The 56,882-nt window shown below is 60.1% G+C and carries 54 protein-coding genes and 3 pseudogenes (1 of these 57 running past the window's edge); 21 read left to right on the forward strand and 36 right to left on the reverse strand.

The window, feature by feature from the left end; all coding sequences use genetic code 11:
* From ASE60_RS02970 to ASE60_RS03070, 21 genes and pseudogenes are all read right to left on the reverse strand, one after another.
* On the reverse strand, window positions 1-869 hold an 869-nt coding region (locus ASE60_RS02970), incomplete at its 3' end, for an alcohol dehydrogenase catalytic domain-containing protein (protein ID WP_057248270.1).
* Between the two features lie 48 nt (window positions 870-917).
* The gene (locus tag ASE60_RS02975) at window positions 918-1,565 is read right to left on the reverse strand and encodes a glutathione S-transferase (protein ID WP_057248271.1); all 648 of its coding nucleotides are present in this window, start codon (window positions 1,563-1,565) and stop codon (window positions 918-920) included.
* An 11-nt stretch (window positions 1,566-1,576) separates the two neighbouring features.
* Entirely contained in the window at window positions 1,577-3,343 is a 1,767-nt protein-coding gene (locus tag ASE60_RS02980) for a Rieske 2Fe-2S domain-containing protein (protein WP_057248272.1), read from the reverse strand.
* Window positions 3,344-3,385: 42 nt separating this feature from the next.
* Window positions 3,386-4,291, reverse strand: coding sequence for an aromatic ring-hydroxylating dioxygenase subunit alpha (locus ASE60_RS02985; protein WP_057248273.1), 906 nt, complete (start codon window positions 4,289-4,291; stop codon window positions 3,386-3,388).
* A 36-nt stretch (window positions 4,292-4,327) separates the two neighbouring features.
* The gene (locus tag ASE60_RS02990; RefSeq protein WP_057248274.1) at window positions 4,328-5,191 is read right to left on the reverse strand and encodes an aromatic ring-hydroxylating dioxygenase subunit alpha; all 864 of its coding nucleotides are present in this window, start codon (window positions 5,189-5,191) and stop codon (window positions 4,328-4,330) included.
* 408 nt (window positions 5,192-5,599) lie between these two features.
* Window positions 5,600-6,532, reverse strand: coding sequence for an ABC transporter permease (locus ASE60_RS02995; protein ID WP_057248275.1), 933 nt, complete (start codon window positions 6,530-6,532; stop codon window positions 5,600-5,602).
* Complete coding sequence (locus tag ASE60_RS03000) at window positions 6,525-7,484, reverse strand: ABC transporter permease (protein ID WP_244495510.1); 960 nt, start codon at window positions 7,482-7,484, stop codon at window positions 6,525-6,527. The genes ASE60_RS02995 and ASE60_RS03000 overlap by 8 nt, the downstream gene beginning before the upstream one ends.
* A gap of 88 nt (window positions 7,485-7,572) precedes the next feature.
* Window positions 7,573-9,123 (reverse strand): ABC transporter ATP-binding protein, encoded by a 1,551-nt coding sequence (locus ASE60_RS03005; protein WP_057248277.1) that lies wholly within the window; start codon window positions 9,121-9,123, stop codon window positions 7,573-7,575.
* A 32-nt stretch (window positions 9,124-9,155) separates the two neighbouring features.
* Complete coding sequence (locus tag ASE60_RS03010; RefSeq protein WP_244495530.1) at window positions 9,156-10,259, reverse strand: BMP family protein; 1,104 nt, start codon at window positions 10,257-10,259, stop codon at window positions 9,156-9,158.
* 162 nt (window positions 10,260-10,421) lie between these two features.
* On the reverse strand, window positions 10,422-11,318 hold the full coding sequence (locus ASE60_RS03015) for an aromatic ring-hydroxylating dioxygenase subunit alpha (RefSeq protein ID WP_057248279.1): 897 nt from the start codon (window positions 11,316-11,318) through the stop codon (window positions 10,422-10,424).
* Between the two features lie 184 nt (window positions 11,319-11,502).
* Window positions 11,503-12,294 carry an AraC family transcriptional regulator gene (locus ASE60_RS03020; RefSeq protein WP_057248280.1) on the reverse strand — a complete coding sequence of 264 codons (792 nt, stop codon included), beginning with the start codon at window positions 12,292-12,294 and terminating at the stop codon, window positions 11,503-11,505.
* A 140-nt stretch (window positions 12,295-12,434) separates the two neighbouring features.
* Window positions 12,435-13,703 (reverse strand): serine hydroxymethyltransferase, encoded by a 1,269-nt coding sequence (glyA, locus tag ASE60_RS03025; protein ID WP_057248281.1) that lies wholly within the window; start codon window positions 13,701-13,703, stop codon window positions 12,435-12,437.
* Between the two features lie 76 nt (window positions 13,704-13,779).
* A complete protein-coding gene (locus ASE60_RS03030) occupies window positions 13,780-14,754 on the reverse strand; it encodes a D-glycerate dehydrogenase (RefSeq protein WP_057248282.1) in 975 nt (324 codons plus the stop codon).
* The gene (locus ASE60_RS03035) at window positions 14,751-15,956 is read right to left on the reverse strand and encodes an aminotransferase class V-fold PLP-dependent enzyme (RefSeq protein ID WP_057248283.1); all 1,206 of its coding nucleotides are present in this window, start codon (window positions 15,954-15,956) and stop codon (window positions 14,751-14,753) included. The genes ASE60_RS03030 and ASE60_RS03035 overlap by 4 nt, the downstream gene beginning before the upstream one ends.
* Before the next feature lie 93 nt (window positions 15,957-16,049).
* The gene (gene purU, locus ASE60_RS03040; RefSeq protein WP_057248284.1) at window positions 16,050-16,910 is read right to left on the reverse strand and encodes a formyltetrahydrofolate deformylase; all 861 of its coding nucleotides are present in this window, start codon (window positions 16,908-16,910) and stop codon (window positions 16,050-16,052) included.
* On the reverse strand, window positions 16,907-17,800 hold the full coding sequence (locus tag ASE60_RS03045; protein ID WP_244495511.1) for a methylenetetrahydrofolate reductase: 894 nt from the start codon (window positions 17,798-17,800) through the stop codon (window positions 16,907-16,909). Before ASE60_RS03045 ends, purU begins: the two co-directional genes overlap by 4 nt.
* A 119-nt stretch (window positions 17,801-17,919) precedes the next feature.
* Complete coding sequence (locus ASE60_RS03050) at window positions 17,920-19,044, reverse strand: aminomethyltransferase family protein (RefSeq protein ID WP_244495512.1); 1,125 nt, start codon at window positions 19,042-19,044, stop codon at window positions 17,920-17,922.
* Between the two features lie 392 nt (window positions 19,045-19,436).
* Window positions 19,437-19,631: pseudogene (locus tag ASE60_RS03055) on the reverse strand (LysR family transcriptional regulator); the annotation flags it as partial.
* Window positions 19,632-19,705: 74 nt separating this feature from the next.
* Window positions 19,706-19,891 (reverse strand): hypothetical protein, encoded by a 186-nt coding sequence (locus ASE60_RS34360; protein ID WP_156414562.1) that lies wholly within the window; start codon window positions 19,889-19,891, stop codon window positions 19,706-19,708.
* Window positions 19,892-20,119: 228 nt separating this feature from the next.
* Entirely contained in the window at window positions 20,120-20,512 is a 393-nt protein-coding gene (locus ASE60_RS03065; protein WP_057248455.1) for a type II toxin-antitoxin system VapC family toxin, read from the reverse strand.
* Window positions 20,512-20,754 (reverse strand): type II toxin-antitoxin system prevent-host-death family antitoxin, encoded by a 243-nt coding sequence (locus ASE60_RS03070; RefSeq protein ID WP_057248288.1) that lies wholly within the window; start codon window positions 20,752-20,754, stop codon window positions 20,512-20,514. Before ASE60_RS03070 ends, ASE60_RS03065 begins: the two co-directional genes overlap by 1 nt.
* A 394-nt stretch (window positions 20,755-21,148) precedes the next feature.
* Here ASE60_RS03070 and ASE60_RS03075 point away from each other — a divergent pair, with 394 nt between their 5' ends.
* Window positions 21,149-21,481: a GYD domain-containing protein gene (locus tag ASE60_RS03075; RefSeq protein ID WP_057248289.1), complete on the forward strand. Its 333-nt coding sequence runs from the start codon at window positions 21,149-21,151 to the stop codon at window positions 21,479-21,481.
* A gap of 404 nt (window positions 21,482-21,885) precedes the next feature.
* On the opposite strand, the gene ASE60_RS03080 is transcribed toward ASE60_RS03075, so the two are convergent.
* From ASE60_RS03080 to ASE60_RS03100, 5 genes are all read right to left on the reverse strand, one after another.
* Window positions 21,886-22,245 (reverse strand): helix-turn-helix transcriptional regulator, encoded by a 360-nt coding sequence (locus ASE60_RS03080; RefSeq protein ID WP_057248290.1) that lies wholly within the window; start codon window positions 22,243-22,245, stop codon window positions 21,886-21,888.
* On the reverse strand, window positions 22,242-23,117 hold the full coding sequence (locus ASE60_RS03085) for a S1C family serine protease (RefSeq protein WP_057248291.1): 876 nt from the start codon (window positions 23,115-23,117) through the stop codon (window positions 22,242-22,244). The genes ASE60_RS03080 and ASE60_RS03085 overlap by 4 nt, the downstream gene beginning before the upstream one ends.
* 576 nt (window positions 23,118-23,693) lie before the next feature.
* Window positions 23,694-25,088 carry a sulfite oxidase gene (locus tag ASE60_RS03090; protein ID WP_057248292.1) on the reverse strand — a complete coding sequence of 465 codons (1,395 nt, stop codon included), beginning with the start codon at window positions 25,086-25,088 and terminating at the stop codon, window positions 23,694-23,696.
* Window positions 25,089-25,362: 274 nt separating this feature from the next.
* The gene (locus tag ASE60_RS03095) at window positions 25,363-25,887 is read right to left on the reverse strand and encodes a GNAT family N-acetyltransferase (protein WP_057248293.1); all 525 of its coding nucleotides are present in this window, start codon (window positions 25,885-25,887) and stop codon (window positions 25,363-25,365) included.
* Window positions 25,888-25,898: 11 nt separating this feature from the next.
* Window positions 25,899-26,795: a LysR substrate-binding domain-containing protein gene (locus ASE60_RS03100; protein ID WP_057248294.1), complete on the reverse strand. Its 897-nt coding sequence runs from the start codon at window positions 26,793-26,795 to the stop codon at window positions 25,899-25,901.
* 118 nt (window positions 26,796-26,913) lie between these two features.
* On the opposite strand from ASE60_RS03100, the gene argH reads away from it, so the two are divergent.
* The 3 genes from argH (at window position 26,914) to ASE60_RS03115 (ending at window position 30,772) form a co-directional block, all read left to right on the forward strand.
* The gene (argH, locus tag ASE60_RS03105) at window positions 26,914-28,419 is read left to right on the forward strand and encodes an argininosuccinate lyase (RefSeq protein WP_057248295.1); all 1,506 of its coding nucleotides are present in this window, start codon (window positions 26,914-26,916) and stop codon (window positions 28,417-28,419) included.
* A gap of 64 nt (window positions 28,420-28,483) precedes the next feature.
* Window positions 28,484-29,890, forward strand: a complete 1,407-nt coding sequence (locus tag ASE60_RS03110) for an MmgE/PrpD family protein (protein WP_057248456.1) — start codon at window positions 28,484-28,486, stop codon at window positions 29,888-29,890.
* A gap of 12 nt (window positions 29,891-29,902) precedes the next feature.
* The gene (locus ASE60_RS03115; protein WP_057248296.1) at window positions 29,903-30,772 is read left to right on the forward strand and encodes a polysaccharide deacetylase; all 870 of its coding nucleotides are present in this window, start codon (window positions 29,903-29,905) and stop codon (window positions 30,770-30,772) included.
* 214 nt (window positions 30,773-30,986) lie between these two features.
* Here the strand turns inward: ASE60_RS03115 and ASE60_RS03120 are convergent, their stop codons facing one another.
* Entirely contained in the window at window positions 30,987-31,961 is a 975-nt protein-coding gene (locus tag ASE60_RS03120) for an aminotransferase class III-fold pyridoxal phosphate-dependent enzyme (RefSeq protein ID WP_082615714.1), read from the reverse strand.
* 421 nt (window positions 31,962-32,382) lie between these two features.
* Window positions 32,383-32,514, reverse strand: a complete 132-nt coding sequence (locus ASE60_RS35990) for a hypothetical protein (RefSeq protein ID WP_280137702.1) — start codon at window positions 32,512-32,514, stop codon at window positions 32,383-32,385.
* Window positions 32,515-32,673: 159 nt separating this feature from the next.
* Between ASE60_RS35990 and ASE60_RS03125 the strand changes: the two genes are divergently transcribed.
* Entirely contained in the window at window positions 32,674-33,405 is a 732-nt protein-coding gene (locus ASE60_RS03125) for a prolyl oligopeptidase family serine peptidase (RefSeq protein WP_057248297.1), read from the forward strand.
* 416 nt (window positions 33,406-33,821) lie between these two features.
* Window positions 33,822-34,664 (forward strand): PhzF family phenazine biosynthesis protein, encoded by an 843-nt coding sequence (locus ASE60_RS03130; RefSeq protein ID WP_057248298.1) that lies wholly within the window; start codon window positions 33,822-33,824, stop codon window positions 34,662-34,664.
* A 16-nt stretch (window positions 34,665-34,680) separates the two neighbouring features.
* Here the strand turns inward: ASE60_RS03130 and ASE60_RS03135 are convergent, their stop codons facing one another.
* Complete coding sequence (locus tag ASE60_RS03135) at window positions 34,681-35,223, reverse strand: isochorismatase family protein (protein WP_057248299.1); 543 nt, start codon at window positions 35,221-35,223, stop codon at window positions 34,681-34,683.
* A gap of 328 nt (window positions 35,224-35,551) precedes the next feature.
* Between ASE60_RS03135 and ASE60_RS33350 the strand changes: the two genes are divergently transcribed.
* The 5 genes and pseudogenes from ASE60_RS33350 to ASE60_RS03165 form a co-directional block, all read left to right on the forward strand.
* The gene (locus ASE60_RS33350) at window positions 35,552-35,875 is read left to right on the forward strand and encodes a LysR substrate-binding domain-containing protein (protein WP_057248301.1); all 324 of its coding nucleotides are present in this window, start codon (window positions 35,552-35,554) and stop codon (window positions 35,873-35,875) included.
* 59 nt (window positions 35,876-35,934) lie between these two features.
* Entirely contained in the window at window positions 35,935-37,143 is a 1,209-nt protein-coding gene (locus tag ASE60_RS03150) for an MFS transporter (protein WP_112995289.1), read from the forward strand.
* Window positions 37,144-37,867: 724 nt separating this feature from the next.
* Entirely contained in the window at window positions 37,868-38,866 is a 999-nt protein-coding gene (locus ASE60_RS03155; protein ID WP_244495513.1) for a purine nucleoside permease, read from the forward strand.
* A gap of 167 nt (window positions 38,867-39,033) precedes the next feature.
* Entirely contained in the window at window positions 39,034-40,134 is a 1,101-nt protein-coding gene (locus ASE60_RS03160; RefSeq protein ID WP_082615715.1) for a PAS domain S-box protein, read from the forward strand.
* A 61-nt stretch (window positions 40,135-40,195) separates the two neighbouring features.
* Window positions 40,196-40,711: pseudogene (locus ASE60_RS03165) on the forward strand (alpha/beta hydrolase); the annotation flags it as partial.
* A 904-nt stretch (window positions 40,712-41,615) separates the two neighbouring features.
* On the opposite strand, the gene ASE60_RS03170 reads toward ASE60_RS03165, so the two are convergent.
* Complete coding sequence (locus ASE60_RS03170) at window positions 41,616-42,113, reverse strand: Lrp/AsnC family transcriptional regulator (RefSeq protein WP_057248303.1); 498 nt, start codon at window positions 42,111-42,113, stop codon at window positions 41,616-41,618.
* Between the two features lie 126 nt (window positions 42,114-42,239).
* On the opposite strand from ASE60_RS03170, the gene ASE60_RS03175 reads away from it, so the two are divergent.
* Complete coding sequence (locus ASE60_RS03175; RefSeq protein WP_057248304.1) at window positions 42,240-44,642, forward strand: transketolase; 2,403 nt, start codon at window positions 42,240-42,242, stop codon at window positions 44,640-44,642.
* A gap of 68 nt (window positions 44,643-44,710) precedes the next feature.
* On the opposite strand, the gene ASE60_RS03180 is transcribed toward ASE60_RS03175, so the two are convergent.
* Together ASE60_RS03180 and ASE60_RS03185 are read right to left on the reverse strand one after the other, a co-directional pair.
* Window positions 44,711-45,388, reverse strand: a complete 678-nt coding sequence (locus ASE60_RS03180; RefSeq protein WP_057248305.1) for a phosphoribosylanthranilate isomerase — start codon at window positions 45,386-45,388, stop codon at window positions 44,711-44,713.
* A 21-nt stretch (window positions 45,389-45,409) separates the two neighbouring features.
* Window positions 45,410-46,264, reverse strand: a complete 855-nt coding sequence (locus ASE60_RS03185) for a MurR/RpiR family transcriptional regulator (protein WP_082615716.1) — start codon at window positions 46,262-46,264, stop codon at window positions 45,410-45,412.
* 146 nt (window positions 46,265-46,410) lie between these two features.
* Here ASE60_RS03185 and ASE60_RS03190 point away from each other — a divergent pair, with 146 nt between their 5' ends.
* The 5 genes from ASE60_RS03190 to ASE60_RS03210 all read left to right on the forward strand — a co-directional run bounded on the left by ASE60_RS03190 (window position 46,411) and on the right by ASE60_RS03210 (window position 51,640).
* On the forward strand, window positions 46,411-47,664 hold the full coding sequence (locus ASE60_RS03190) for an extracellular solute-binding protein (RefSeq protein ID WP_244495514.1): 1,254 nt from the start codon (window positions 46,411-46,413) through the stop codon (window positions 47,662-47,664).
* Window positions 47,665-47,728: 64 nt separating this feature from the next.
* The gene (locus ASE60_RS03195; RefSeq protein ID WP_057248306.1) at window positions 47,729-48,622 is read left to right on the forward strand and encodes a sugar ABC transporter permease; all 894 of its coding nucleotides are present in this window, start codon (window positions 47,729-47,731) and stop codon (window positions 48,620-48,622) included.
* On the forward strand, window positions 48,619-49,455 hold the full coding sequence (locus ASE60_RS03200) for a carbohydrate ABC transporter permease (protein ID WP_057248307.1): 837 nt from the start codon (window positions 48,619-48,621) through the stop codon (window positions 49,453-49,455). Before ASE60_RS03195 ends, ASE60_RS03200 begins: the two co-directional genes overlap by 4 nt.
* A 20-nt stretch (window positions 49,456-49,475) precedes the next feature.
* Entirely contained in the window at window positions 49,476-50,687 is a 1,212-nt protein-coding gene (locus ASE60_RS03205; RefSeq protein WP_057248308.1) for an aminotransferase class I/II-fold pyridoxal phosphate-dependent enzyme, read from the forward strand.
* Between the two features lie 8 nt (window positions 50,688-50,695).
* Window positions 50,696-51,640, forward strand: coding sequence for a carbohydrate kinase family protein (locus tag ASE60_RS03210; RefSeq protein WP_057248309.1), 945 nt, complete (start codon window positions 50,696-50,698; stop codon window positions 51,638-51,640).
* Window positions 51,641-51,958: 318 nt separating this feature from the next.
* Here ASE60_RS03210 and ASE60_RS03215 read toward each other — a convergent pair whose 3' ends face one another.
* A complete protein-coding gene (locus ASE60_RS03215) occupies window positions 51,959-52,459 on the reverse strand; it encodes a hypothetical protein (protein WP_057248310.1) in 501 nt (166 codons plus the stop codon).
* Window positions 52,460-52,954: 495 nt separating this feature from the next.
* On the opposite strand from ASE60_RS03215, the gene ASE60_RS03225 reads away from it, so the two are divergent.
* The 4 genes and pseudogenes from ASE60_RS03225 to ASE60_RS03230 all read left to right on the forward strand — a co-directional run bounded on the left by ASE60_RS03225 (window position 52,955) and on the right by ASE60_RS03230 (window position 54,468).
* Complete coding sequence (locus ASE60_RS03225) at window positions 52,955-53,158, forward strand: CsbD family protein (protein WP_057248312.1); 204 nt, start codon at window positions 52,955-52,957, stop codon at window positions 53,156-53,158.
* Between the two features lie 203 nt (window positions 53,159-53,361).
* Complete coding sequence (locus ASE60_RS36155; protein WP_082615726.1) at window positions 53,362-53,577, forward strand: hypothetical protein; 216 nt, start codon at window positions 53,362-53,364, stop codon at window positions 53,575-53,577.
* Window positions 53,578-53,663: 86 nt separating this feature from the next.
* A pseudogene (locus tag ASE60_RS36160) lies at window positions 53,664-53,740 on the forward strand (hypothetical protein); the annotation flags it as partial.
* Window positions 53,741-53,754: 14 nt separating this feature from the next.
* Window positions 53,755-54,468, forward strand: coding sequence for an NAD-dependent epimerase/dehydratase family protein (locus ASE60_RS03230; RefSeq protein WP_057248313.1), 714 nt, complete (start codon window positions 53,755-53,757; stop codon window positions 54,466-54,468).
* A 378-nt stretch (window positions 54,469-54,846) separates the two neighbouring features.
* Here ASE60_RS03230 and ASE60_RS34365 read toward each other — a convergent pair whose 3' ends face one another.
* From ASE60_RS34365 to ASE60_RS03240, 3 genes are all read right to left on the reverse strand, one after another.
* Window positions 54,847-55,014 (reverse strand): hypothetical protein, encoded by a 168-nt coding sequence (locus tag ASE60_RS34365; protein WP_156414563.1) that lies wholly within the window; start codon window positions 55,012-55,014, stop codon window positions 54,847-54,849.
* Between the two features lie 451 nt (window positions 55,015-55,465).
* Window positions 55,466-56,374, reverse strand: coding sequence for a DUF72 domain-containing protein (locus ASE60_RS03235; RefSeq protein WP_057248314.1), 909 nt, complete (start codon window positions 56,372-56,374; stop codon window positions 55,466-55,468).
* 107 nt (window positions 56,375-56,481) lie between these two features.
* On the reverse strand, window positions 56,482-56,882 hold the 3' portion of the coding sequence (locus ASE60_RS03240; protein ID WP_057248315.1) for a glycosyltransferase family 4 protein. The gene runs 1,915 nt beyond the window's last position; 401 of the gene's 2,316 nt are visible here — the last part of the coding sequence; the start codon falls outside the window, past its right edge — the gene reads right to left on this strand; the stop codon is at window positions 56,482-56,484.

Here is a 56,882-nt window from a genome sequence, read left to right on the forward strand (position 1 = left end):
GACTTGCCCCAGCCGCGATGCGAGGCCTCGAGCGCCTGGCGCATCACCTTGGTGTTGCCGGTGCAGTCGAAGGTGTAGTCGGCGCCGCCGATCTGGTCGGCCCCACGCTTGGTCATGTTGACGAGGTAGGSAACGATGTCGTCGCCGACCTCCTTCGGATTGACGAAGTGGGTCATGCCGAAGCGTTCGCCCCAGGCCTTCTTGTCGTTGTTGAGGTCGACGCCGATGATCATGTCGGCGCCGGCAAGACGCAGGCCCTGGATGACGTTGAGGCCGATGCCGCCGAGACCGAAGACGATCGCGGTCGCGCCCATCTCGACCTTCGCCGTGTTGATGACCGCACCGATGCCGGTGGTGACGCCRCAGCCGATGTAGCAGATCTTGTCGAAGGGYGCGTCCGGGTTGACCTTGGCAACSGCGATCTCGGGCAGCACCGTGTAGTTGGCGAAGGTCGAGCAGCCCATGTAGTGGTGGATCTTGTCCTTGCCGATCGAGAAGCGCGAGGTGCCGTCCGGCATCAGGCCTTGCCCTTGCGTCGAGCGGATCGCGGTGCACAGGTTGGTCTTGCGCGACAGGCACGACGGGCAGGAGCGGCACTCGGGCGTATAGAGCGGAATGACGTGATCGCCCTTCTTCACCGAGGTGACGCCCGGGCCGACGTCGACGACGATGCCGGCGCCCTCATGGCCGAGGATGGCCGGGAACAGGCCTTCCGGATCGGCRCCSGACAGCGTGAAGTCGTCCGTGTGGCAGATGCCGGTGGCCTTGACCTCGATCAGCACTTCGCCGGCCTTTGGGCCTTCGAGTTGAACCGTCATGACCTCAAGCGGCTTGCCTGCCTGAACGGCAACGGCGGCACGTACATCCATCTAATTTCTCCCTAGTTTCCTTCGTAGGTGGTTCGTCATCTGGCGTTGTTACGCAGCTTTTGCCGGCCCGGCCGGAAACACCCCGGACATGACAATGAAGCCGTTGATGCGTTTGATGCGGTCGCACCAGCGGCGAATTGCCGGATAATCCTGCCTGGAAATCCCGCCCTCCTCCGAAAGCATGATGTAGGGGAAGCAAGCAATATCGGCGATCGTCGGCTGCTTTGCCGAGCAGATCCATTGGCGTTCTTGCCGCTCGCCGAACCAGAGATGTTCATCAAGGATCCGGAACAGCCTGTGAGCGCCGGCGCGCGCCGTATTAATGTCGAAGTCGTAAAACAGCGCGTCGTGCAGACGGGCGGCCGACGCTGTGCTCGTAATGCCGTCGGCAAAGGCAAGCCACTGGCTGATCTCGCCCAAGAGCTCAGGATTATCGCGGGGATACCACGTTCCTGCTGCGTCGTACTTCGCCGCGAGATAGACGAGGATCGCTTGCGCATCACGCAACACAAGCCCGTCATCGTCGACTACCGGCAATTGCCCGAGCGGGTTGAGCTTCAAGAACCATTCCGACTTGTGTTCCCGGCCGGGATAGAAGTCGACGGGGACGGTCTTGTAGTCCACTCCCAGTATGCTCATAAGCAGCCGAAGCTTGTAGCAATTGCCCGACAGTTCGTAGTCGTAGAGCTTGATCATTTTCGGTATCCTTAGGCGTCGATCACGAGACGAGCTGATTTGCTGCGAGAGACACAGGTCATGATCTTTGTCCCCGAGGCACGCTCTGATGGGCTGAGATAGACATCCTGATGATCCGGCTCGCCTTCGATGACGGTTGCAAGACAGGTGCCGCAGGCCCCCTGTTCGCAAGATGAGGGAAGGTCCACGCCGGCATCGCGCATGGCTTCGAGAATGGATTGTCCCGCGCCCACCTTAATCGTCAGACAAGAACGCGCCAAGGCGACCTCGAAACTCGAGCTATCGTCAATGACGTTCGTGTTCTTGAAGTACTCGAAATGCACTGCTGCCTCGGGCCAACCTGCTTCGGCTGCCAGCGAGCGCGTCGACTCGAGCATCGGATTGGGTCCGCAGATATAGAGCTGTGTGTCCGGAAGATAAGGTGATAAAAGCCGGCGCAACTCGTTGACGGTGTCGCTGGGCGACAGCCCCAGATGGGGCATGACGGCATTGCCGAGTGCTTGCCTGCATTCGGAGAATGCGAGTTGCTGCTCGTTCTGCGCAAAGTAGTGTAGTTCGTAGGCGAGGCTCTGGTTGTTCAACGTCTGTGCCATCGCCAGCAAAGGCGTGACCCCAATCCCGCCGGCAACGAAGATAGTCTTCAATGCGTCGCGTCGAAGAGGAAAATTGTTCCTTGGCTCGGAGATAGCCAGTACGTCTCCTTCGCGCACGCTGTCATGAAGGCACTGGGACCCGCCCCTTGATGCAGGATCGAGCTTCACCCCGATGGTGAATCGGTCCGTTTCACCGGGTCCATTGGTAAGCGAATACTGGCGGACAAGCCCGTTCGGAAGATGTACGTCGATATGGGCACCTGGCTGGAAGGTCGGAAGCAGACCTCTGATGGGCCGGAGTTCGAAGGCCATGATACCATCGGCAGTCTGCCACTTGCGCGCAACTTGCACCCGGATCGCGGCTTTGCGGCCACGACTGTCGAGTTCAGGCAAACTGGCGAGCTCTTCCGAGACCCGCTCGAAAATTGGTTCGATCGGTACGGGCACAGGCAGGGCCGCCGCCTCGCGCTCCAAGTCTTCGCGCAATTTGGAGAGCGCTTCATTGTGGTAGCGAAGCACCGCTGTCAGTTGAGCATCGTTCGGCCTGCCGCTGAGGACACCTCGGATTACCGAGCGACCTGAATCGACCGGCTGGACGAAAAAAACGCCAAGCGTTTCAGCCCTGCCTTGGCAGCTTCTCAGAGCGACGGCCGCTTCAGTCGCTGCCACCAGTTCAATGTTGGTGCCCGTTCCAGCAATCTCGCTGTTCGGCTGGAAGCGATAGGATTGCAACCTTTGAGCAACCAGTTCTGCCGACGCGTTGACCGGTATGGCGCGCAATACCAGGAGGTCATCTTCGCCAATTCCTTCCACCACGGGGAGATCGCCGCGCGGGTCCTCTGAGGACCACACCAAACCGTAGCGCTCGACAGCTTGAAACGACCGGTTTGTAATGGTGCGCGCGGGCGCGTCTGCGGGGTGGGCCGGTATGTAGGTGCATCCGGCTGTGCGGTTCGAGTAACGCCACCCGTGATACTGGCATTTCAATTCCCGGCCGTCGTTGATGCCTATCGATAGCCGGACACCGCGATGCAGACAGCGATTTTCCCAGACGTTGACGTATCCATCGTCTGCGCGCCAGACAGCGAACTCTCGGCCAAGAAGTTGGCCATGGAACACATGCCGCAGCGGCAGATCGTCCGTTGCCGCGATCGGATGCCACCTAGTCCTCACATCTTCAAGCATCTTGGTCTCCAATTCATCATCAGTGTTTTGTTTTGGCGCAGTTCAATATGAAGCCGGGATGACCCCGTATCTGACGTCCTTCTGGCTCAGCCAGCGGCGATAGGCGATGGCGGACTTATCTGCCCGGATCGGCGTCTCGGCCCTGGGGTCGAGCGGCAGACGTTTGGGAAACTGGTTCTCCAAGATCGGCTTGTCCTGGCCGAAGATTGTCTGCTGAAACCGCTTGATCACCTTGTCTTCATTGTCCTCGTCGAGGATGCAAAGCATCATGTGCGCGCGGACACTCTCCTGGCTGAGAGGCTGCATGAAAACCGCGATGACATCGTACCGGGCATCGTTGACCGGGCTCGATTTGTAGAGAACCGAGCAATAGGGGTGGGGCACACGGAAGATATACTCGACCTCGGCGCCAGTCTCCGACGCACTCGATGCCAAAGGCTGGAAGAAGCGGCAGCGGGTTGCCAGGATCTCGTCCCGCTCCACCGATATGTCGACGTCGTATTCCTTGACCTCGGTGTGCGGTTCAACGCCCAGGATATCCGTGTGGACATAGGGAAAATGGCCCATATCGAGGAAATTCTCGATCGCGCGCGGCGCTGAGACATTGACGCCGAAGGTCGCTGCATTCAGTCGCCGCCGATCGGTTTCCTCATATTCAGGAATGGGAAAAAGCTCATCGGGTGGAGAGCCGAGGGAAGCCCAGAGATAGCCGAAGGCCACCTTCGCCGGCAGCGATTTGCTCACGGACGCCACATCGATTTTGTCGCCAGCGACAAAATCGGGGCAGGACCGCCAAACCGCAACCTCCCTGCCAAGGCCGACTGCGAGGCTGAGCCGTTCCTCCAGTAGAACGGTATCGACAACCGTATCGACCGGGAGCTCAACCAACGCCCCGAGCGGGTGCCATAGGTTCAGGACGACGGGGTCCAAACATCTTGTCTTTGCCATAAGAGATTCCTCCATGTTCATCTGAGCCGTCGTCAATCAGACAGGGTACGCAATCGCGCCATACGTGACCGAGCGATCACGAAGCCAACGTCGATAATGGACGGAGACGGCATCGGCCCTGATCGGGGTTTCCGCACGCGGATCGAGCGGCAGGCGTCGCGGGCGCTGGTTTTCGAGGATCGGCTTGTCCTGCGCAAATATCAGCTGCATGAAACTGCGCGCCGCCGCTGCCTCCAGGCCCTGCTTGAGGTAGCAGAGGTAGGAGTAAACGATGCAGTTCTCCTCATCGACCGGCTGGATGAACAGCACGATCAGATCCTTTCGGTCGGGATCAAGAGGATTGCTCTTGTAGAGTGCGACCGTATAGGGCCGGAAGACCTTGTAGATATAGTCGACCAGCATCGCCGCCCGTGCCGTTGGGGAGGCAAACGGCTGGAGAAACTTGCAATCGGTCGCCAGCACCTCATCTGCTGCCGTGATCGTCACATTGTAGGGCAGCACTTCCGTGTGCGGCTCATCGCCCAGCCAGCCCGTGTGCACGAAGGGAAAGTGCCCCATATCGAGAAAGTTCTCGACGGCTCGCAGACCCGACACTCTGACTGCGATGGAGCCGCCGCTCAACAAGTGGCGATCGGCCTCGTTCGTTTCGGGCAAGTATATGATGTCTCGTTCCGGCCGTCCGAGGCACGCCCAGATAAACCCGTATCGCGAATCTGAACAGACTTCTTCACCTGTATCCAACTCGACCACTCGCAGGTTGTAGCGGCCATCGAGTGTGACCTGGAGGTCATGCCCCATCAGACGTGTGGTGAAAGCCGAATTCGACATCAGCGCAGACCGCTCGGCGACAACGTGCCAGTCGTTGAGAAGCGAACGATCGACGCAGCGAAACTCTCCCATTGGCCCGCCTCCGGCGCGGTCGTGCATTGCTGCGGCGATGCCGTAACGATGCTGGTTAACTACCCGCAGAGTTTCATTTTCATGGCCAGGACGGAATGTCCCCCGTTGCCCCGCGCATACCCTCAATTAAGCTTTGTTCAAAACTCAATTTCGGAGACCACCCTATAAGAATCGCTACTTCAAACCGGGCAGTCACGCCGGTCAAAGGTTTGCCAATTGCCACCCGGAACCGCCTAATGGTCGAATTAAAATTCTTTTTTATCCGTACCTTAGGTGAAGATTATTACCTTCTGCGCAGACTGTCTCTCGCGTTCCCCCTAGGCACGACGACGCATTGAGCCCAGCCGTGAAAGCTCATGCGGCTGGGCGCTGAAGTGCAAAAGCGGATGTCGTCACTTCATCTGTCCTTCATTCCCGGCGATAGGGAATTCCAAGCGCGACCGGCTGATGTGTTCGCGATCTCAGCCCAGCCAGAAGCACGAGTGAGGCCACATATGGCAATACCAGGAAGACGTGGTGCGGAATTGAAACCCCAACGACCTGCGCATGAATTCCGATGGCTTCGAGCAACGCGAAAATGAAGATCGCTCCAACCACACGGAAAGGCATCCAGTTGCCGGCAATGATGGCAACAACGACGAGCCAACCGCGACCGGCGATAAGATCTGGCACAAATCGGTCGGAATACCCCAGCATCAGGAACGCGCCCCCGAAGCCGGACATCACGCTTCCGAACATGATCGCCAGGCATTGGCGGCCACCGACGCTTAGACCCTTGACGTCGAGCGCTTTCGGATTTTCCCCGACGCAGCGAACTTCAAGCCCGTATCGGGTGCGATAAAGAAAGAACCAGACCGCGAGCGGAAGGAGAAAGCTGACATAGGTTAGAACACGCTGGGAAAACAGCACCGTTCCAAGGACGGGAATATCCGATAAGTACGGAATCTCGACAGCTTCGAAGCCGGCGAACTTGGGAGGGTCGCGCCCGATGATATAGGTCTGGAACCAGAAGAGGGTCAGCCCAGAGGCAAGCAGGTTCAGGGCCAGACCGGCGATGAACTGCTCTGATTTGAGCACGATGGTGACAAAGGACAGGATCAGGCTCAAGAGCGCGCATGCCAGGACCGCCACAAGCAGGGCTAGCCACGGCGAACCTGTCGATGAGGCGATCACGTAGGCGACGACTGCGCCGAGCAACATCGTTCCCTCGACGGAGATGTTCCAGATACCGGCCCGTTGAGTGACGAGTTCGCCCATTGCCGAGAACAAGAGCGGCGTGGCAATCCGAACCATCGCGGCGAGAATGCTGATGAACAGCGGTCCCTGAAAAAGCTCAAGCATGCGCTTCACTCCTGACGGTGATATGGACCCTGGTAGCCACGGCTGCGCACAGGAAGAAGAGCAGGACGAGCCCTTCCATGGCCGAGACGAGCCCGGCGGGAGTTCCGCTCTGCAAACGCATGTAAATCGCGCCGCTTTTAAGCGCGCCAAAGAAGAGTGCTGCAAGCATGGCACCGCTCGGTCGCAGCCCTCCCACCATCGCAACGACGATGCCGGAACTGCCAATACCGAGCAGTGTTTCAGCGCGCAGGCGATGGGAGGTTCCAAATAGCTCGCCTGCGCCAGCGAGCCCCGCCAGCGCGCCGGACACAAGCATCACCACCAGCAAAAGGCGGCTGATATCGGTTCCGCGGAACCTCAAAGCAGTCGGATTGGAGCCGAAAGCGCGGATCTCGTAGCCAAGCGGCGTTCGCTCCAACAATAAAGCGGACAGCGCCGTGGCACCGAGTGCGAGAATGAAGCCGAAGTGCAGCTTGGCCGCGCCCTGGCCAAACAGCGTCGGCCACTCCAGCATCGCATTGACCGGCGGCGACTGATGATAGGCGACGGTCGCCCCCGATTCCATCCAGGGCCCGCCATCAAGCAGGTAGGCAAGCAGAAAGATCACGATATAGTTCAGCATCACCGTCGAGATGATTTCGCTGGTGCCAAAACGGGTCTTGAGAACGCCGGCCAGGAGACCCAAGACGCCGCCACCTGCCAGGCCGGCAAGGACCAGAACGGCAACCGCGATCAGATACGGCAGCGGTCCAATCCATAGGCTGGCCCAGTAGGCACACATTGCGCCGGCCAGAACCTGCCCTTCCTGCCCGATATTCCAGATCTTCGCCCTGAAAGCGATGACGGTTCCAAGGCCGACAAGCAACAGCGGCGTCGCTTTGGCAAGCGATCCGAGCAGCGCCTTCTGGCTGCCGAAAGCTCCCACAATGAGCGAGGAGAACGCCTTCGCCACATCGCCTCCCGACAAATGGAGCAAGGCGGCCGCGGAAAAAAGAGCGCATACCATTGCCGCTGCATAGCAGGCGAAATTCCAGCTCAGGCTATTGCCTGAGCGCCTTTGAACTGAAATCATTGACCTGTCCACCAAGGTTGCTGGCGTTACCCGCCATCATCATTCCAAGCTCGAGGAGTGTCGTTTCCCCGGGCTGCACAATCCCCATGATCTTGCCCTTGAAGATCACGGCGATGCGATCACAGAGACGCAAAAGGTCGTCGAGTTCCTCGGAAGCCAGAAGGACGGCGAAGCCCTCGGCACGCTTTTCCAGGATCTTCTCGTAAACGAATTCGGATGCGGCCACATCGAGCCCGCGCGTGGGCTGATTGGCAAGCAGCAGGCCCCTGGCGTGGAGAAATTCGCGTGCAAGAATGACACGCTGGGCATTGCCGCCGGACAGGCGCTCGACGGGCAGGTCCGCGGAGGCAGCCACGATCCTGAACTCATCGATCTTGTGCGCGGCCAAAGCGTTGATCTTGCCACGATCGAGGAATGGTCCGCGTCTGTATTCCGGCTTACGCTGCCACCCCAGTACCAGGTTCTCGGCAATTCCGAACTCCGGGATCAATCCTTCGCGGAAACGATCGTCAGGCACGAGCCCTACACCTCTGTCGAGCATTTCGCGCGACGTCGGTGCAACTATCGCCTCGCCGTTGAGGTGAAAGCCGCCCGAACTCAGCGTCCTCACGCCCATCAGGACTTCGAACAGTTCTTTCTGGCCGTTGCCCGCAACACCCGCCAGGCCAAGAATTTCGTTCTCCGCGATGGTGAAGTTGACATCGCAAAGCACTTCTTCCCCCCACTCGCCAATGGCAACCGCGCGGTCGACGACGAGAACTTCGCGCCCCGGAGTGACCGATCTGTCACTGACGCGCTTCGTCACCTTGTGCCCGACCATCAGTGCCGTGATGGCTTCTGCCGTCGTGGTAGATGTCTCGACTGTGGCAACGACCTTGCCTTTGCGAAGGATCGTCACGCGATCGGACTGCATCACTTCCCGTAGCTTGTGGCTGATCAGGATGATCGACAGTCCCTGGCGCCGCATGCCATCAAGTATGACGAACAGCTGGTCGGACTGTTGCGGGGTCAGGACGGCTGTCGGCTCGTCGAGGATCAACAGTTCCGCGCCAAAGTACAGCGCCTTGAGGATTTCGACCCATTGCTGCTCACCAACCGAAAGCTGCCAGATCTCGCGATCGAGATCGAGCTCTATGCCGCATCGCAGACAGAGCTCCTCGACCTTTCGTCGCGCGGCTGACTTCGACAACAATATCCCGAGATCGGGGCTGCCTACGATGATGTTCTCAAGGACGGTGAAGTTTTCAACAAGCACGAAGTGCTGGTGCACCATGCCGATCCCCAAGCGGAGCGCGTCTGCCGGTGAATTAAGCTCGGCAACCTGCCCCTTGAAGCGAATGACGCCACTGTCTGCGCGATAGTATCCGTAAAGACAGGCAGACAGTGTCGATTTGCCGGCGCCATTCTCACCGAAGAGACAATGAATTTCGCCCTTGCGAACGTCGAGATCGACGTTGTCGTTCGCGGTAACGGCTCCGAACCGCTTGGTCAGGTTCTGTACGCTGAGAAGATTTTCCATCGAGTGAAACCAGTCCTGTTCTAGCGTCTGCGCTACTTCACCTCCGCGGTATTGAGGGGCACGACAAACTCGCCGGAAATGATCTTCTGTCTCGTCGCGGCGAGCTCCTCTTTGACGGCAACCGGCAACTTTGCATCAAAGTCGTGATAGGGCGCGATATCGACGCCGCCCTGGCTCATAGAGAACCATTTTGGCTCGGTGTTTCCATTGTACTGTCCACCAGCCTTGTGCTTGAGCCACTCCGAGATGATCCATTTGATATCCGGCTGCCAATCGATGATCGCACTCGATGCTATTGCGTCTGGCGCCAGCTTGCTTTGGTCGTTGATGTTGGCAAAGCACATGATCCGGTGTTCCTGGCAGGGCTTGAAGTTGTCCGTCAGCATGAACACGACATCCGCACCCGACGCGATCTGCACATTGGCATGCTCGGCTGCCAGCGCATTGTCGGACCAGGAACCGATAAAGGAGACGCGGTGCTTCACGTCCGGTCTGACCGATCTCGCGCCATCGAGAAACGCATTGATCTGGTCGTTGACGTCGTCTGCCGCAAACGTCCCGACCAGGCCGATGACGCCAGATTTCGTTGTGCGGCCGGCCAGCATGCCGAGCAGATAGGACGGTTCGTGTAGTCGTTTGTAGAGCCAGTATTGATTGGCCCCGAGAGGCAGGTTGCCCGATCCGGTTACCACAAACATGATGTCAGGGAATTCGGCGCTAAGTTTCTTTACCTGGTCCGAATATCGGCCGTGGGCCCAGATAATGTCGTACTCGCCGCCTTCGGCGTAGAAGCGCATGGCATTTTCCGCATCGTCGTTCCACAGCGGGTCCGTGTACTCCCACGATATGTCGAGCCCGTCTGGCCTCGCCTGCTTCACCTGTTCCAACGAATCCAGCAAGGTCCGCGTCCAGCCGATATCGGTGCGGCTCTCGAGAATAAGAGCGATCTTCAGTGAGGTTGGCCCTGCTGCAAAGGTTCGATCGACCGCCGAAAGCAGAAATGCCCCCATCGAACCCAGGATCGCGGTGCGGCGTGTGATGCTGATAGGCATATGATACTCCTCCTGTTTCAACTTAGGACCTGGTTCGGTCGCTCGCAGGCGATGCGCGGTATCGTCGCATCGACGCGAGAGCATCCGGGCCAACGGCTTCCCCCTTTGGTTTTTTGTCGCCGTTGACGTTGGATCTTTCAAATTGCTGTAACAGGCTTTCATGAACTAGCCTGGGCAACAATGACTGCTATTTCGGCCTCGCATATCCCCAGTTAAGCTTGCGCGGTTTGTCGACGGCACCAGTCATTAGCCGCTGCCTGTGACGACACCGTAGCGAAGGCCCCTTTCACGAAGCCATCGACGATAGGCTGCAGAGGCGGCGTCGGCGCGGATCGGAACCTCCGAGCGCGAGTCCAGTGGCAAGCGCTTGGGCACCTGATTTTCAAGAATGGGCTTGTCTTGCCCGAGAATGGTCTGGTGAAAGCTGCGCATCGCGGCCAGATCCGTGACTTCGTCAAGCAGACAGATAACGATATGCACGAGCACCTGGTCCTCGCCGACGGGCTGGCCGAAGAGCGCGATAACATCGCGCCGGTCCGGACGCGTCGATCCCGTCTTGTAAAGAACGGCACAAAACGGATGGGGTATTCTGTAGACGTATTCGGTATCTGCGCCCGTCTCCGAACCGGCATTGGCCTGCGGTTGGTAGAACTCGCAACCGGTGACCAGAATTTCGGGTGGGTCGGAATAGACGTCGACCTTGTAAGGCTTGACCTCCGTATGGGGTTCCTCCCCCAGGATTCCTGTGTGAACGAACGGGAAATGCCCCATGTCCAGGAAGTTCTCGACCGCGCGCGGCGCCGAGACACCGACGCGTGTGACGCCCTGAACGATGCGGCTGCGATCCGGCTCGTCGAACTCTGGTATTTCGAACAGATCGCGCGGCGGGTCGCCCAAGGTGGCCCAGAGGTAACCGAACCGCTGAATGGTTGGCAACTCCGTACCGGACGTCTGAGCGCCGCTCGGCTCGGCAGCGGCTTGCGGCTCACGCCATGCACCCAACCGATCGCCATGCCGGCCGATCAATATCCTCTGACCGAGAAGGACAGTAGAAAACATGCCGGTGGACGGAAGTTCCTCGAGTGAGGCGACGACATGCCATTCGTCGCGTGCAATCGGGTCGATGTGACTGAGGTTTTCCATATCGCAATCCCATGGGTGTTTGCTGCTAGCGAACCGCGCACCCGCCCCTTGAGATGGAGGTGCTCTGGAAAATTGATGCATGAGGTTAAGGAAGACGACCATGCCTGCGCTTGGCGATTTAATACCGCTAGTTCGCCTGTCGTCGGATCGCTGGGGGATGTCGGGCACTGAACGCGCTGGAGGCTCAGCCGTTCAGCATTTTCTCGCGGAGCTCGGTCGGGGAGCAGTCGAAGGCCAGCTTGATCTGGCGCGAAAAATGATAGGGATTCTTGTAGCCGACCTGGTAGGCAATCTCGCTCACGGACAAGCCGCTGCGTTGCAAGAGGTGCGCGCCATAGTCCAGCCGACAGCGCCAGAGATACCGAGCCGGCGTCATGCCCAAGTGCTTCTTGAAGGCGGACACAAGATACTGTGGGCTTACACGAACCTGTTGCGCGACGCGCTCGATGGAAACGTCTGCGGCGAAGTTTTCATCAAGAAAGCGGCGCGCCTGCAGGATCGTCTGCGGGATAGGCCTTTCCTCCGCAACAACTTCCGCCTCGTAAATATAGGCGTTGAGGAGAGTGTTCGTCAGAGCTTCGCGCAAGCCACCACGACCATCGCGGTCCCCGATCCCGAGATCGACACCCAGTTGCATTAATGTCTGGACCTGCGTCGAGGCGTTAATGAAGGGCGCATATTTGTGGCGCTCCTTGTAGAGCCAAGCAGCATTTTGTGGTCGGCCATCGCACCAGCTGATGTGAGTTAGCGTCTCGGGAGCGATGGTCGTCAAATAGCGGTCCCTTGTCAGGGATAGCGCACACTGGCCCGCCTCCAGCTGCAACACTGTTTCATCGGCCTCGATCTTGAGCGATCCGAGATGCACGATGATGAAGGCAAGGTAATCCCCCCGGATGGGGCCATACTGCCCTCCGCTTTCGTAGGAGATCTCTCCGAACGTGTTTTCCCGACTGAGATCTATGGGCGGCAGTCGCATCGAAGCCTTTCAAAGCACCTGACGGCAGTGTTCGCCAAGCGTTGGGTTAGCGAACACTTCTGATACTCGTGGTTATCGCGTGCGTGATCAAGCATCGAACACCGTGAGCATCCGATTCCCGATCGGAGCCACGCTCTGTTTTAATGCCCCGCCGAGTAGATCGGGAAGGCCGCGCAAAGATCGTGGACCGACATTCTCGCGCGTCGCTCCTGTTCGGAACTTTGCTCGGTGCCAAGGGCGTCGAGGACGTCCGCGATCAACGCGCCAACTTCGTTGAACTCCGCTTCGCGGAAACCGCGGCTGGTGGCCGCTGGCGTGCCGAGCCGGATGCCGGAAGTTACAGCCGGGGGCGCTGGATCGAAGGGAATGCCGTTCTTGTTGCAGGTCAGCCCGGCACGCCCCAAGGCTTCTTCCGCATCCTTGCCGGAAACCCCTTTGCTGCGCAGGTCAACCAGGATCAAATGCGTATCGGTCCCCCCCGAAACGATATCGTATCCTCGTTCGGTCAGCGCTGAGGCGAGGGCCCGGGCATTGACCACCATCTGGCGAGCGTATTGCCTGAAGTTGTCTTCAAGCGCTTCGCCCAACGCCACCGCTTTTGCCGCTATGACATGCATCAGCGGACCACCCTGCAATCCCGGAAACACCGCAGAGTTCACCTTTTTCGCTAAGTCCTGATTGTTGGTCAGGATCATACCGCCGCGAGGGCCGCGTAGCGTCTTGTGCGTTGTCGTGGTGACGACGTCGGCGATTTCAACCGGGTTAGGATGCACCCCTCCAGCGACCAGACCGGCAAAATGCGCCATATCGACCATCATGGCCGCCCCGACAGAATCTGCGATCGCCCGAATTCGCTTGAAGTCGATCAGACGCGGATAGGCCGACCCGCCGGTAATGATCAGCTTCGGCCGCGTCGCTATGGCCTTTTCTTCGAGCTCCTCATAATCAATGAGGCAATCGCTCTTCCGAACGCCATATTGGACGGCGTTGAACCACTTCCCTGACATGGTCGGCCGAGCCCCATGGGTAAGATGGCCCCCGGCGGCAAGCGACAGGCCCATGAAGGTGTCGCCCGGCTTTAACAGGGCGAGCATGACGGCGCCGTTGGCCTGCGCACCGGAGTGCGGCTGCACGTTGACGAACGATGCGTCAAACAGCATTCCAGCGCGTTCTATCGCAGCGGCTTCGACGAGATCGACATACTGGCATCCACCATAATAGCGGTGCCCCGGATAGCCCTCGGCATATTTGTTGGTCATGACGGAGCCTTGCGCGGCAAGAACCGCTGGCGACACGATGTTCTCCGACGCGATCAGTTCGATCTCGGATCGTTGCCGCCCCATTTCGCGCGCGATCGCTCCGGCAATGACCGAATCATGCTTGAGCTGTCTTTCGAATAAACCAGGCATCGATTTTTCTCCTGTCGGACGAGCACGACGACCGCATCGTCTGCCCGCCGATTGAACTGCAACGGGATGTGAAGGATTAGCAGACCGCATCAGGCGGCGAACGGCCGCTGAAAAACGCCTTCAGATTCTCGATGACGCGCATGCCCATGGCGACGCGGGTCTCCTTCGTCGCACTCCCCAGATGCGGCAACAAAACCACGTCCTGCCGCTCGGCCAGACGACCGGGAACACGCGGCTCGCTTTCGAAGACGTCCAGGCCTGCGCCCGCTATCCTCCGGGTTTCCAGCGCGCGGACCAGAGCATGTTCGTCCACGACGTCACCCCTGGCTGTATTGATAAGGAACGCTGACCATTTCATGCAGGCGAGCCGATCGTCGTCGATGAGGTGATAGTTTTCGCCTCCACCGGGGCAATGAAGCGAAACAAAGTCGGCGACCGCAAGCACGTCGTCAACGCTCGGCAATTGGCGCGCGGGCACGTCAAGACCGGTAATCGGATGGCTGTCAAAGAAGACGACGTCCATACCGAAGCCAAAGTGGCACCGCCGTGCCATAGCCTGCCCGATCCGCCCCATTCCAATGATGCCGACGGTCTTTCCGGTGACGTGGGATCCGCAAAGATGCGTGGGACGCCAACCTGTCCATTTGCCGGCCCGCAGTTCCCTCTCCCCTTCCCCTGCGCGTCTCGCGCACATCAAAAGGAGGGTCATCGCCAGATCGGCGGTCGCATCCGTCAGCACGCCTGGCGTGTTTGTGACAACGAGTCCGGCCCTTGTTGCCGCCGCTACATCGATATGATTGAAGCCAACGCCGAAGTTACCGAGAATCTTTGCTCGAATACCCCCCTCGAGAATGTCGGCGCTGATCTTATCGGTTACGGTTGGCAGGACCGCATCGGCTTCTTCAAGCGCGGCTCGCAATTCACGCCGATCCAAAGGCTGATCGGTTTCGTTCAGCCGCGCATCGAATTCTGCAGTCAACCGGTCTTCAACTTCCGTCGGCCAGCGCCGAGTTACGATGACCTTCGGTTTCACAATCCTGTCCCTCCTCATGCCGCACGTTCCTGAAGGTTGCGAGCGGCAAGTCCGATCTGCGAGCGATACCATTCCTGCGCCGCCGCAACGCCGGACCCGGCTTCGATCTTTGCTCCAGCATCACGCAGAGACATCTCGGCCGCCGCAAGCGCTGACAGACACATCACCTCGTTCAGGTCGCCGAGGTGGCCGATCCTGAAAACCCGGCCCGCCACCTTGCTGAGCCCGGCACCGAATGAGGTGCGGTACTTGGAATAGCCGTTCGCGATAACCTGCCTGGCGTCGATGTCCTCAGGGACCACGATGGCGGAGACCGTGTCGGACCACCACTTCTTCTCTGTGGCACAGAGGGTCAAACCCCAGGCATGAACACCGCGGCGAACGCCTTCCGCAAGGCGGTGATGCCGAGCAATGACTGCGTCCAATCCTTCCGCGAAAATCAGATCCAGCGATGCTCTCAGGCCAATAAGTAGCTGTGTCGGCGGCGTATAGGGGAAGTAGCCGGTGGCTGACGGCGCTTTCATATCCTCGAAGCTGAAATAGCAGCGTTCGATCGTCGAACTCGCGTGCGCCTCAAGCGCCTTTGGGCTGACGGCGAGGATACCGAGGCCTGCCGGCAGCATCAGGCCCTTCTGCGAGCCGGTAACGGCGAGATCGACACCCCAGTCGTCCATCCGGAATTCGATGGATGCTATCGAGCTGACCCCATCAACGAACAGCAGAGCTTTGTGGCCGGTATCGTCGAGTGCGGCCCGCACGGCGGCCACGTCCGAAGTCACGCCCGTCGCCGTCTCGTTGTGCGTGACAAATACCGCCTTGATCCGACGGTTCTTGTCGGCGTCCAAGCGCCGACGGTACTCTTCGACGGGAACACCCTCGCCCCATTCGACGTCGAGGCATTCAACATCGAGCCCGAGACGGCTAGCCATGTCTGCCCAAAGATGGGAAAACTGGCCGAAACGAGACATCAGCACCCGATCACCACGGTTGAGGGTGTTCGATATCGCCGCCTCCCATGCTCCGGTTCCAGAACCCGGGAACAGGAAAATCGACCCAGTGTCAGTTCGGAAAACCCGCTTGAGATCGGCGAACAGCGGCAGAACCAGGTCGGGAAAGTCCGGCGCCCGCATATCCTGCATGGGCACGTTCATGGCTCGACGTACCACATCCGGGATATTTGTCGGTCCGGGCACGAAGAGATGTGATGTTCCATTTCGCATTGCATGGTCCTCCCATGATTTGAGGCACGACGGCCCGCAGCCGCCCGTGCATCGCTTCTCAATCAAATTGCAAGGCCGCACACGGCTGTCGCCTTAGGCGAAGACGACAGTCTTTCGGCCGTTGAGCATGACGCGTGCCTCAAGGTGCCGTTTGACAGCGCGCGCCAGAACGCGGCTTTCGATGTCTCGGCCAGCTGCGACGAAATCCTCGACACTCATCGCATGTGATACGCGTTCGGTTTCCTGCTCGATGATAGGTCCCTCATCGAGGTCGGCAGTGACATAGTGTGCCGTCGCGCCGATCAGCTTGACGCCGTGCTCATGGGCCTGGTGATAGGGACGAGCACCCTTGAAGCTGGGCAGAAATGAATGATGAATGTTGATGACCTTTCCGAACAATCGACCGGCGATATCGTCGGAAAAGACCTGCATGTAGCGCGCCAGAACCACCAGGTCGGCTTCCGTTTCTTGAACGATCGCGAAGATGCGGTCCTCTTGCTGTTTTTTGTTTTCCCGGTTGATCGGCAATAAATGGTAGGGGATGCCCGCCCACGCGGCCGTCTCGCGACTGTCGTCGTGATTGGAAATCACCGCCATGACCTCGGCATCGAGCCAGCCGACACGGATCTGGTAAAGCAGGTGCAGGAACGCATGGTCAAACCGCGAGACCATGATGACAATTTTCGGCGCCTTTCGACAGTCGATCAGCCGCCCCTGCATCTCAAACTGTCCAAGGACTGGCGCCAGACCGCGTTCGATCCGATCAGCCGACGTCTCGCCCGATGGTGTGAACGCGATCCGCATGAAGAAGCGGTTGGTGGCGCGGTCCCAATACTGGTTGCTTTCAACGATGTTGGTGCCGAGGACGTGAAGCTGCGAGGTTACTGCAGCCACGATCCCTGCCCGGTCATCACAAGTCAGAGTGAGAACGAAGGGCTGCGTCAGGCTGGTCATCGCACGCCGGCCCGCAACTGCCTGGCCTCCCGATAATCCCCGAGCCAGGTAAGCGTCTTCTCCCAACCACCAAAGGGAAAGAAATGAAGGTGCAGTGGCGTTACCGGATCAGGGTAGGCCGACGAAACCGCATCGATCACATCGGCCGGATTGCGGTCCGCGACGATGTTGAGAAGACCGCTCGCCGAGCGCCTTAGAGCAGCTATCGACGGCCCCACACCGCACATCGCGGCAAAGCGGATGAGCTTCGTCAAACTCGTGACTCCGGCCAGCCCAACGTGAACGGGAACCTCAGGAAAATCGTCGTGCAATCGCTTTGCCCAGGCGCCGATCATCGCTCCGTCGAATGCGAACTGCGAAACGACGCGAGGTTCGAGCGACCGACGTGCGCAAATCTCAAGCTTGCGCTTAAGCGCATCCTTGAGCCGAACCTCGGGAATGTTTGGATGTCCTTCCGGATAACCGGCGACAAAGGCGGTTCGTATCGAACTATCCGACAGCACCGGATGAGCGAGCAGTTCGGCAGATTCGCCGAGCGGCCCGGGGAAAAGCGCCGGGTTGCCGCCAAGGAACAGGACCTCGTCGATCCCATTGCGGCTATGGGCCTCAACGAGATTGACGTAGTCCCTTTCCGTCTTGAAATTGCGGGCTGCCAGATGCGGCACCGCAACATAGCCCAACTCAGTAATGCGCGCCGCCGCCTCGACCTGAAGTGCTTCCGGCTTGCCGGCAAGATGCGTCAGAAACACCCTTGAGCCCAAGGGAAGCGTATCGGCTTGCGGTGCGAAATTGCGAACCTGCTCCGGCGCGAGTTCGATCGATATGGTCGTATTGGCGCCGTCGCCCGGATGAACCCGTGTATCAGTGCATGCTTCAGCTGGATTGGTCATCGCCTCACCCGGATTTTCAAGCAGGGCAGATCCGTTGGCCGCAGCGAGAGCAGCGACCATGGTCTGCGGAGCATCGATGGAGGGAGCCCGACCGCTTCAGCAGCCGGGCAACAGGGTACTCAGTTGCTTGCGGCGCGTCGCAAGGAGTGGAACGGAAGAGCCACGACCCGGGCAGCAACGTCGCGCGTTGTGCCGTCATCCTCCCAACGCAGCGTCACCTGCGTCCCGACCTCCCCGAACGCCTGCTGCAGATGACCGAAGCCGATCAGCTTGCGAAGGGTGGGCGACCACGCGACACTGCTCGCGTGACCGACTTCAACGGAGCCATCGAAGACAGGGACTGGGTACCATCGCACACGCCGCAGGTTTCCAGGTTCCTTGCTTTCCAGCCCACTGCCGGCGATCTGCTTCCAGTCGATTTCCAACCCCACGAGCTGGCGATGTTCGCCATCTTTCGACATTCGCTCCAAGGCGGCCCTGCCAAGAAAATCGGGTTTCTTGAAATCAACGAGCCGGCCAAGACCGAGGTCAAAGGGGGAAGCGCGGAATTTGCCTGCGGCCTGAATGCCGGCGCCTCCGTGATCCGGTCCGGCACTGGTATAGTCGTAGCCGACGATCAGGAGGCCCGCCTCCAGCCGTGCGACGTCGAGTGCCCAGGCGCCCGCCGGACGAATACCGAAGGGGCGGCCGGCCGCTTCTACCGCATCCCAGACGATCGGCGCGTCATCGGCCTTCACCCACAACTCGTAGCCATGCTCGCCGGTAAAACCCTGGCGCAGGATTTCGACTTGCCTTCCCGCAATGGTCACGACCGCAAGCCGGGAGAAGGGGAGCTCCTGAAAACCCGCCTCGGTCACTGCCTCGAGCACCTCGCGCGAACGCGGCCCCTGTAGCGTCAGAATGCCATAGGTGTCGGTGATGTCCGTAACCTCGACGTCGAGGCCCTCGGCGTGCTGCCTCCACCAGGTAAAGCCTGGGTCGGCCGACACGCGAAACGTATTCTCGTCCATTCGAAAGACGAGACCGTCGCCAACGACATGGCCGTTTTCATCGCACCAGGGCGCATAGTAGATCTGCCCGACCTGGAGTTTCTTGATGTCGCGCGGGATCAACTTGTCCATCATCGCTTCGGCGTCGGGACCTGCGATCACATACTTCGACAAGGGCGACATGTCTCCCATGGCAACAGCAGTGCGAATTGCCGAGAGCTCTGCGACCATGTCGGAATAGGCATCAACGACCATGTTGCGGTCCCAGCGCATCCAAAGTGCGTTTTGGTTCAGCGGAGCCGTCCGTTCGACAAATGGCGTTCCGCGAAATGCAACGCGCGCTCCGTGAGCTTCCGTCAAACCGGTTGTGAATTTGATATCGTCCATTGATACGCCCTCTCCTCCATAGCCGGACTTTCGAAGGTCATCCTTCGCAAGTGCACTGTGCGGCTGCCTAACTGAACTGGAGAAAAGCTTTTCATGGAGGGGCCAAAGCAGGAATGCCTGTCGTTGCGAACGACATACCCGCAGTTCAAGCAAGTGCCGAGAGATCGCAGGCGCTCTGATACCGCGAGACAAAATGCAGCAAGTGGCAATTGAGCTACCGAGATACGGCCAACTTGCGTCCGACCGTCGGCATCTGCCCCTTACCTGGCCGGCCGCGCCAACGACCGGGCAATGTCGATGATGTCGTCGCGAGACGCCGTTGGATCCTCCTTGTTTCAGGCAAGACCAAGCCCGATCTTGAGATCGACGCCGCGCACGGGCTTGAGCTCGAAGTTGCGGTTCGGCAGATCCTTCGTCCATTCCGGCGCAAAGCCGATCCCGAGGCCCGCTGCAATGGTCATGTGCGATCATGACACCGCGTGATCTTTTGGCTTGGAACGTTCGGAAATTGAGGGTCAAGCGCGGCCTCTCACAGGAACGCCTTGCGCAGATCGCGACGGTGCTCGAATGCAAGGTCTTCGAATTGTTCGTCGAGCCAAAAGTCGGCGAGGGAGCGCCCTCCAACCTGCCGCGGGGACGCAAGCCCTAATCTGCCAAGCAGAGTTCCGGTCGATACATTATGCGATTTCTTGAGCGAAGTTTTGACGAAGCGCATCAGCGCCTCCCACGCTCCTCGATCACACGCAATTAAACTTTAAGCCTTTGGGAAGATCGTTACCAAACAAGCAGAACGTCTGGGTGCCGCAACGTCGCGGGAGCAAGTCGTGCCGCGCGTCCAGCTCGGTGCAATCGCAAAGGAAGCGTCCGCCTCGGCGCAACCGAGGGAAACGCCGGAATTCGTCAGCACCGACGCGCTCCGAATGAGTGCGCAGGGGATTTCGAGCTACTTTTGCATACAGCGAATGGGTGCTGGATACCGCCCGACCAGTTCATCGACGGTCAACAGGGTGACACCCTCCACGATCGATTGAGCGACTAAAATCCGATCAAAAGGGTCCCTATGGATCGCTGGCAGTCCATCCACCGCTACCGCGTGTTCGCTGGTGATTGGGAGCTCTTGGTAGCCGTTATCGATGAGACCGCGGCGAAGTAGGCGAGGATCCACGGTAAAATCGGCGCGGCCAAGCCCGCGCTTGATGGCCACCTCCCAGAGACTCACCGCGCTAAATAGCAAAACATTGTCGGTATTTTCGATTTCAGCCAGAACGGCGGGCGGCAGTTTCCCAGGCTCTCCCGCAGCCCAAAGCAGAAGATGCGTATCCAGCAGGAGTTTCATCATTCGCCGCCAAACAGTTTCTCGATATCTTCGCCACCCATCCGATCGAAGTCTTCCGGTACGGAAAACTGCCCCGCCATGAATCCGACGCGACGAGTTTCATCGGCGGCAGGGGCCTCGACCGCGACGACCTTCACCAACGGTTTACCCGATTTGGCAATTATAAAGGACTCGCCTTTCGCTGCCTTCTCAATGAGCCGGGACAAATGAGTTTTCGCCTCGTGAATATTTACAGTGTGCATGGCCCTACCTCGAACTTAGTTCTGTAAACTTAGTTCAGTTTCGACCTGATAGCAAGCATGACCGCGCCGAAGTATCGACTTTGACGCCCAGCGGTCCAGAGGAGTAAGCAATGCAGGCAACTCGGCGACAGCAGTAGTTCGAGATGGCAGTAGCCATCGTCGCTGCGATGGTGACCCGGCCGGAAGATATCGCTCATCCGCGTCTTTCAGACAGGCGTGCGCGGACCGGTAATAGTCCGATCAGGGTCAGAAACGGCAACGCGCCCAAGAACTGCGCCAAGATGGGGCGGAAATTCAGAGCTCCGCAGTCCGACGCTCGTCTAACTGCAAGTTTTTTGAGATATTGAGTACGGTAGATCACCCGATCTGCCCAATCAGCAAGGGAGGATGTACTATGCCACTGTTCGTAACCACAGGGTGCTATACAGCCACGTCAGCGAAGGGAATGATTGATAGTCCATCGAATCGAGAAAAGGCAGCCCGTGACATCATGGAAGCAGCGGGCGGAAAACTGCATTCCTTCTACGTCACGACCGGCGAAACCGATTGGATGGCCATCACGGAATTCGACGATGGCGCTGACCTGGTCCCCGCACTTCTCGTCGTTGGCGCATCGGGAGCCGTCTCGAATGTCAAAACCGTGCGAGCCTACACGGGCGCGGAATTCAAGGCTGCGCAAGAGAAGGCGGGCAAAATCGCATCTTCCTACAAGTCCCCGGTAAAATAAGCAGACCACTGGTTGAAACATCTCTGGCAGCGGACCGAACCTCCGCTGCCAGAAACGATGTGTTGGCGCGCGAATAGGCCTCGGAGACTCGGCCCATGGGGTGACGATCCTTCTGCATTAATGAGTATGGGAACATATCTAGAAATATGATTTTATTGCGAAATTTAATGTTTTCGCAGAAAATACTTGTTATTTAACGACTGAAAAAACTTGCAAATGCACAGCATCATTGACTTGTCACACGCAACCCGCTCCGCGTCGATTTCCGGCACGCACGACGGATGGCCTACGGCTTCCGCGACACGCACAACAGCGCGCGAATAGGCATCTATGGGATGGTCAGCGGATGACCGTCATCAGAATGACTGTCAATTGGAAGTGTATCGAGCAAAATAAAAGCGCCTTCACAGATGAATCACGCCGCGCCGTGCGGCGTGGGCGACCGCATCGGTGCGGCCGGTGGCATCAAGCTTGTCGATGATGCGGCCGACATGAAATTTCGCTGTATCGACAGAGATGCCGAGTTTGCGAGCAATCTCCTTATTCGAAAGGCCTTCTGCGAGAAGCGCCACGACTTCGCGTTCGCGGGAAGTCAGACCCGCCTCCTCCGTGGCGGCCCGCGCCGTGGAGAGGACCAGCTCGGACATCTCCCCTTCCGGCGCCAGACGCACCCAATCGACAGACGTAAGCAGCTCGCTCAACCGCTCCGCAAGCACCGGATCGTCGATGCGCACCGCGATCGTAATAGGGCCCGTGTCACTCATCGGCGGGGTCGGGTCGCGATAGTGACCGCCGCCTCGACATCAGCGCCCGCACGCCTGATCCCCAAGGAGACCGATCTGCCAATCGATTGATGATCAAGGGTCCGCACGAGCGCATTGACCGAAGGAACGGCCTCACCGTTCCAGTGGACGATGATGTCTCCTTGCAGGACCCCACCAATAGCGCCGGGTCCATCGGGGTCAACACTCATGACCATCGCCCCCTGGCCGCCACCGGTAACGGCGACCTGATGGAGCCCGAGGCCGAGATAGCCACGCGGGACTTCGCCATGCGCCAGGAGGAGAGCCGCCGCGCGTTCAACGGTTGCAGAGGGGATGACGAGGGTTCGGCCCCGGGGGCCGCGCACCGCCATTCCAAAGACATTGCCCTCCGCGCTGATCGCCAAGCCCCCCTCCGCGCGACGTCGCAATCTCACGTCTAGCTCGATACGTGCATCGATTTTCCCGCCGCGCATCGATCGCCACGCAGGACCAACCGCGATCGCGCTGCCGAATGAAACAAGTGGCGCGCTCTCGGCGGCCGCGGCGACCACGACGAGTGCACCAGGTCGAGGCACCACTTGGTCGAGCACAGCCGACGGCGCGGGGGCTCCCTCGACTCGAAGCAGCGCAATGTCAGTCGACGGATCGCGCCCCACCAGGCTGGCTGGGTGTTGCGTGCCATCCGAGAATTCGATGAGGATCTGACCTTCGTCGGAAAGAGCTTCATCTGCGGTGATGATGAGGCCTTCGCGCCAGACGAATCCGGTGGCGAGCGAACGGGTTGAGGCAATTTCAACAATGCTCGGCGCCACCGCAGCGGCGGCTTCGACGATCGTGGAAGATAATTGAGCGAGGAAACTAGGTTCAGTCATGGGTGATCTCCTGTAAAGCCTAATGTGTGTCTCTACGGCGGTGATAGCCACTGCCCGTTCAGGTAGGCCGATCACGCTCGGCTTGCCCGCATCCCAACGCCTCGGCGCTCATCACTTGTCGACGTACGCGGCTAGCCTATTATTTCAACGCGATCTGGAAAGTCAGGATAGCGCCCGTGGCGTCGTAGCTGGGGAGGGAGTAATCTCGCTGAGAGAGTACAGCGGACCGAACCTCCGCTGCGAGAAGCGATGGTTGGCGTGCAAAGCGGCCGCGAGATGCTCGATTCGCTGGGGACCAATCGAACTGGTCGCGATCGCGAGGAGGCAGCGGCAAAGGCGCGCGAGGACGGCGATCCGGTTTCGCGTAAAGGAGTCCGTTACGCACAGGCGACCTCATGAACGCAGCAATTATCCGTCCGTGCTAGTTCGGAATGACCTACAGGCCGACTTGCTCCATTCGTGTCGACCCGGCGTCAGGGGGCAAGCGGCTTGTCTTCCCGATTGCGAAAACTGGCCCTCACCAGCCTTTGCACCGCACATGTAACGACGCCGGTTTGAAATGCCTGCTTTCCCGCTTCAGATTACCCGTGCTGTTACAGTGTGGATCGAGTTGTTGCCGTAGCCCAGCCGGTTCCACACGGCGTGTTCGGGTTGTGTCCGGCCCGCCGTGTCGGTGGCGCGCGCCCGCACGGAGAGTGGCCCCGTCTCCTCAAGTCGCGTGATCAACTCCCACCATTGCCACGCAGCCCGTCGTCGTTCGCCAACGAGCCGTGCCTCGCACCAAGGTCCGTCGTTCAGGCATACATCGACCCTGGAGATGCTGCCGGCGCCCGACCATGCGACACCCCGGATCGCGGTCTCGCCGCGCGGCAGGTTCTCCCCCTCATCAGGCGAAGATACCAGCGCTCGCACATTCATCAGCTTCACCGGCGCGCGCTCGTCATGCCCGTTGCGCACCCAATGGTACCAGTACTTCTCCGCCTGATAGTACGCTTCACAGGGCTTGTCGGTAACGACGATCTCGGTCAGCCACTTGACGGACGCCACCGCATACCAACCGGGCACGATCAGCCGCAATGGATAGCCATGGGGCGGTGACAGTGGCTCGCCGTTCATCTCGTAGGCAAGAAGCGCATCCGTTTCACCGATTTGGTCCAAGCTTAAGCCACGTTCGAAACGAACCGGCGCGACGTGCCCGTCGACGACCCCGCTGTCGGCACCGCGGAAGGTGAGTTCCGTCGCCCCGGGTCGCAGGCCCGCGCGCTCAAGCACTTCCATCAGGCGAACCCCGGTCCACTCGGCGGTGCTGACGGCGCCCAGTCCCCAGGCTTCGCCGGGTACGGCAGGATCGAATAGGCTGCGGCCGTTGCCGGCGCATTCCAGTGTCACCACGAGGCTCTCCGCATGAAGGTTGTGAAGCTCCCTCATGCACAGTTTCAGTGGCCGTTCGACCAGCCCGCCGATCGACAGCCGGTAGTTGTCACCGCCAAGGTTCGGAATATCGAAGTGGTTACGCAAGTAGAACCGACCGTTCGGCATCACGGCACCGCCTGCAAGGTCCGGCACCGAGGTCTCGCCATTCAACGGATTAACGCTGTGAATGAGAAGGCCAGCCTCGATGGCATCCTGGCACGCATCTGCGGGGTTGAGCACCTCTGCAGACACGTCCACCGGGCGCCCATCACAGCCGCCGCTCGAAACCATCGCAGCGCAGGTCATCGCTGCCGTCACTTCGACCTCGCCGGCTTGACGGAGAGGCGTCAAAAAAGCCTGAAGCACGGTCTCATCCGCTGCCTCGGCAATGAAGAACAGTGAATGTGAGCCCTGCGCAACAGCTTCCCCCTTGATCAGCACACCGTGGCGGGCAGCGCTCGGCCGGCTCAAATGATTCAACAGCATCGCGCCCTTGGCCGGATCGCGCGCGGGACAGGTTTCGGGTGAGTGCCGATGGTGCACAATGAACAGAGGCATCGAAAACTCCCTGCTGGGGCTTCGTCGAACTGGCTGGTCGGTCTGATACGATCAGTGGTGGTCCTTCGGTCTCTTAGGCACCTGCATGATCAGATAGAACCGCACCGCCTCCCGGCTAGGATTAGACGCCGGATTTTTGGATGAACATGCCTTGTCAGCCGCGCTAGGAATAGGTTGGCGGTTGATGTTGTGAGGCTGAAGGTCCGCTTTAGACCGGAATCCGAGACACATCCGTTGCCTTGAAAGGAATCGAACTGTTGACTTCCAGAGACCTTCAGAGCGCCAAACTGTCAGCCCACACAAAGACGATATTTCGCGAGCGCCAGATCGGACCGGCATCCGTGTATTCCCCGGCCCGCTTGCCGCCGAGCGCGTCGTAGAAAGCGATCGCAGGTTCGTTGCCGTCGACCACGCCCAGCCCAACTCCAGGAAATCCTCTCTCCCGCAAATGCAAAGCAAGCCTTGAGAGCAATAGGCGGCCGATGCCTTGGCGTTTGACATCCGGATCGACGTACAGGTTTTTGATCTCGCCGAGATCGCCAAAGACCCCGGCTGAGGGCGCGCCGGCGGCGCCGATCGCGACCGGCCTTCCCTCCAATTCGGCGAGAAGCACGATCTGGTCGGGATCGTTCGCCGTGAGCTTTTCGCGCCAGGTGCTACGGCGACGGGTTTCATCGAGCAGAGCGTAAACCTCCGGTGGGGCAAGACCACGATAGGTTTGCCGCCATACCCTCACGTGCAAATGCGCGATTGCATCCGCGTCGGCCGGGGCTGCTTGCCGTATCGTCACCTTTTCCATCGCCCGCTCCCCTATTCCACCTGTGTCATCAGCCAACGTTGGAACGCCTTGAGCGCCGATGAAGGCTTGCGGTCCGTTGGGGTGGTGAACCAGTAGGCGACCTTGGATGCGTAGCCAATCCCCCCGGGATTGACGAGGCTTCCGGCCCTCAGTTCCTCCTCGACGAGCTGTGGTGGAACGAGGGCCATGCCCTGGCCGGAGATCGCGGCGCGCAGGACGAGCGTATAATAGTCGAAGCGCATGACGCCCTGTGGCTCGAGGTCCGGTTTCCCATGTTCCGCCACCAGGTCGATCCAGCGCAGCGGAGTGCTCGGATGCTCGATGATGACACCGCGCGCCGCATCCTCGAGGGTTTCACAGGAGCCGAGCCGCGCGAGATAAGCGGGTGCACAAACGAGCCGGACATCCTCGCCGAAGAGGTAGACCGAGTGTTCGTTCGCGAATGGCCCACGGCCGAAGCGGAACACTGCGTCCGGCTGAGCCGCCGGGTTGTCGGTCGCGAAGGTGGTGTACTGAACGTCGATATCCGGGTGTTTCTGATTGAAGTCGGAAAAGCGCGGCAAGAGCCAGCGGTCGCCGAGGATGGGCAACACCTTCAGCCGAAGCGTATGGGAATCGGGCTGCAGGCTCGCGGCGCGGAAGGCGGCCTCCTCCATCGCCTTGATCGCCACCTGCGCTTGTTCCAAATAGATGCGGCCGAGGTCTGTCGGCACCATGCCCGACGGCTTTCGCGTGAACATCTGCGCGCCGAGAAGGTTTTCGAGGGTCAGCAACTGCTTGCTCACGGCGCTTTGCGACAGGTTGATGCTTTCCGCAGCCGCCGTCGTCGAGCCTCGCTCCGCAATCGCAAGCATCACGCGAAGGGCAGTCATCGAAGGCAGTGGTACGGAGGTATGAACCAAGGGCATTCTCTGGCAAGGGGCTAGTCGGTTTCGTCATAACGGTATCGCTTTTTCGCGTTTGTGCAAGCGGTCCCTAAAAGGCAACCTCAACTCGGGAACATAATTACCGAGATGGGAGACTGTCATGACAGAACAAGCGACATCGCTTTGGGGAGGCCGATTTTCCAGCGGTCCCTCTCCGGAACTCGCGGCGCTCTCGCGAAGCAATCCAAGCTTTTTCCGCCTGTCCCCCGAAGACATCGCCGGGTCTCGCGCCCATGCGCGCGAACTTGCGCGCGCTGGCGTACTGAGCGAGGACGAACTGCCGCGGATGCTGCAAACGCTCGATACGATCGCGGCCGATGTCGCGGCCGGCCGCGAAAAGCCGAAAGCCTCGGATGAGGATCTTCACACCTTCCACGAGCGCCTGCTGATCGAGCGGCTGGGTGCCCTCGGCGGCAAGCTGCGTGCCGGCCGCTCGCGCAACGACCAGACCGCCAACAACACCCGGCTCTACCTTCGCCGCACGGCGCGGCGACTGGTGAAGCTGGTCCTTGCGGTGCAGGACGCACTCGCCACCCAGGCGAATGAGCATATCGAGACGGTCATGCCGGGCTTCACCCACCTTCAGCCCGCTCAGCCGATATCGCTTGGCCATCACCTGATGGCGCACGCACAGTCGCTCAGCCGCGACATCGAGCGCTTCATCGACTGGGACCGCCGCTTCGACCGTTCGCCGCTCGGCGCCGCCGCCCTGGCCGGCTCGGCTTTCGCCCGCGATACCGAAAGCTCTTCGCGCGATCTCGGCTACGCCCGTCCCTGCGAGAATTCCATTGATGCCGTCGCGAGCCGCGACGTGGTCTCGGAATTCTTGTTCGTGACCGCGATGCTGGGCGTGAACCTCTCGCGTCTGTCGGAGGAGATTTGCATCTGGGCTTCGCGCCAGTTCGCCTGGGTGAAGCTGCACGATTCCTACTCGACCGGCTCGTCGATCATGCCGCAGAAGAAGAATCCCGACATCGCCGAGCTGACGCGTGGCATGTCGGGCACCATGATTGGCAATCTTGCGGGCATGCTCGCCACTCTCAAGGCGATGCCGCTTGCCTACAACCGCGATCTCGCCGAGGACAAGCGCGCGCTTTTTGAGACGATCGATCTTCTCGACCTGATCCTGCCTGCCTTCGCCGGCATGGTCGCGACGTTGACCTTCGACACCGAACGCATGGCAGCCGACGCGCCACGCGGCTTCACGTTGGCAACCGAGGTGGCGGACTGGCTGGTGCGGCAGGGCATTCCTTTCTCGCATGCCCATGAGATCTCCGGCGCCGCCGTACGTTACTGCGAAGAGCGGGGCATGGAGCTTGACGGACTGACCGAGGCCGACCTGCCGAACATCGACGAAGCATTGACCCCGGATGTGCTTAAGGTGATCGACCCAGCCCGGGCGCTCGCCGAACGTTTCGGGCAGGGGGGAACCGCCCCCGCCCGTGTGCGCGAGCAGATCGCGGTCTTTGCCGGCACCTGCAAAGAGCAGCGTGCCTGGGCCGAACAGGATCTCTCGGGTGTTGAATACAAGGCGATCTTCGAAAAATATGGTCTCGCCGCCAGCACGCTCGACGGCGTGACGATCAACGGCGAAGCCGCAAAATAATCGCGGGACGGCCCGGCGAGTATGCCGGGCCGCTCCCCTCGCCTGCCCGAACGAGGATATCATGATGCCCAATGTAGCCCGAGGCGGCGTGCAAGCGTTGACGCATGTCGAGGCGCTTGCCGATTTCTGCGCCCGACTTGCGCCTGCCGATCTACCGGCCCGGATCGCCGCCCGTACCAAATCCCACTTTCTGGATACGCTCGGCGCAGCACTCGCTGGCACTCGCTCCATCGAATTCCGCAAGGTACGTGCGCTCGTCGCACCAGGGGGAACGACACCGCTTCTGGCCTCGCCACAGCGAACCGGACCGCGCGACGCGGCCCTTGCCAACGGCGTGGCCACCCATGTCTTCGAACTCGACGATTCCGGCGGCTGCGATCACACCGGCGCCGTCGTTCTGCCCGCGCTACTGGCAGCTCTTCCGTCCTGCGAGGCCCCGATTTCCGGCGGCGATCTCATTTGCGCGCTGACGGCGGGTTACGAGGTCGGCCGCCGCGTGCTGGATGCATCCGGCGGCTACGGCGTGCACAATGGTGCCGGTTGGCACTCCACCGGCACCTGCGGCACGCTCGCGGCCGCGGCAGCGGTCGCCCGGCTGCGCGGCTATGACAGCGCCCTCTTTCGCCACGCCCTCACGCTGGCCACCAGCTTTTCCTCTGGCCTGTGGGCCTTCAATCATGATGGCAGCCAAGCGAAGAAGGTCCACGCGGGCCGGGCGGCTGAAGGCGGACTTCTCGCCGCCGATCTCGCCGGCGCCGGCTTTTCCGGTCCCTCGCAGGTGTTCGACGATGTCTGGGGCGGTTTCTTCCGCACCTATGTCCGGGATGCCGGGCATGCCGCCGAACTCTCCGCCGGGCTGGGCACGAACTGGAAGATTGAACGGGCCTCGCTCAAGCCCTACGCTGCTTGCCGCGGCGCGCATTCCGCCATCGACGCTGTCGGCGACATCCTTGCCGAGACCGGCCGCACTGCCGCCGACATCGCGCGGGTTGACGTCCGCCTCAGCTCCTTCCTGATGGACATGTGCGGCCGGGCGCGGCTGGAAACACTGGCGGGCGCACAAATGAGCCTCGGCTATGCGCTGGCGGCGCTCTTGGTCTTCGGCCGCGTCGACCTCGAACAGTATTCCGCCGCCGCCCGTGGAGACCCGCGCATCGCCGATGTTCTCGGCCGCTTCCGCTTTCATCCCGATGCGCAGATGCCGCAAATGGCCGAGCCGGAGGTGACCGTCATCTTCGCTGATGGCGAAAGCAGGACGGCGATGGTGCCCCGCGCCACCGGCTCCAGCGAGCGGCCGATGAGCGACGCCGCCATCCGTGCCAAATTCGACGGCCTCGCGTCGATGGCATTGCCTGCGGCTCGTATCGCGGACCTCGCCGATTTCGTGGGCGTGCTGGAGGAACACGCGGACTGCCGGGGCCTTTCTGACCTGCTGGTCGCAGACGAACCCGAAGCGCCGGTCTTCATTTGAGAAGGAAGTTTCATGACCTACGATCTCAGCCCTCGCCCACTCAACCCGGCGTCACCAGCCCCCGTTTTTGACTGGCCGTACGGCAAGAAGAGCGCCCTTTTTATCGGTTTCGACGTCGATGCCGAGACTGCCTGGATCGGCAACAACCACGCCAATGTCGACCGGATGGTGACGACCTCACTCGGCGGATACGACGCCCGGGTCGGAATCACAAAGATCCTTGAACTGCTGGATATGCTGCGCCTCAAGGCGACCTTCTTCGTTCCGGGCTGGACGGCCGAGGCCCATACAGCCGCGTGTGAACCGATTGTCGCTGCCGGGCACGAGATCGCCCATCACGGCTACCTGCACAAATGCCCGGATCGCAACAAGCTGGACGAAGCAAAAGAGGAGATCGACCGCGGCCTCGAAGCGCTGAAATCCCGGCTCGGCGTCACACCCGTTGGCTATCGCGCGCCATCCGGCGAGAATTTTCCCGAGCTTCTCGCCTATCTTTGCGAACGGGGCCTGCGCTATTCCTCATCCTTCCGCGACGATATCCGCCCCTATCGTCACCGTCTGGCGGACGGCCGCCCGGGGCCGGTGGAAATTCCGGTCAACTACGCCTTCGACGACTGGAATTTCGGCATGACCGGTCGGCTGGATGCGCGCCCGCTCTTCGGGAGGGACGCTATCCTACCCATCTGGCGCGAAGAGTTTATCGGAACCCACGAGTGGGGCGGCGTGAGCACGCTTGTCTTGCATCCGCAGGTTTCCGGCCGGCCGATGCGGTGGCGGATTCTGCGGGATTTCCTCAGCGAGGTCGCCGCGCGTGACGACGTCTGGATCGCCACCGGCGCGGAAATCCTCGCGCACTACGAAGCCGAAACCGAAGCAGCATAGGGTCTCGCCGGTCGCCCACCAAACCCGCGCGAATGGACTTCAACCGTCTCCACAGCAGAGGCGACCCTTACGCAATATCGCCATCATGGTTCGTCACCGATGTCTACGGGCGCGGCCTTTCTCTTGCTTGAACACCGCCGGCCTTTGCGCTCGCCGGCACGGCGACCTGGCCACCGCCTCTGGGAGCCGCCGTCCATCAATGGCGATCGCAGTTTCAGTCCGCCTTCAACGCGGCCTCAATGGTCGCGAAGATCGTCTCGACCTCATTTTCACCGATGGTGAGCGGCGGCGACAACACGATCGTGTTTGCCACCGGACGAACGAGCACTCCGTGTTCGAAGCAGTGCTCGTAGACTTTCCTGGCCATCGCCTTGCCGCTGACGGGATCCCCTCCAAGTTCGATGCCGGCGAGCAGACCGAGGTTGCGGATGTCGACGACCCCTGGAAGACTCTTGAGGCTGTGGGCGCATGTTTGCCAATGCGGCTCAAGCCGCGCTGCCCTTTCGAACAGGCCTTCGGAAACATAGACATCGAGCGACGCGAGGCCGGCTGCCGCTGCCAGCGGATCGCCGGAATAGGTGTAGCCGTGGGACAGTTCGACGGCACCCGAGGCCGCTTTCCCGGTGACCGTGTTGTAGATGACGCTTGAGGCGATCACGCCGCCCATCGGAACCGCACCGTTGGTCATACCTTTCGCGACCATCAGGAGGTCGGGTATGACGCCGAAGCGGTCGGCCGCAAAGGGCCGGCCAAGCCGCCCGAAGCCGGTGACGACCTCGTCAAAGATCAACAGGATGCCATGGCGTGAGCAGAGATCGCGCAGCTGTTCGAGATAGCCGACCGGTGGTACGAGCACGCCGGTCGAACCGGCGACAGGTTCGACGATAACGGCTGCGATCGTCGAGGCGTCGTAGGTCGCGATCATCTGTTCGAGTGCATCGGCAAGCTCTGCCCCGTGGCGAGGCTGACCGAGGCTGAGGGCGTTCCTTGCCGGATCGTGCGTATGGGGCAGGTGAACTGCGCCCGGCAAGAGCATGCTGAACTGCTTCTTGTGCGGCCCCATTCCGGCCGCCGACAGGCCCCCGAAACCAACACCGTGATAGCCGCGCTGGCGCCCGACGATACGTTGGCGCTGCCCCTCCCCCCGTGCGTGATGAAAAAAGAAAGTTTCATGCTCAAGCCACCTCAATGCCGGGCCGCCCGGGCTCTACTTAACTGGACGCAAGCAGAGCTTGCTGACCGCACTGCGATCAGTGCGGTTTCCATCTGAGCGTTCGAAAAGGGTGGTGAGATGCGTGAGAGCAACCTCCGCCTAATCAAACTGACGTTTGAGACTGCCGGCGTCGTTTTCCAGGACGAAGGCGAGCTTATCAGTGGTGGTCTGGGCGTACGCTTCCGTTCTTCATCCGCTGCAAATGATTCGCGCGGGTAATCGCGCAGCCAACAGATCGCAGTTCCGTTCGATACATTACGCGATCCTCGTGGCCCAGAGGGTGAACATCACAGCAACAAGGCTTGCAGCGCTCGTGGAAGCACAGTTCTGTCCGGCCCGTAAGGCGCGTCCACGCTTAAGTCTGCAAACGACAGCATTGCGCCCTCATTTTGGTCACTCACACCACCCGCGCGAGATCCTGGAAGCCGGCGGTCTGCTTCGCCAATGGTCGCGTCCGGAAGGCGCCCGACGAGAACATGTTGGAGGACGCTTGGCAGACTGGATTTTCGCGCGTTACGAATTTCGGCATCGGACACACTCCTACCGTTGCGCTTCTGAGTTTGCCGGGGCTTTCCGCGAGAACGCTTCCCAGAACCGACTTCCATCCTCCGAGTGGGAAGGCTTGAGTTCTGGTTCTTCGGTTCCATTTGATTGCCGACAGGCTCAACATCATGAAGGAGGTGGTCGAATGACGCGGAACATCATGGCACTGGCTTTCACGGCCGTAATCGGAATGTGTAGTGCAGGCGTGGCGCATGCCGAGCAGTTGGCAGCCAGATCGAGCGCCAGCATACAGAATGATCTCAACTATCTGATGTACACGCCCGACGACTATGCTTCGTCCAGCAACGCGTATCCGCTTGTTGTGTGGCTACACGGCGGCGATCAGGGCGGGACCGATATCGAGAAAGTCAAATCGAGTGGCATTCCGAAACTGATTGAGGATGGAAAGACATTCCCCTTCCTAGTGTTTTCGCCTCAGAATCCGAGTGAAGAACTGCTTTATCCGATCGAGAAAGTGGAGGCGGCACTCGATGAGGTTATCTCGAAGTATCGCGTAGATCGCACGCGTGTCTATGTCATGGGGTTCAGCCGCGGGGGGTTCGGTACTTGGGCCATGGCAGAACAGTTTCCCGAAACATTCGCCGCTGTCGTTCCGATCGCTGGTGGCGGTAATCGCCACTACCTTAGCAGGACAAATGAAAAGGCAGCTTTCTGGGTGTTCCACGGCACGAACGATGAAGTCATCCCTTTGTCGGATTCGGTCGTGCTGTACGAGCGCCTCGTGGGTCTAAAGCGTAATGCTCGTTTGAGTGTTCTGGAGGGCGTGGACCACTCGGGCGTCGAACGGGCCGCCTTAAATGATCCCGAGCTTTGGGATTGGCTTCTGAAACAGCGCCTTGAGGTCGCGCCCGAGTAACCTTTCAATCCTCTACGCGTACCGCGGAATGCGAACGGCGTCTGCTTAGCGCGCCCTCATGTCGGTCGTAGAGGTCGTCATCGCGCGCGCCCGAAAGCGGACATAGCTCCGCGGCCGCGTCATGTCTCCTGCGCGCCAATAGTGGTCGCCGAGGCAAGTCCAACAATCCTACAGCCGAGACAATCTGCCACAAGATGTGTTTGGTATGGTTCACGCGTAGTGGTTGGCGTTCGCGTCGAGCTTGACACGGGCCACGTACAGGGCAATTTCATGCCTAACATAATGGCACCTCAATCTGGCCTGCTCTCCAGATTACTCAAGCTTTGGTATAGGGACAAATGCGGTCCAAACCGGGCGGTGAACCAATTTGCACCGAAACGCTGCGGCGCATACATTGAGAGCATCAGGACATCACAATGAGACACACAAAATTTTCATTCCAGCAGGTTGATGTCTTTTCCTCCAAAGTTTTGCTAGGCAATGCGCTGGCGGTTGTCATTGGAGCAGATTCTTTAACCGCATCGGAGATGGCTGCTTTCGCGCGGTGGACGAACCTTAGCGAAACGACTTTCCTTCTACAGCCGAACTCGGCAGATGCCGACTACCGCGTTCGCATCTTTACACCTGTTGCTGAGTTGCCCTTCGCGGGCCACCCCACTTTGGGGAGCTGCCACACATGGCTGTCTTCTGGTGGAAAGCCAAAGAGTAGCGAGATTGTCCAGGAGTGCGAGGTGGGACTAGTCCACATTCGGCGCAACAATGGACGACTTTCCTTCGAAGCCCCCGAACTGCGCCGATCAGGCCCGGTGGAAATCGACACACTGAAGCTAGTACTCAAAGGCTTGCGGTTGACATCCGATGACATCGTCGACGCCAACTGGGTGGACAATGGCCCTGGCTGGCTCGCTGTCCAACTGCGCTCCAGGGCTGACGTCCTCGCGCTTCGTCCGGATTTCGCCATCCTTTCCGGATTGCGGGTCGGTGTCGTTGCCCCCTGGGATCCAACAAAGGATGGGCGGGAAGCGGATTTCGAGGTGCGTGCCTTTACCGCGGCCGGTTTTGAAGACCCGGTAACCGGCAGCTTAAATGCAGGCATTGCTCAATGGTTGATTGGTAACGGCATCGCTTCCTCATCATACATTGCCAGCCAAGGTACCGTCCTTGGACGGGAAGGACGTGTTCATGTGGAGTTGGTCGAAGATCAGATTTGGGTCGGTGGCGACGTTACAACTTGCATCGAGGGCGTCGCAGCCTTTTAAAGTGCTGGTTGTAAGACTAGCTGGCCGCCACGATCGCATCGCTATCGATGATTTCCGCAAAGTCGGATTTGAGATGGGCTATCGTTACATCGAAAATCGCACGCGCGGATAGCTGCTCGTCCGGCATATCAAAGCCCATGACGGCATCACGGACGACGATCATCCTAAAGCCGAGGTCCGATCCAACTCGAACTGTGGTATTGATGCAAAAACCTGCAACTGCGCCCGTCACGACGAGGGTGCCGATGCCATTGTCGCGGAGATATTTTTCCATCCCGGTGGAAGCAAATGGCGAAGAAGTCGTCTTGACGAAAATCGGTTCGTCGTCGAGCGCTTCTGCGCAGGGCATCACCTGTTGAGCGGGTGAACCAAGGTGCATCGGGGATGTTGGATCAGGGTCGCTGTGGCGAACGTGGATCACCCTTTGTCCAGCCCTGCGGAATTCAGCAGCTAAGGCGGCGATCTTGGCCGGAGCATCACCGTGGACGTGATCGCGCCCTGCATCGAGACGATGCTGCATCAGCATCTGCATGTCGATAATTACAAGCGCTTGTTCCAATTTCCAATCCTCTCAGGCCCCGTTAGGCGACGAAAGGTGCCTACCATGGGCCAATCATGTCCGCAAAGGGCCGCTGCTCGGTCGTTCAGATCACTCGACGACCGGAAGCCGGCAGCACGGATGTCTCCTATCCCTCGCTTTGAAGGGATTCGAATCGCGGCCAATGCGCCCGCAGGCTCAATGTCGCGTCGTTGTCCGTATCGCGGCAGATCGGGGATCGCTTGGGCATGGCGCTGCTTCAACGCGAGGGTCATCGCCTCAAACTGACGGCCGCCGGCGAAATCCTTCACCGGCAGTCCGTCGCGTCGCATCACCTCTCGAAGTGGCGGTGTCCGAGCTCGACATTCTCAGGGGCTTGAAGACGGGGACCGTCGAGAGCGTCGGGCTGTCCTTCCTGCCTTCGCTGATCGCGGAGTTCTCGCGGCGCCACCCGACGCTGCATCTCGATGTCGAGGTCACCTGGTCTTCCGATGTAATCCAGCGCCTGATCGACGAGACCGCCGATGTCGGCTCCGGCTTCCTCACGACATTGGCGCGCGACATCCATCGGGATAGGATTGCCTCCTATTGCCCTCGTAGCGCGAATAAACGGTTGCCCGCCCCTCGGGCGATGCATAAGCTCCCATCGCGGCGCGCCGCGTTCTACCGATGACGGTCGGATGCCGCTGCAAGCCGCCTCCCCAAATTTCCCAAGGGCCAAGAACAACAATCATGACTGTCGCCATTCCCACCATGACGCGTCCCAAGACGCATCTCGCTGTGCTGGTCATTCTGGGTCTCACCCATCTCCTCAATGACCTGATGCAGTCACTGATTCCGGCGGCCTATCCGATCCTGAAGGACGCCTATGCGCTGGATTTCGTGCAGATCGGCTTGATCACCATGACCTTCCAGATCGCCGGGTCGCTGCTGCAACCGGTAATCGGCATGGTGACGGACAAACATCCCGCGCCCTATTCACCGGTCGTGGGGATGATGTTTACACTCTCTGGCTTGGTTAGCCTTGCCTTCGCCCATAGCTACGCGGTGATTCTAGTTTCAGTTGCGCTGATCGGCATTGGATCGTCCATCTTTCACCCGGAAGCGACGCGCATGGCGCGCTATGCCGCCGGCGGGCGCCAGGGGTTGGCGCAGGGACTGTTTCAGGTCGGCGGTCAGGCGGGCGGCGCGCTCGGCCCGGTCTTCGCTGCGCTGATCATCGTTCCCTGGGGACAGCCGAGCCTCGCCTGGTTTGCCGTTCTCGCATTGATGGCCATGGCACTTCTTGTATGGATCGGTAGCAAGCAGCGGGAGATCGGCGCCGCATTCATGGCGTTGCGGGCAGACGGCAAGAAGGCGGGCGGCGCCGTTCGTCACGCGCCAGCGACGATCGGGGTAGCCCTGGGGGTCCTGACGCTGCTGATGTTTACTAAGAACGCCTATGGCGAGAGCTTCCGCTCATTCTACACCTTCTATCTCATTGAGAAGTTCGGCCTCTCGATCCCCTCCGCACAGATGATGCTGTTCATCTTCCTACTGGCTTCGGCCGCGGGCGCGCTGATCGGCGGCATCGTCGGTGATCGCATCGGGCGTTATCGTATCATCTGGATTTCGGTTCTGGGGCCGCTTCCGCTGACGCTGATCCTGCCACACGTCGACCTCCTCTGGACCGGCGTGCTGACGGTGATGATCAACCTGATCATGGCGAGCGCCTTCGCCTCCATCCTGATCTACGCAATCGAGTTGCTGCCGCACCGGATAGGACTCATTGGTGGGCTGTTCTACGGTCTGAATTTCGGCCTTGGCGGTATAGCCGCAGCGCTTCTCGGAATATTGGCCGACAGCTATGGTGTCGGAACGGTTTACTACGTCTGCTCCTTCCTCCCGCTTGCGGGGCTTCTCGCGTGGTTCCTTCCGAGGATTGAAGAGGGCCACGCTTGAAGACATCGGTCCTATGGCCGGATGCCCCGTGGTAATAAGGTCCAGTCGATACATTATGCGATCTTCAAAGTCCAAAACATCAACATAGGCAGAATTCCGCCCTTACATGGGCGACCCTTGCCACTTGGCCTCGAGCAAATACACCTCGTTGCTAAGCAGGACGCTATTTAATCGCGAGACTGTGCCTCTAATATTTTCAACAACATAGCACGCCACATTATTTGAGATTAAGCAGTTAATTTGAGATTTTGGCTCGTGAGCTGGCACCTAATTTGAGATTTTCCACAATGGCAGCAGCGTCATATCTTCGGAGATGACCCCCCGCTAAACCCGCATGTTTACAGATGTTTAAACCCTCAAATGTCCAATGATGCGTGGGCATGCGATCTCAAATTAACCGCCAAAAGCTGCCGCAACGAACGCAATCTAACGGATCACTGCCAAACGACATCTACGCCAAGGCCCTGCCGATGGAGGAATTCAGGCCTTCTATCGAAGGGGCTCCGCTCGAAATGCGTCCTGACGCAGGACCAGAGCAGTTCGGGGACGTTTTTCATATTCGAGAAAGGCACGGACGCCCTTTCGTAACCGACCATCCTTTCCTGCGTGAATCTGCCGTAGCGGCGAATTTTGTAAGAAGATGCAGCGCCTTGCGGAGTTTACGTTATGGTGGCAGGGCGTCCTGTACCGGGATATCGCAACGGCCATGAAGAAGGTAAGGCAGATGAGAAAAATTGCGCTGATTTCGTTGACACTCGCATTCCCGATGGTCGCGCATGCCGAAATCGTCACCCCCAAAGTTTTGGTGATCACCATGTTCGGGGAAGAAACCAAGCCCTGGCTGGAAAATCTGCAATTGCGCAAGCGCATCGCGGTGACAGGGCTGCCGAAAAGCGCTCCCGACGTCGTCTGCAACGAGGATCTCTGCGTCATGACGACCACGATGGGTTTTGCAAATGCGGCCGCGTCCACAGCAGCGGTCGCGCTTTCGGACAAATTAGATCTGTCGAAGACCTATTTCATCATCGCAGGAATAGCCGGAATCGACCCTTCGAAGGGCACGCTCGGCTCGGCTGCCTGGGCCGATTATGTCATCGATGGCGGCCTTTTCCATCGCATGGCCACGTCCGAGGCGCCGGCAGAATGGAAGTCGACCGTCGTCGAGCTTGGTGCAGGCGTGCCTGGAGAAAAGCAGGCCTGGGGCGCCGGAACCGAGGTGTTTGAAATGAACAAGCCGCTGCTCGAGGCGGCGCTTGCGGCGAGCCGGAATGTCACGCTGGCCGACGGCGAGACCGCAACCGCCTATCGCGCACTCTATTCGCAGCCGGCCGCCAAGGCCAAGCCGGGCGTAACGAGCTGCACGACCATTTCGGCCGATACCTATTGGCATGGCGCGGGCGTTGCTACGGAACTCGCCGCGCACGCAAAGGTCCTCACCGATGGAAAGGCGGATTACTGCACGAGCCAGATGGAGGACAACGCCACCCTGACCGCTCTCAGCCGCGCCGCGGATGCCGGGCGACTGGATTTCGGCCGGATCGCCGTATTGCGCACGGCATCCAACTTCGACCGTCCGCATGACGGCCAGAGCACGGCGGAGTCGCTGGCGGCGAAGTCCGGCGGCTTCGGCCCGGCAACCCAGAACGCCTTCCTCGTCGGCAATGCGCTCGCCGAAGACATCATCGCCCATTGGAGCCGCTATGAAGCAGGGCTGAAAAACTGACCGGAAGTTGGCGCGGTCGCAATTGTCCGCGTCTGGGTCTGTGAATCGGCGTTAAGTTTCGGCGCCTGTTGGCAGAATAGCCTAGCCGACTGCTATAGAGAGGACGATGCACGCAAGCTCCCTTCATCAGCCGGCGTCCCGCATCGAGTACTTGAGGAGGACGCGCCATGGAAATTCCGGGCGACGACGAACAATCTGGAGGCGAACGGGCCGCGCAGATCCGGCCGTTCAGCGTGCGCTCGACGTCTCACAACCATGCCTCCAACTTTGCTGACACATCGGTCGCGGATGGACCCGATCCCCGCGATTGGCTGGCCGCAATAATCGAAGGCTCCGACGATGCGATTGTCAGCAAGGATCTGCGAGGCATTATCCAGAGCTGGAATCCCGGCGCGACACGCTTGTTCGGCTATCGGGCCGAAGAGGTCATCGGAAAGTCGATCACCATCTTGATTCCGCAGGACCGACTGGATGAGGAGCCGGCGATTATCGCCGAAATCCAACGCGGCATGCGCGTCGAACACTTCGAGACACTGCGGCGACGCAAAGACGGATCATTGGTCGATATCTCGCTGACCATCTCGCCGATTCGGAATGCGGACGGCGTGATCGTCGGCGCCTCGAAAATCGCGAGAGACATTACTGAAAGACGCGTCGCCGAGGAGCAGCAGCAGCTCTTGATGGGCGAAATGCGGCATCGCGTGAAAAACCTCTTTGCACTCGCTTCCGCGATCGTCTCGATCAGCGGCCGGTCGGCCAGCGATATCGACAGCCTCCTTGCGACGATCCAGGCGCGGCTATCGATGCTCTCCCGCGCCCATGAACTCACCATGTCGGATTGGCAAAACGGAACCGGAAACACGCAGACGATTTCGCTGCACGCACTGATCAGAACGATCCTCGAACCGTATGCGGCAGAAGAGAGGATAACGATCAGCGGTCAAGATCGTGTTGTGGGAGGCCAGGCGATGACGCATATAGCGTTGTTGCTGCACGAACTTGCGACCAATGCCGCAAAGTATGGGGCGCTCTCCGTGACAAACGGTCATCTCGATTTGAGCATCCGGGAAGAGAACGACTGGACGCACCTTGTCTGGCGCGAAATGGGAGGGCCAAAGCCGGCGCGCGAACAGCACATGGGGTTCGGCAGCCGCCTGGAAAGGGGGTTGGCAAGCGCACTGAACGCGACGATCGACCGTGATTGGCGAGAGACGGGGCTTGTCGCGTCGATCGACGTCCCGACTGAGATGCTCGCCGCTCGCGGCTAGGTGTTCAGGGCCGATTTTGTAACTATGCCGTTGATCGCCCTGCCGACAATCCGCATCACGGGCTGGCTATCTCGTCGGCAGCCAAGAGATGAACAAGAAGCCTCTTCCGCCCAAGGCCGAGATGGCCTGGTGGTATCAATTCTACTTCGCCACTGAGCGCGGCCGGCTCGGCTACCAGGCCAATACGCGCGATTTCGTTCGTCTGATCTGGGAGACCGCCTCGCCGACCTGGCAATTCGACGACGCGATCTTCGCGCGTTCGGCCACGGCGTTCGAAAATCCGGACCATGTCGCTATCACCGTCCATAATTATCGCTGGCGGCTGGGGCTGGTCGAAGGCGAATCCCGCTTCGACGCATTCGAGGAAATACTAGCCAAGAGCCCGTTGATCACGATCCCGACGATTACGCTCGAAGGCGACCAGAATGCCGCGCCGCATCCCGAGCCTGAAGCTTATGCTGGCATGTTTTCCGGCAAGTATCAGCATCGCAACATCACTGGTGGCATCGGCCACAACCTGCCGCAGGAAGCGCCGGAAGACTTCGCGCAGGCGATCATCGACGTCGACCGCCTGTGAAAGCGATGGCGTATTGATCAACCGCGCTGCCCGCAAGGCGCGCTGAAGGTTATGCCACAGCTGGTGCCGCCGACATCGAGACGGTGCGGTCGTTTGGCGCAGGTATCGTCGTGGACTTCCACAAGCAGTGCTCGGCGGATCATGGGCGCGAGTGGATGCCGTGATCGACCTGCAAGCATCGGATCTTCCGATGTCCGAACGAATGTCAGGGCGGCTGATCGAGGATCTAGATTCAAGGCTGAGGTCTGCGATTCGAGCGGAACTTTGCTTATGTTGATCGATTTTTGCAATAGAAAGCGCGAGCAACGATCCGCGGATGCGCTTCCTCGAAATGCGCCCTCTGTTGGAAAAGAAAGCCTGACGCTGATGCATCAGCGACAGGCTATATCGGGACGCGATACCCGGCGATGCGCTTGGGAGGAACGGCATCGCATAACTGTCGTATAATGCACAGTTGCCCAAAAATAAAGCAAAATCACACGTGCATAATCTGTCGGCAATCATCCAGGCCGACCGCGGCCAGCACGTCGTCACCTGCACCCGAACTGGCACCCAGAGCCGCGGCCCGTGGGGCAACGGTCTCGCCGTATCGCCATGGCCAGGCTTGGGGTTTAAAGGCCAACCCCGTTTGTCGCTCGCTGTTTTGGTCAGAGGGGGAAGTTGGCCGTTAATTCAACACCCGCTCCGCTCGTGTCGGAAGACGCTGGCATGCGGTGCGTGCGCCTTGGTTCCACCCGATACATCATGCGTTCTTTTGGCCCAGAGCGTGAACATGCTCGCAACAAGCCGTGCTCGGGGCTCGTGAAGAACGGCTCCCTTCGGGCCGAAACGACCTTCGAGCCACGGTTCATGTCGCCACGAGCCTCCGAGCATATCTCAGCAACGCGGTCAAAGGTTGTGGATATCAAGCGCCTTTGCCCTTGAGATGCTCGGTTGGTAGCGCCGTCGTGTACTTGATCTGGCTCAGTGCAAAGCTGGACCGGATATTGGCGACACCGGGAATGAGCGTCAGAAAATCGACTACCAGCGCCTGGAATTTTGCAAGATCCTCGACGACGACGCGCAACATGTAATCCGCCTCGCCGGTCATCAGATAGCACTCGACGATTTCCGGTTTGGTGCGGATCGCCGCGTTGAAGATGTCGAGGGACTGCCGATCCTGCTGCTTCAGCGAGACCTGAACGAAGACGTTGACCGCCAGGCCAAGCGAAGGCGCGTCGACCAGCGCCACCGTCCCCTTGATGACGCCGCTTTCCTTGAGATCATTGACGCGTCGCCAACAGGGCGAGGCCGATAGGCCGGTCGCTTCCGCCAGCTCCGAAATGCTCCGTTCGGCGTTCTGCTGAAGGAGATCGAGGATGCGGATAGTGGCGGAATCCAGTGAAGGCTTCGACTGAGACATGATTGACCTAAGAATTCCACCCTTGAGGTTAGATCTTTCGCATCTCGCGAAAAATCCGTCAACTTAGGTCAGATTTGCCGATATCTCCGAGTTAGCCTGTCGGTGGGAGCATGAGGGAGGATATTCATGACGGAACCGGCTTTGACGCCCGAACGCTTGGCGCATCTCAAAAGCCTGGAGCGACAGGTCTTGTGGCACGCCTGCTGGATGATCCACAACGCCAATCACCTGCGCGAGAAGGGCGAGGTGAAGGTTGGCGGGCATCAGGCCTCCTCGGCTTCGCTCGCCTCGATCCTAACGGCGCTCTATTTTCATGTGCTGCGGCCGGAAGACCGCGTGGCGGTAAAGCCGCATGCCTCGCCGGTCTTCCATGGCATCCAGTATGTCATGGGCAACCAGACCAGGGAGAAGCTGCAGAATTTCCGCGGCTTTGGCGGTGCGCAATCCTATCCGAGCCGCACCAAAGACATCGACGACGTCGATTTTTCCACGGGCTCCGTCGGCCTCGGCGTCGCCATCACCGCCTTCGCCTCCATCATTCAGGATTATATCACCGCCAAGGGCTGGTCGAAGCGCCCGGACGGCCGGATGATCGCGCTGGTCGGCGATGCGGAGCTCGACGAAGGCAATATCTATGAATGCCTGCAGGAAGGCTGGAAACACGACCTGCGCAACACCTGGTGGGTGATCGACTATAACAGACAGAGCCTCGACGGCGTCGTGCGCGAGGGGCTGTGGCAGCGCATCGAGGGCATCTTCACCGCCTTCGGCTGGAATGTGAAGGTGCTGAAATACGGCGCACTTCAGGAGGCCGCCTTCCGCGAGCAAGGCGGCGAAGCGCTGCGCGGCTGGATAGACCGCTGCCCCAACCAGCTCTATTCGGCGCTCACCTTCCAGGGCGGCGCCGCCTGGCGCAAGCGGCTGGTCGACGAAATCGGCGGCGAACCAGGCGTCGCCGACCTCCTTGCCGCACGCAGCGACGACGCACTTTCCGACCTCATGAACAATCTCGGCGGCCATTGCCTAGAAACACTGATCCGCACCTTCGAAAGCATCGACGATGACCGGCCGACCGTATTCCTCGCCTATACGATCAAGGGGTGGGGCACGCCGCTCGCCGGTCACAAGGACAACCATGCCGGCCTGATGACCAAGGCGCAGATGGAGGTGTTCCAGACGCGCATCGGCGTCAAGCCTGGCAGGGAATGGGAGACGTTCAGTGCGATCCCCTCGGCAAAGCCTGTTGAGGATTTCCTGAAGACCGTACCGTTCTTCACCGAGGGTACCCGACGCTTCGCCTCGCCCGCCGTGTCCTCGGCAGGTCCGGTCTTCCTCGACGATCGTGAACTGTCCACACAGGCAGGCTTCGGCAAGATCCTCGATGCACTTGCCCAGCGTGACGATGCGCTGTCTGCCCGCATCGTCACCACAGCACCCGACGTCACCGTCTCGACCAATCTCGGTCCCTGGGTGAACCGCCGCGGGCTATTTGCCCGCGAAAAGCTCGCCGATACGTTCCGCGACGAGCGCGTGCCCTCAGCGCAGAAATGGGAATTCGGGCCATCCGGCCAGCATATCGAACTTGGCATTGCCGAAATGAACCTCTTCCTGCTGCTCGGCGCTGCGGGCCTTTCCCATTCGCTGTTCGGCGAGCGGCTCATCCCCATCGGCACCGTCTACGATCCCTTTGTCGCTCGCGGCCTCGATGCGCTGAATTACGCCTGCTATCAGGATGCCCGGTTCATGATCGTCGGCACGCCCTCTGGCGTCACGCTGGCGCCGGAGGGTGGGGCGCATCAGTCGATTGGCTCGCAGCTCATCGGCATGAGCCAGGATGGTCTTGCAAGCTTCGAGCCCGCCTTCCTCGACGAACTCTCCGTCATCATGGACTGGTCGTTCGACTACATGCAGCGCGACGGCGAGGCAACGCATGACACACGCACCTGGCTGCGTGACGAGACCGGTGGCTCGGTCTATCTGCGCCTGACGACACGACCGCTGGAGCAGATCGCACTTAGGCGTGAAAATCCCCTTTTCCGGCAAGGCGTCATCGACGGCGCCTACTGGCTGCGCCCACCATCCGCCCGCACCCGCATCGTGCTCGCCTATCAGGGATGCATCGCGCCGGAAGTCCTGATGGCCGCCGGGCGGCTTGCCGAGCGCCACGGCGACATCGCCGTTCTGGCGGTGACCTCGGCCGACCGCCTGAACGCCGGCTGGACCGCGGCGCAACGCGCCCGCCGCCACGGCAACGGCGCGGCCCGGAGCCATGTCGAGGCGCTACTTGGGGCCGTGCCGCAATCGGCAAACCTCATCACCGTCACGGATGGGCATCCGGCGACCCTCGGCTGGTTGGGCTCGGTCGAGGGACATCGCACGGTATCGCTCGGCGTTGAGCATTTTGGCCAAACCGGCACGATCGCCGATCTCTATGCCCATTTCGGCATCGACACACAGGCCATTATGGAAGCCGCGGATTCGTTTGCCCGCACCGGCACCGCCCCGCCCATGCGGGTACACACGGCCTGAGGCTGTACGGAAAGGCCCGGGCGGAAGGGCGACGCGACGTGCCCGCCCTTCCTAGCTTTCTGCGACGCTCAAGCCGTCCTTGCCGCCTTCACGAAGGCGGCGATCTTGTCGATGTCCTTGCGGAAGCCACCTTCCGGCAGCGGCTTGTTCGTATGCGTCAACGAATCCACCGCCCAGGGCTGCACGGCGGCGATGGCTGCCGCGACGTTGTCCGGGCCGAGACCGCCGGCGAGGATGACCGGCAACTTGCTGCGCTTGACGATTTCGCGGCTCAGCGACCAGTCATGCGTGACGCCCGCCGCGCCAATGCCGCCGATGTGGGCGGCAACCGAATCGAGAATGAAAATGTCCGAATAGGGCTCGAAGGCAGCCGCATGGTCGAGCGCCTCCGGCCCCGTCATCGGAATTGCCTGCAGGATACGCAGGTCCGGATAGAGCGGCACGAGCCTCTCGCGCAGCGCCCTCACCTGCTCTGGCGTCACCAATGAAATATTACCGCATAGGTGCAGAACGTCCGGCTGGACCGCGGCCACCATGTCGGCAATAGCGTCGAGGTCGCTCTCAACCGACAGAGCAACCCGCTGTGCCTTGCCCTTGAGTGCGTCCGCAATCTCGCGGGCGGTCGCAAAATCGATCTCGCCTGGCAGGCCACGATTGGACGGGGTCAGGCCGAGATAGTCGACGCCGGCAGCGGCAGCGGCAAGGGCCTCGGAAACGGTCTGCATGGTGTAGATCTGGACTTTCACGGCACTACCTGTGTCTGGGTACTAGATGGATTTCGGCAGGATGGCGTTGACCATCCGCTCTTCGGTGAGTTGCGCCCGTTCGGCATTGCGCGCGACGAGCGCCGAATAGAGCGCGTCGATCAGTGCCATCTGCGCGATCTGGGCGGCCATCGGCTCGCTGCCTTGCTCATGCGAGACGCTGACAAGCGCGACATCGGCAAGGCGCGCCAGCGGCGATGCGCTGTTGCCTGTAATACAGAGCGTCGCTGCCCCGCGGGATTTGGCTTCCTGCAGCACGAGGACCGGGTCGCTGGTAATGCCGGAATAGGAAATTGCGACGACGAGATCATCAGGTCCGGTCAGTGCCGAATGCATGATCTGAAGCTGGGAATCGATCGGCGCATCGCAGCGCAGACCAAGACGGATGCAGCGCTGGTAGAAGGCTTGCGCTACGATTCCGGACCCGCCGACGCCACCGACGACGATGTGCCGCGCGCCTGCAATCAGATCGAGCGCCTTTGCAAAGGTTGCTTCGTTCAGCACGCCTTGCGTATCGCTGATCGCCTGCGCCACGGCGCGAAAGAGGCGGTTGGCCGCCTGCAGATCGCTCGCTTCCGGATCGCTCGCCGTCTCGGAACGGCCACCGCGTGGCTCCTGCGCCAGCGCGAATTTCAGGTCAGTAAAGCCTTCGAAACCAGCCGTGCGGCACATCCGCAAAACCGTCGTGTCGCTGACATCGGTCGCCTGGGCGATGACCGACATGGAATTGCGGATCGTCGCCTCGACATTTTCGAGAACCCACAAAGCGACGCGGCGCTCCGAATCCGACAGCTTCGGCAGGACGCTGCGCAACCGGCTGCTGGCCGGGCCTACTGTAGCGCGCGGGTCGACACTCATGAACGGTTCTCTCGCTGGCAAACGCTTTCCGTGAATGAAGCTAACATGGCGATGTTGTGGTGTCACTATGGACACATGATTTTTGATGTGGCATCACTACATGAATGCAGCTGGAGGTGCTGCACAAGCTTTTTGGGGAGGAAACCGTGAAGCTGAAGTCTGTTCTCATTGCAGGCGCATCCTTGGCGCTGTCGACATTTCCGGCAACGGCCGGCGAGCTTACCTTCTGGCACGCCTATGCCGGGCAGCAGGATAAGGTCGATTTCATCAACTTCGCGTTAGAGGCCTTCGCCAAGAAGCATCCCGACATCACGCTCGATGTCGTCGCCGCCGAACAATCGGCCTACAAGACGAAGCTGAACACCGCGATGGCCTCCGGCAATCCGCCCGACGTGTTCTATACCCTGCCCGGCGGCTTCCTGAACGCCTTCGTCAAGGGCGGCCAGATGTACGCACTCGACCAGGACCTCGCCAAGGACGGCTGGCGCGAAAGCTTCCTGGAAAGCGCCATCGCTCAAACGAGCAAGGACGGCCATACCTATGCCGTGCCCGTCGACGTCGATTCCGTCGTCTTCTGGTACGACAAGGCGCTGTTTGCCGAAAAGGGCTGGACGGTCCCCAAGACCTATGACGAGCTTATGGCGCTTGCCGAGAAGATCAAGGCCGACGGCCTCGTGCCTTTTGCGCTTGGCAACAAGGATTCCTGGCCGGCAACCTTCTGGTTCCAGTACATGGAAATGCGGCTCAAGGGCTCCGGCGTGGTCGCCTCCTTCGTCAATGGCGACGCGAATGCCTCGCTGGGCCCGGAAGGCGAAAAGGCCTTTGAAAAGGTCGCCGAGATCGCCAAAAGTGAATACTTCCCAACCGGCTTCAACGGAATGAGCGACCAGGAAGCAAACATGCTCTTCCTGAACGGCCAGGCCGCGATACTGCTCAACGGCACCTGGCAGATCGGTGCGTCCGCCGACGCGCCGGAAGGCTTCGATCTCGGCTACTTCGCCTTCCCGACGGTCGCGGGCGGAGCCGGCGACCAGAGCGACGTGCTGGCCGGCGTTGCTGCCTCCTTCGGCATTTCGGAAAAGGCCGAGAACAAGTCCGATGCCGTGACGCTCCTGAAGTTCCTTTCCTCGCCCGAGGTGATGACCAAGTATGTCGAGCTGCGCAAGACGATGGTTACCGTGAAGGGCGCCACGACGGAAGCGGCCGCCGGCCCCGTGCTCTACGGCATCAGCAACGACCTGATGAATGCTGCTGGCCATCTCGATTCCTTCTACGACACGGCCATGCCGCCGGCTGCGACCAACACCTATTACACAGCACTGCAGGGTGCACTGGATGGGTCCGTGACGCCGGCTGATGCCGCCAAGCGCCTCGAGGGCGCCCTGAAGGACAACAAGTAAACCTTCGAAAGCCGCAGTCGCCGGCCTCCGGCGGCTGCGCGCATCTCCAGACGCCGGCGGAATCATGAGCACGGACATCGGCCTAGCGAAAAGACACAATCGGGCGACACTGCTCTTCCTGGCGCCGGCCTTGATCTTCGTGTGCGCCTTTGTCGCCTATCCGGTGGTCTATGCCGGCTGGCTGTCGATGTTCGAGTGGGATGGAGCGTCCGACCCCGTCTTCGTCGGCGCTGGCAACTTCCTGAAGCTTGCCGCCGACCCCGTTTTCTGGGCATCGCTCGGACGCAACCTCCTGGTCGCCCTCTCCGCCATCGTCTTCCAGGTCTTTCTCGCGCTCGCCATCGCCTATTGCCTGGTGCGCATCGTCCCGGCCTTCAGTCGCATCTTCCTGTTCTTCTATCTCGTGCCTGTCATGGTCAGCGAGATCTGTATCGGACTGCTCTGGCGCTTCATGTACAACCCCTATTTCGGGCTGGTGAACGCGGCGCTCAAGGCCGTCGGCCTCGACAGCTTGAAGCGCGGCTGGCTGGGCGAATCCGAAACGGCGTTCCTCGCTGTCGTCGTGGTGATGAGCTTCACTTACCTCGGCCTCTATGTGCTGCTCTTCACCGCAGCCGTGCGCAGCGTACCGGAAAGCGTCTACGAGGCCGCCGAGCTCGACGGCGCGGGCGATTTGCGAAAGTTCTTCTCGATAACCGTGCCCATGGTTTGGGACGCCGTGCGCGCCAATTCGCTGCTCGCCATCATCGGCTCGCTGAAGACCTTCTCGCTGGTCTTCGTCCTGACCAATGGCGGCCCTAGTCACGCCAGCGAGGTCGTCTCCACCTATCTCTACAAGATGGGTTTTGCCAGCTTCCAGATGGGCTATGCGGCAACCATTGGCTTCGTACAGATGGCGTTGACAGCGCTTGCCGCCTGGGTCGTCTTCCGCTTCCTTCGCCGGAAGGGGGACACATGAGCGCCGTCCGCCGCTGGAACCGCACAAGCACGATCGTGCTTATCGTGCTCACTTTGCATGCGCTGATGGTGATCTTCCCCTTCGTCTGGATGATCTACAGCACGTTCAAGACCAACAAGGAGTTTATGCGCTCGGTCTGGTCCTTTCCGACGAGCCTCAATTTCGATGCCTATATCGGCGCCTGGAGCGGCGGCGCACTCGGAAGCTACGCGGTCAATTCGCTCATCATCATGGCTGGCGCGACCATCATCACGGTGCTTGTCTCGACGCTCGCCGGCTATGCACTTGCCATTTACCGTCCGCGCTGGATGCCGGCGGTGGAGCTGTCGCTGACGGCGGCCATGGCCATCCCTGCCTATGTCGCGCTGGTGCCGCTGGTGGTAATGCTGCGCACGGCAGGCTTGCTCGATACACATCTCGGCGTCATCCTGCCGACCGCCGCCTTCAACGTGCCGGTTTCGATCTTCATCATGCAGGCGTTCTTCAACACGCTGCCGCGCGAGCTTTTCGATGCCGGCCGCGTCGACGGCGCCTCCGAATGGATGATCTTCCGTGTCATCGCCCTGCCGATCGCCCGGCCCGCCATGTTCACGGTCGGCATCGTCAACATGATCTGGGTGTGGAACGACTTCCTGTTCCCGGTCGTCTTCATCAACAATCCCGCCCGCAAGACGCTGCCGGTCGGCCTCACCGATTTCGTGGGCGAACATGTCACCAACTATCCGGTCATGCTTGCGGCAATCCTGATGGCCGCGATCGCGCCCCTCATCCTCTTCATCTTCTTCGAACGCCAGATCACGGCCGCGCTCATCGGCGGCGCCGTGAAGGAATGATCTTTTCAGGAGAAACGCCTATGTCCGACACCTCTTCCAAATCCCTCGAATTTGCCAGCCGCGCCGTCTTCTACGAGCCGGAGGAGCATTCCCAGTCGATCAGTTACCCGATCTACATGTCGGCGAATTTCCAGTATGGCGGCGATATCTATGACCAGATCGTCGCCGGCGCGCGCAAGGAAGTGAACATCTATTCACGCTGCGGCAACCCGACTGAGTACAAGCTCGAAGAGCATATCGCGCAGCTGACCGGCGGAACCGCATGCCTTGCAACCGCCTCCGGCATGGCCGCAATCTCACACGCCCTTTTCGGCATCTTGAAGGCCGGCGATCACATCGTGGCCGACCTCACCACCTATTCCTCAACCCACGAATTCTTCGACCACCGCGCCCAGGATTTCGGCCTCAAGGTCAGCCTCGTGGACTGCTCGGACGTGCGCGCCGTCGAAAACGCCTTCACGCCCGAGACGAAGGTCCTCTATGTCGAGGCCATCGCCAACCCGACGATGAAGGTTCCGCCGCTCAGGAAACTTGTCGAGATCGCTCACGCGCGCGGCATCGTCGTCATTTGCGACAACACCTTTGCCTCCCCCGCCGTCTGCCGCCCGCATGATTTCGGCGTCGACGTCGTCGTTGAAAGCGCAACGAAGTTCATCGGCGGCCACAACGATGCGGTCGGTGGCGTCATTACGCTGAAGTCCGATATCCTGCCAAAGGACTGGCTGGAGGACGTGCGCTGGAACACGCTAAACAAGCTCGGCGCGCCGCTATCGCCCTTCAACGCCTGGCTCTTGCTGCGCGGCGCGCAGACACTGGCGCTGCGCCTGGAAAAGCAGTGCGCCAACGCGCTGGCGCTCGCCAAACACCTGGAGGCCCATCCGGCCGTCAAGCGTGTCTTCTATCCCGGTCTGCCGTCCCATCCGAATTATGCCTCTGCCTCGGAACAGCTCATCGGCGGCGGCGCCATGCTCTCCTTCCAGGTGGATGACGAAGCCTGCGGCGTGCGGCTTCTGAAGCGCCTGCAGCTCTGCTCGTTCGCGGCCAGCCTCGGAGGCCTTCGCACCACCACGCAGGTGCCCGCCACCATGGCCTTCCTCGATATTCCGAGCCAGGAACGCGAGGCGATGGGCGTCGTTGACGGCCTCGTGCGTTTCTCGGTCGGCATCGAGCACATCAACGACATCATCGCCGACGTCGACCAGGCCATCGCCCTCATGCACGTAGAGCTGTGAGGCGGGATATGGCCGCCATCGTCCTTCTAGGCGATATCAACATCGATCTCGTGCTCGCCATTCCCGCCTATCCGGGCGAGGGTGGCGAGGCGATCGCTACCGGCCAGACCGCGATGATCGGCGGTTCGGCGACGAACACTGCCATCGCACTTGCCAAAGCCGGGCACGATTGCCGCTTTATCGGCAGGGTGGGTGTCGACTCCTGGGGCCACGAGGCATTGTCCGAGCTTACCGCCACCGGCATTTCCACGCGCTGGATCGGCCGCGACGACCGGGAGCCGACCCAGATCAACGTCATCACCGTCAGCCCTGCCGGCGAGCGTACGATGTTCGCCTACCGCGGCGCAAATGCACGGCTTTCGGCCGCAGATGTCGATCCGGCAGCCCTTGCCGACGCTCAGCTGTTCCATCTTTCCGGCTACGCCCTGCTCCAACCGCGCCAGACGGAAGCAGCCCTCGCCGCCATAGACCTTGCCGTCGGTGCGGACATCTACGTCACCGTCGACATTCCCGGCGGCGTGGTTGCCGCCATCGCTGCGCAAGTAAGGGCGCTCCTTCCCCGGATCGACACGATCGTGCTCGGCAGCGCCGATCTCCCTGGTCTTTTGGAACAACCGAAAGAAACGGACGAGAAAAAACTCATCGGAATGCTGCTGGAGAGCGGCGTCCGTCGGGTGGCGGTGAAGGGGTCCGGCGGAACGGCATCCGTCCTCTATCAGGTCGGCAGCACGGACAGCGCGCCGTGGTTCCCCGTGGAAGTGGTCGATACGATCGGCGCGGGAGACGCCTTCGCCGCTGGCCATATCCATGGCCGCGTCACGGGCCTGTCCGGCCCCGATTGCTGCCGTCTCGCCAATGCCTACGGCGCGCTCGCCGTCACGCGCAAGGGCGCCGGGCGGGCCATGCCCTCTCGAGACGAGGTCTTCGCCTTTCTAGAGAAGGTCGAGAACTAAAAAGCGGGTTTTCCGCAGGCTCCGGCAATCCCTTCGGCGCAATCGGATAGCGCGGGTTGCCTCCGCCCGCTCCGCTCGTCAGACGGCTCGCTCCGGCCGCTGACGCCCCGTATCACGGGGCCGTGGCTGGAAAACCTTGCATCTCCATCTGCAAAAATTAGGCCCCGTGTTCGACGGGCCCGAGCATGCATTGCAACGGGCTCCACTCCAATGGGGACAGAACAATGAAGCCCCGCCTTGATCCGCAGGGGTGTGGATCGTTGGCGGTATCAAAACCGCTATCGAGGCAGAATGTTCCCCGTTGCGGTGGTGTGGCGTTTATGCGTCTGGGCGGTATCGGGCGGCGTCGGTATTCTTCTCCAGCCACATGGCGTTCTCGAAAAGCGCTGCCTCGTCGCTCAATCCCTTGCGGAATTGATCGGTGATATGCCGGGCTAGCCGATCGGCGCGCTTGCCGTAGCGCGGGATACTGCACCAGATGCATACTCGATCGAAGGTCCGTTGAAGCATGTCGAGCTCATCCGGGCTGATCTGAGCGCCCTTCTCTCGTGAAATATGCAGTATTGAGACCTCCTCGACGAGTGGGCGCGCGCTCTGCCAGGGGCGACTTGCTACCGGCTCGTCGAGATAGGCCAGGTACCTGAGAGCAACGCTCTCGCGGACGCCGCTTAGGTAAAGATCCATAAGTCGTTTTGCGATCGCTTCGGCCGACTTGCACTGCCGAGTCAATCCGCGTTCGCGCAGGACTTCTCCGAAGATCTGTTCGATTTGATTCATTTCGTGAGGGAGAAGGACCGTTTGGTTCGTCGCGAGGTACATCGCGCGACCTCCGGAGTTGGGGCGAAAGCGCGATGATCTTCCAGCCGCCGGGGCCCGTAGCAACCGCCCAGCGATGGCGCAGTATGCGCCAATCCATGGACAAAACAAAGCACGCGCGAGGTAGCCTGCAGCGGGTCCGCGGTTACTGGCGTCGTGTTAGTGCCGTGTAATCGGCCAGTTGATGTCGGCGAACCTGCCGATCGACCGGAGGTAGTCGATGGATCTCCAATTTCAGAGGATCGCGGTCGCCGTACTTCCCTCCTGGGGTCAGGAAAAGAAATGGCCCTCCGGGAGCGGGGACGGAGGGCGGCGTTGCGTGAAAGACTCCAATCGGCGGGACCTATCGATGGAGCTAAGCCGCGATCCGCGGGGGCATGCGTCGGCTATCAAGAACGCGTTCTGACAGCGAAAATTCCCGGAACTAAGCGTCACCACGGCGGTTGGAGTGCGGGCTCTAAAGAGAGCCGCTAGGCCCTCTTTGAAAGGAGACTCACAATGGACTGGGATCGTGTTGAAGGCAACTGGAAGCAGGTAAAGGGTATGATCAAGGAACAATGGGGGCGTCTGACGGACGACGATTTGGATGAAATTGCTGGGAGGCGCGACCAACTCGAAGGCAAGATCCAAGAGCGGTATGGGATTGAGAAGGATCGCGTGCGCCAGGATATCGACGATTGGTATTCGCAACAGACGTGGTAGCCCACACCGCACTCCACATGTCCTCCTTAGCTACCGCCACGTGGGGCGGCACTGGAAACCGCACGACAACCCGGTCGCCGCCCCTCAAGGCGGAACCCGGAGACAATACCCTTAAGGGCGATGTGGCGAACGATGCGACGAACCAAGGGCGGAGCGATTCCTGGCCATCGCGGTCGTTGAACAAATAGGACAAGCAGCAGCACATAATTCAGGGCCGCGAGAAGACTTCGAACGCGGGCAAGGATTTCAATGCCGAGGCGGACCTCAAGCGCTCCGACGCGCTGCGTAAGGCCCAGGGCGATGGACAGGACCTGGGCACGGCGCATGCAGATGCGTGTGAAGACAATGAACGCAAAATCGTGAGAGGCGAAAATCAGGAAAGCAGACACCACAAGAAGAGCGGCAATAGTCCAGGGTGAACACGTCGCCTGCAGCATTTTACGGAAAGGAATGATTGATCAAGAACGCGACGGCCGTCGCTAACCAGGAGAGCCTTAAGAGCACGATGACTGACCACGAGAACATTGTGACGGTGTTCGGCGGAACGGGGTACCTTGGACAGCGGATCGTAAGCAGGCTTCTCGACAAGGCTGTCGATGTTCGTGCCGCCTCGCGTCATCCGCACAAAGATTTCGGGCGGCGCATCCGGCAAGTGGCCATTTCAGCAGATCGAGGCGGACATACTAGATCCATCCTCGATCGCCGCTGCCGTGGTGGGATCTCGCGCGGTGGTGAATGCGGTCAGCCTCTATGTTGAGCGCGGTGAGCAGACCTTCGAGCGCGTCCATGTCAAAGCTGCGACCGATCTGGGGACCGCATCGCGCGATGCCGGCGCCGAGAGGTTCGTCCAGATTTCGGGCATCGGCTCGGATCCGCAGTCCCGTTCTAACTACATCCGCGCCCGGGGCCGCGGCGAGGAGGTTGTGAAGGCGGCATTTCCAGGCGCGATCATCGTCCGTCCCGCTGTCATGGCCGGCCCCGGTGACACATTCATCACAACGATCGCGAGGCTGGTACGCCTCCTCCCGATTTATCCGCTGTTCGGCGACGGCCGCACTCGCTTGCAACCGGTTCATGTCGAGGACGTGGCGGAGGCCGCGAGCCGCTTGGCCGCGGGGCAGAATGCCACGAGTGCTTCGATCTTCGAGTGCGCCGGTCCGCGCATCGTAAGCGGTGTGCCGGACGCTCCTGGTCTTGCCGCGGGGAACCTTCAGAGCAATCTCGACGAGCTTGCCAATTTTCCTCTGCGCTCTGAAAGCTCGCGATATCGATTTGCTAAACGGGAACGTCATATGCTGGCTTTCAATTAGCGTTGACAAGAATCTTAGAGCTTTGGACCGGTTTGAAATGTTTCTATCTGAGCCGGAGGCCCTGCGATCGAAAAAGCACCGCCAGCCAGTGTTTTCGAGGGCGCGGGAAAGCCCAGATTGATCTGCCGTTATCGATCGGATGGATGAGGTCGCCGGTCGCAGCGGTAGTTGGCGCTAGGAATGCGGGCATGACGTTGGTCGGGCGGCCCAGACGGTTACATCCGGATCGAGTTTGCCTCTTGCTAGCACCACAGCGTTGCGCGTCGGTCGAGTGCCCAACATTGCCGAAAAGCCGAAGCACCGGCAGTAATGTAATCGGCGGAGCCGGACCCATCCAGGAGACATTAGTCGGACCGGCAGCTCTCGGGACGGCCCTCATTAATTGTCTTCTTCCAATTGTCCCGAACCGGTGGACGCCGGTTGGTTGTCGATTGCACCCGGCGTCCAAAACACCACGTAGATGCCGGCTAGCAACAAGGCAATTGCCGAGATTGTTACGACGAAGCCGCTCATGTTGGCCTTGGCTTTTCGGTCTGTGTCTTTCATACGTTGCGAACCATTCAGTCTAGATTAGGTTCCATCCGCTTAACGCCTGAACTCCGCCGGTCAGGTCTCCGAATAGCCGGTCGTTGCCAGAGATGTCTTGAACCCAGCAGGCTTCTCTCGCGCCGTCAGCAGGGATGCCGCGATTTCCTTGATGGCGGCAATGTCGTCAACGGGCTCAGCGGTCCGCTCCTCAAGCTTTGAGACCGCGTATTCTCAATGGAGATCGCTTTTTTCCTGAGCAGATTGCGCGCTCAGCAAGGCATGCCGCATTGGTAGAGGCACTCGTGGCGGCAAGCTTTGATCGCGCTTGCTTGTCGGGGTTCCGCTCGTGGACGGTGTGGATCTTACTCCGCTGGTCGCGACCTTTATTGGTGGCGATCCAGCCAAGCGCGACGCGAACAGTTCCCAGCAGGGCAGGCAAGTCGCTCCTCCACCCAAAACATAGGATCATCTAGTCGCAAGAAACGCACGCTTGTGCTTGCCCTACCAGCAGTTCCGACAAGAGCTTTGCATTTTTGATCGCATGACCATCACGGTCATTGTTGAAATAAGCCCAAATAGTTTTCGCTCCGCATTGACGTATGCGCTCGGCCCAAATCATCAATTCAGCCTCGCTGTAGTCATGTCGATACCATTGGTGGGTCCCGTGAAACCGCACGTAGATATCATCGGACGTCTTCACCAGTTCGTCGGGCAGCCGAGGGCCACTGCAAGAGCAGAAGATAGTTCCCGTTTTCTCAAAAGCGTTGAAGACGTCCTCGTTCCACCAACTCTTGTGGCGGAACTCCACAACGTTTCGACGGCGAGGTTCAAGCTGAGCTAGGATAACGTGGAGCATCTCGTCGGAGTACCGAACGCTCGGCGGCAATTGAAACAGAAAGCAACCCATCTGGGGGCCGAGCAGTTCGGCTATGTAGCCGAAGTCACTGACCAAGGTGCCGGTGTCGTCGAAGCGCCTGACGTGGGTAATGAGCTCGCAGACTTTCACTGTGTAAACGAAGCTGGGTTCTGCTTGTCGCAGCCATGTTTTCACCGTGGCGATTGTGGGCCAGGAATAGAACGGCGCGTTGAGCTCCACCGTCTTGAACTGTTGTGCATAGATGGAAAACCACTGGCTCGAAGGTACATCTGCAGGATAGAACTGCCCCTTCCAATGCCAATAATACCAACCCGAGCAGCCGATATGGAAGCCATCCGACGGAGTCCGGGCAGCGGTGACCGAGCCACCATTCACCTCATGCACAAGTCTCGCCGCATGCATCTTCTCGGCGCGCTCGATGTTCGCAAGCCGCTGTTTTTGTCTGCGCTCCGCACGCAGCGCACGACGTTTAGCAAGATCTTCTGGAGAGCGTTCCACCACCTGACAACCCACCGCGTTTCATGGTCGCAAAGTTTTCGAGGGCGGTATTTGTTCCTTACCGGCTGTTGACCATCGAACCCTGTCTTCACGGTTGAACCCACTCTCTTTCACGACACATGTGACGCACGCGTGTCTCGCGAAAAAATATCGTGTTTGCTCTCAATCTCTTTCAGGAAAGCCTCGATCGTTTTTACCTGACTGTCCAACTGATCGGCTAGCGGCTGATAAACCTCGCGAAAAGATGGCGTGGGCTCCGCTGATAGCAGGCCGTTCTCGCAGGGCCGATCGTCGTCCCACCCTGCATGGTTTGCAATGGGGTAAAGACACACAGCCTCTATCGGCACTCCCCACTTCATCGCAGCCCTCACTTCTTCCCCCACATACGCCAGCCAATCGGACCGGCGATCGCCTTCGATACCCGTCTCTGCGATCAGCATCGGCCTTCCATATCGAGCGTAGGTTTCGACAAGAATTTTGCGCAATGGTTTGTAGAGGGGGTGCTCGACGT

Source organism: Ensifer sp. Root278 (assembly GCF_001429285.1).
In the GTDB taxonomy this organism is placed as follows: domain Bacteria; phylum Pseudomonadota; class Alphaproteobacteria; order Rhizobiales; family Rhizobiaceae; genus Ensifer.

What these genes read in the sequence shown, in the direction of transcription:
- glyA (WP_057248281.1), bottom strand. Translation starts at nt 13,703, where the DNA reads ATGCCTGGTTTATTCGAAAGACAGCTCAAGCATGATTCGGTCATTGCC.
- ASE60_RS03045 (WP_244495511.1), bottom strand. Translation starts at nt 17,800, where the DNA reads ATGACCAATCCAGCTGAAGCATGCACTGATACACGGGTTCATCCGGGC.
- purU (WP_057248284.1), bottom strand. Translation starts at nt 16,910, where the DNA reads ATGACCAGCCTGACGCAGCCCTTCGTTCTCACTCTGACTTGTGATGAC.
- ASE60_RS03150 (WP_112995289.1), top strand. Translation starts at nt 35,935, where the DNA reads ATGACTGTCGCCATTCCCACCATGACGCGTCCCAAGACGCATCTCGCT.
- ASE60_RS03130 (WP_057248298.1), top strand. Translation starts at nt 33,822, where the DNA reads ATGAGACACACAAAATTTTCATTCCAGCAGGTTGATGTCTTTTCCTCC.
- ASE60_RS02975 (WP_057248271.1), bottom strand. Translation starts at nt 1,565, where the DNA reads ATGATCAAGCTCTACGACTACGAACTGTCGGGCAATTGCTACAAGCTT.
- ASE60_RS35990 (WP_280137702.1), bottom strand. Translation starts at nt 32,514, where the DNA reads ATGCCGAAATTCGTAACGCGCGAAAATCCAGTCTGCCAAGCGTCCTCC.
- ASE60_RS03070 (WP_057248288.1), bottom strand. Translation starts at nt 20,754, where the DNA reads ATGCACACTGTAAATATTCACGAGGCGAAAACTCATTTGTCCCGGCTC.
- ASE60_RS03170 (WP_057248303.1), bottom strand. Translation starts at nt 42,113, where the DNA reads ATGTCTCAGTCGAAGCCTTCACTGGATTCCGCCACTATCCGCATCCTC.
- ASE60_RS03065 (WP_057248455.1), bottom strand. Translation starts at nt 20,512, where the DNA reads ATGAAACTCCTGCTGGATACGCATCTTCTGCTTTGGGCTGCGGGAGAG.
- ASE60_RS02995 (WP_057248275.1), bottom strand. Translation starts at nt 6,532, where the DNA reads ATGCTTGAGCTTTTTCAGGGACCGCTGTTCATCAGCATTCTCGCCGCG.
- ASE60_RS03085 (WP_057248291.1), bottom strand. Translation starts at nt 23,117, where the DNA reads ATGACTGAACCTAGTTTCCTCGCTCAATTATCTTCCACGATCGTCGAA.
- ASE60_RS03050 (WP_244495512.1), bottom strand. Translation starts at nt 19,044, where the DNA reads ATGGTCGTTGATGCCTATTCCGACATGGTCGCAGAGCTCTCGGCAATT.
- ASE60_RS03225 (WP_057248312.1), top strand. Translation starts at nt 52,955, where the DNA reads ATGGACTGGGATCGTGTTGAAGGCAACTGGAAGCAGGTAAAGGGTATG.
- ASE60_RS02990 (WP_057248274.1), bottom strand. Translation starts at nt 5,191, where the DNA reads ATGGGAGAGTTTCGCTGCGTCGATCGTTCGCTTCTCAACGACTGGCAC.
- ASE60_RS03160 (WP_082615715.1), top strand. Translation starts at nt 39,034, where the DNA reads ATGGAAATTCCGGGCGACGACGAACAATCTGGAGGCGAACGGGCCGCG.
- ASE60_RS03035 (WP_057248283.1), bottom strand. Translation starts at nt 15,956, where the DNA reads ATGCGAAATGGAACATCACATCTCTTCGTGCCCGGACCGACAAATATC.
- ASE60_RS03205 (WP_057248308.1), top strand. Translation starts at nt 49,476, where the DNA reads ATGTCCGACACCTCTTCCAAATCCCTCGAATTTGCCAGCCGCGCCGTC.
- ASE60_RS03200 (WP_057248307.1), top strand. Translation starts at nt 48,619, where the DNA reads ATGAGCGCCGTCCGCCGCTGGAACCGCACAAGCACGATCGTGCTTATC.
- ASE60_RS03075 (WP_057248289.1), top strand. Translation starts at nt 21,149, where the DNA reads ATGCCACTGTTCGTAACCACAGGGTGCTATACAGCCACGTCAGCGAAG.
- ASE60_RS03125 (WP_057248297.1), top strand. Translation starts at nt 32,674, where the DNA reads ATGACGCGGAACATCATGGCACTGGCTTTCACGGCCGTAATCGGAATG.
- ASE60_RS03100 (WP_057248294.1), bottom strand. Translation starts at nt 26,795, where the DNA reads ATGCCCTTGGTTCATACCTCCGTACCACTGCCTTCGATGACTGCCCTT.
- ASE60_RS03015 (WP_057248279.1), bottom strand. Translation starts at nt 11,318, where the DNA reads ATGGAAAACCTCAGTCACATCGACCCGATTGCACGCGACGAATGGCAT.
- argH (WP_057248295.1), top strand. Translation starts at nt 26,914, where the DNA reads ATGACAGAACAAGCGACATCGCTTTGGGGAGGCCGATTTTCCAGCGGT.
- ASE60_RS03095 (WP_057248293.1), bottom strand. Translation starts at nt 25,887, where the DNA reads ATGGAAAAGGTGACGATACGGCAAGCAGCCCCGGCCGACGCGGATGCA.
- ASE60_RS03080 (WP_057248290.1), bottom strand. Translation starts at nt 22,245, where the DNA reads ATGAGTGACACGGGCCCTATTACGATCGCGGTGCGCATCGACGATCCG.
- ASE60_RS03155 (WP_244495513.1), top strand. Translation starts at nt 37,868, where the DNA reads ATGAGAAAAATTGCGCTGATTTCGTTGACACTCGCATTCCCGATGGTC.
- ASE60_RS03195 (WP_057248306.1), top strand. Translation starts at nt 47,729, where the DNA reads ATGAGCACGGACATCGGCCTAGCGAAAAGACACAATCGGGCGACACTG.
- ASE60_RS03215 (WP_057248310.1), bottom strand. Translation starts at nt 52,459, where the DNA reads ATGTACCTCGCGACGAACCAAACGGTCCTTCTCCCTCACGAAATGAAT.
- ASE60_RS03115 (WP_057248296.1), top strand. Translation starts at nt 29,903, where the DNA reads ATGACCTACGATCTCAGCCCTCGCCCACTCAACCCGGCGTCACCAGCC.
- ASE60_RS03110 (WP_057248456.1), top strand. Translation starts at nt 28,484, where the DNA reads ATGCCCAATGTAGCCCGAGGCGGCGTGCAAGCGTTGACGCATGTCGAG.
- ASE60_RS34365 (WP_156414563.1), bottom strand. Translation starts at nt 55,014, where the DNA reads ATGAAAGACACAGACCGAAAAGCCAAGGCCAACATGAGCGGCTTCGTC.
- ASE60_RS02985 (WP_057248273.1), bottom strand. Translation starts at nt 4,291, where the DNA reads ATGGCAAAGACAAGATGTTTGGACCCCGTCGTCCTGAACCTATGGCAC.
- ASE60_RS03010 (WP_244495530.1), bottom strand. Translation starts at nt 10,259, where the DNA reads ATGCTCTCGCGTCGATGCGACGATACCGCGCATCGCCTGCGAGCGACC.
- ASE60_RS03175 (WP_057248304.1), top strand. Translation starts at nt 42,240, where the DNA reads ATGACGGAACCGGCTTTGACGCCCGAACGCTTGGCGCATCTCAAAAGC.
- ASE60_RS03020 (WP_057248280.1), bottom strand. Translation starts at nt 12,294, where the DNA reads ATGCGACTGCCGCCCATAGATCTCAGTCGGGAAAACACGTTCGGAGAG.
- ASE60_RS03030 (WP_057248282.1), bottom strand. Translation starts at nt 14,754, where the DNA reads ATGAGGAGGGACAGGATTGTGAAACCGAAGGTCATCGTAACTCGGCGC.
- ASE60_RS03210 (WP_057248309.1), top strand. Translation starts at nt 50,696, where the DNA reads ATGGCCGCCATCGTCCTTCTAGGCGATATCAACATCGATCTCGTGCTC.
- ASE60_RS03230 (WP_057248313.1), top strand. Translation starts at nt 53,755, where the DNA reads ATGTTCGTGCCGCCTCGCGTCATCCGCACAAAGATTTCGGGCGGCGCA.
- ASE60_RS34360 (WP_156414562.1), bottom strand. Translation starts at nt 19,891, where the DNA reads ATGCGCTTCGTCAAAACTTCGCTCAAGAAATCGCATAATGTATCGACC.
- ASE60_RS03185 (WP_082615716.1), bottom strand. Translation starts at nt 46,264, where the DNA reads ATGAGTGTCGACCCGCGCGCTACAGTAGGCCCGGCCAGCAGCCGGTTG.
- ASE60_RS03005 (WP_057248277.1), bottom strand. Translation starts at nt 9,123, where the DNA reads ATGGAAAATCTTCTCAGCGTACAGAACCTGACCAAGCGGTTCGGAGCC.
- ASE60_RS03090 (WP_057248292.1), bottom strand. Translation starts at nt 25,088, where the DNA reads ATGCCTCTGTTCATTGTGCACCATCGGCACTCACCCGAAACCTGTCCC.
- ASE60_RS02980 (WP_057248272.1), bottom strand. Translation starts at nt 3,343, where the DNA reads ATGCTTGAAGATGTGAGGACTAGGTGGCATCCGATCGCGGCAACGGAC.